We start from the raw sequence: 57,671 nt of genomic DNA on the forward strand, positions 1-57,671 counted from the left end.
CTGGGATGGAGCTACGCCGAACGCTTCCGCGACCTCAGGCACCGACGACCCCGCCGCGCTCGCCAGGTCGACCAACGCGCGCTTCTCAGTGCAACTCCACAGCCTTCGTTGCCGCACGCGCCCGGGCATCGCTGCACAATCTTCGGCCGGCGCGCCGCCGCTGATCTCGGCGACCATATCGCCCCTCGCATGTTCCAATGTCATGGCGCGAAAGCTCCATGTTTATCAGCCTATTGCAAGGTGCCTTGGCGCATCGCTTACAATTGTCGAAGCAGAGCATTCCGATCAAGCAGATCGTCAAGCGGACCGGGCATAGCCGCAAGCTCGTCCGTAGCGTCCTGCGCCGCCAGCGCTGCGATGTGTTCCGCGTCCGACAAAACTCGCTCGAGGAATGGCTCCCCTGGCTGGACAGCCGTTGGGGGCAAGGCGCGCGCAATGCATCGGCGCTCTGGCGCGAAATGCGCGAGAAGGGCTTCCGCGGCCAGATCGGCGTCGTCTCTGAATGGGCGCGACGCCGACGGCTGGCCGAAAAGGCCGATCAAAGCGCGCTTGCCCGCACTCCCTCGGCGCGAACCATCGCCAGGCTCATGACGCTGGCGCGCGACGACCTGTCCAAATCCGACGCCCTGCTGGTCGCGGCAATCGAGAGCAATGTACCTGACCTGACCATCGCGCGAACGCTGATCGACGACTTTCAGCAGATGATCCGATCAAAGGCGGTCGCAAAGCTGGACGCTTGGCTCGAGGGCGCGAAGGCAAGCCTCGTCGGCTCCTTTGCAAACGGGGTCCAAAAGGACATCGCCGCGGTCCGCAACGCCATTATCTCTCCGTGGTCGAATGGCCAGACCGAAGGCCAGATCACCAAGCTCAAGCTCATCAAGCGCCAAATGTACGGCCGCGCCAAGATTGATCTGCTCCAGGCGCGCCTCATCGGTGCAACTTAGGCTGTGGCCGCAGCGAGAGTGCGTCAGAGCCGTCGGTGACCGAGGTCGCGGAAGCGTTCGGCGTAGCTCCGTCACAGCTCTATGCCTGGCGCAAGCAGATGGCCGGCGGCGAGCTTGATGCCGATCAGGCGATGGCAACCTTCGCGCGCATCGACGTGACCGATCTGCCCGGTGTCGAACGCCCCGTCGCCGATTGCCCGGACCCGGCCACGGTGGTGCCGACCGACCGGATTTACCTGTGCTGCGGCGCGACCGACATGCGTAGCGGGATCAACAGCCTGGCGCGGATGGTGCAGCAGGTGCTCGCGCTCGACCCGCACACTGGCGCGATCTTCTGCTTCGTGGACACAAGGGTCATATCATCAAGATTCTGGCGCATGACGACCAGGGGTTCTGTCTGTTCACAAAGCGGCTTACCGATGGTTGTTTTGACCTGGCCAACCACCAAGGAGCAGGTCACCGTGTCGCTCACCAAGGCGCAGCTTTCGCTGCTTTTGGACGGGATCGATTGGCGCCGGCCGAGCAAGACCTATCGACCGCGTTTGGCTGGCTGATTTTGATGGCGTCTTTCAGAAAATCGCGGACACCAACTGCGGGCGCTCGGGATCTTTGATCCAAGTGTCGGCACAACAACCGCAAGACGATGGCGACCGGTACCTCATGTTTGGCGAGCGTCAGCGAGACCACGCTCTGGCAGGTCGCCCAGAGCTCCGGCATATTGCGGTCCCACCCTCATCGAATGCGGGCCCTTGTTGGGCAGCGCCGTGACCGGTTCGCCGTATCTTTCAGTACCATGAGCATCATTATTCTCCAATCGCCGAATCAGTGTATGCCGCTGTGGAGGCTACGGCGCCTTTGCGGAAATATAGATTTGCGCTGCTCGGAGTGTTGCCTCAATATCGGAAAACAAGAGCGGAAGTTTCGGAGCCAGATGCTTATTGTTTCGATCAATGAACTGGAGAAACTCTTCGTCATACATGGTAATATAGTTGAGTTTCCTGACAGCGGCCTTTGACAGCACCGGGATTGATGACAGATCTACTATGGTTCGCGGCTCCAATCGCAGAAGTGCGTTCTGAAGAATGGCTTGATATTCATCATTGACATCCGCTGTTGCGATCACAACGATCGACCGTGGTTCGATTGCGTGCCCAATCTCTGCCGGGCGCGTGAGCGCGACATCTATGTCAGTCCAGGCGCGGAGACGTTTGCGAAGGTTCTTAGGGTTCCGCGTTACGATTACCGTGGAACGAAATCGGTCTCCCACACCACTCCTGATAAGCTCGCGACCCAGCATACCCGCCCCGATCATGTAAAGGCGGTCGGGTAGCTCTCCATTCGGAAATCGATCAGCTATGATGTCTCGGACGATCTGATCGTAGTTGAACGGTGCAATGAACCGCTGCCGCTCGCGCGATGCACGACCTATATCAATTGCCAGCCGTGCGATCTGGAAAATCGGAAGGTTTGGATCAAGAAGTTCGATAGCTTTCGCGAGCTGATCGCTGATGTAATTCTCGCCGAGGATCTGGGAATGAGCGCCGGACGCAATCTCGGCGAGACGCTGAGTAATAGCGGCCGCACCTTCAATTCGTTCCGACGAAAAGTCAGAAAATATCGTGTTATCAATATTTCTTAGTGCGTGCTCCTGACCATAGATCTCAACTCGCAAGCAGGTTGTGACCAGGAAAACTCCGCTTCTCGCAAGATCGTTCGCAATTGGTTTGATCTTCGCCGAATGCTGCGCCATTGCGAAAGGCGAGGTCATCTGGTGATCAACATAAAGGCCAAGGAACTTGCTCATCGTTTTCCTCCTGAAGTTGATTGAAGCTCAAGCTGCCATTGATGGCGGCACGTTCTCGAGTTCGAGCTCTTCACCGAACCTTCCTCCGCCGCGAGATGCAGAACCGCATCCCCGCCTTCGAGAGCCGACGTTGTTGTTCTTTATCGATCGCGCAGTTACCCAGACCATGACGATCCGGTCGGCAGCTGCTCCTTCGCACCGAAAGGAGCAAACCTCGTGCCAATTTGGCGGATCGAGCCGAAGGAGAAATGTTCTGGCTATTATTCATGGGCTTCCATGAAGCGTGCGGCAGGACACAGGCCGCACCGCGCCGGGTCGCGGACTCGACGAACCCGACAGGTAGTGTCGGGGGCCCGACGTTTTTGTAGGGGAGCATAGGAGTTCGTGGGGCAGTCAATCGGCGCTGAGCTCTGTTGAGGGGCCGGACGGCACCGCTCAACGATTTTCCGCGAACTCAAGCGCGATGCTTTTCAGGATCCCCAGATCTCAGCGGCAACTATTGCGCGCCGCCAACGAGATGGCAGGTGAGTGCATGGCCGCAACGCAAGAGACCGCCCAGGAGACCCATGCGCCAACAGACCGATGCGTCCGAAATGGCCGTCATGGGCCTGTCGATACGCCTCGCCGTGGCGGCGGAAAATATCCGCCACCTCCAATTTCGGCGGCTTGGCGAGGATGCTCAGCCGGGCGGCACCACCTCGCGCTGCAGGCGGTCGAGCGGGCTCTCCGTACGGCGGATGAGGCTGTTCGAGACCTTGGTGTAGCGCGCCTTCGAGGACAAGAGGTTGTTGTGGTCCAGCAGCACCTCGATGATGCGACGCTGCGTCCAGCATACTGTGCTGGATGTTGGAGGTGCCCTGTCTCGGTGCCAGGACGCTTTCGTGGGCCACGAGCGCGTACGGCAACTATCAGATGCGGTAGTATCCGTGCTGGCCCGGGAACTATAGAAAACATGCATGCCCGAATGAAAACCTGATGCCGATTTACGCTCAGACTACCGCATCGCACGCGGGGAAAGGTACAACAGCCAATGCCAAGAAGAGCACTCATCCTGGTTGAAGGTCATAGGACTAGTGGTCTTCTATACGTTCAAGCCGCCCAGCGTCTTGGACTTCATCCAATTACCCTGGCGGCTGATCCAACTCACTACGACTATCTTGCGGCGGAAAGCATTGAGGCCATCCGGGTCAATACCGACAATTTCGATGCGCTGATGCACGTATGCTCTCAGCTGCGTACGGCCTATAATGTGGCCGGCATCACTGGTTTTGCGGGCGGCGATGAGTCGCTCTATGTGACAGTTGCCAAGCTCTGCCGGCATTTCGATCTACCGGGACCAAACCCTGCATCGATTGAACGATGTAGCGATAAATTTACTCAACGTCAGTTCCTCGCGCAGGCCGGCGTTCCAGTGCCTGCTTACCGATTAGCAGCAAATGCGCTGGAGGTAGAAAGGTCCGCCGCGGAGATCGGCCTGCCGGTGATTCTTAAGCCAGCCGAAGGCAGCGGCAGCAGCGGCGTCCGATTGTGCCGCGATATGGATGAGTTAGCCAAGCATACAACCTATCTGTTGCAGGGGACGTACATAAGGCGCTCTTCGCCGAAGATAATGGTCGAAGAATTCGCACAGGGCCCATTCTATGAAGCAACCACGATAGGAAACGCGGTTATTGCGGACGGTGCCGCCGATTTCGACCCCCCACCGCATTTCGTCCCTTGCGAGAGCATGTTTCCGGCCCCGCTGACTGATGAGGAGCATCAGCGTATTGCCGATGTTTCGCTGAACTGCTTGCAAGCTCTCGGTCTTGGCTGGGGGCCGGCGAATATTGAATTCCGATGGACGAAGCGTGGCCCAGTCGTAATAGAAGTCAATGCGCGTCTTCCGGGTTGGACCACCCCTCGGCTGATTCAACTGGCCTACGGTGTCGATATCATCAACGAGCACGTCAAGCTTGTCATCGGTGACGAATGCGATCTGCGCGCAAGGCATTCGCACACTTCGGCCGCGCGGTTCTTAGTTCCTGATCGCGACGGCATCCTCGATCGGGTCAAGGGGGCCGGTCGGGCGGCTGCTGTACCGGGTGTTGTCGAGGTCAGATTTTATGTTGAACCCGGGACCCCGATCATCCGGAAAGGCGATTACCGAGACATGATCGGACATGTCATCGCCGCTTCGCCCGACCGTACTCGGACCGAGGCCATACTTCAGCGTGCCATCGACCTAATCGATTGCTCGATCATACCACTTCCGCCCTGTGGCGAATAGGAACAGTCTGGGACTGCTTGCTTGGCCCCACCAGCGCAGGTGGTGCCATGAACGGTAAGTGTTCCTGCCCTATGTCGAGCAGGTTCTGGTCCCGACAAGGCTGCCGGATATGAGGCCCAATTAATCGCGATACGCTTTAGCTTGACACCCGATGTGCGGTCGCTGCGTTTCGAATGTTTTCTCGCACCGACTTAACTGATGTGGTCTGTAAAATAGTTTCAACATCGATATTCATTATTAAAAGCACTCAACGAGAAAAATCAGAATACGGACTTTGCTTTTCCTATGTTGCGCTCGCATGATGATGGCGAAACATAACTTTAAGTTAAAATAACCTCGCCAATCGCAATGAGATGGTAGAGCTGTATCGATGCAGAGCTGCCCAGGACGGCGCGTAGAGCCGCAGCCTTACAACCCGGCAGCTTTGTGCGCCAGTGACACCCTCCTGTGCAAATGGCTGCGGAGCAGAGACTATGGAACGCCGGCGGATTAGCGGCATCGAGGAGACACCTACCCTTTCTCCAAGAGAAAAGGAGTGTATCCTATGGACGGCGAAAGGGAAATCGTCGTGGGAAATAGGGCAGATTATAGGTATATCTGTAAACACTGTTAACTTTCACATTAAAAACGTAATGAGAAAGACGGATACTGTTAGCAGAACAACAGCAGCTATAAAGGCGCTAAAATTTGGCATTATCGAATTGTAAAGAGCAGCATTGAAAATCTCATGCAAAAAATGTCATGCCTAAGTCACGATCGTTCTGTTGCGGAGAAAGGCACTCTTACCATCTGCCCGTTTTAGCATCGGTTGTGCAAGGAACCTTCATCTGTCGGGGCGGTGAGTGCACTAAGTCGGTCCAGTTCGAAAAAGGTCGAAGGCGAGCAGCGGTGCACTGCACACTGACGCAGGTAGACGCCCAATCGATCTGCGAAGAAGTATACATTGCCTCGATCATCTCTCGCGTTGCGTCTGCCTTACCCAACATCGTCTGGCGATGCGTGTTCGCCTCCGCACCGGGAACAATGGAGCGCTGGGAGCTGCCAACATTCATGAAACGTTCGGCAACAAACAGTCTGTGGCTGAACTTTCTGAGTCTATACCGACCTGTGATCAGCAGTGAGGAAAAAACCTCCTTATATCACCTGCGCAATAGGCAGTGACGCGTACAGGTAATTGGCGGTCGTGTCGGAGACCGGCAGCATCTCAAGCGCCAAGGATACATGATAATGTCGGTCTTTGGGTCAGGGTGAAAGTCTGTGACTAAAGGGGCCTCGTCCCCGTTGCGACGGATGTGATACCTTCACCATCGGCAAAGCCGTCAGTCCAACTTCAGGTCCACCAGAGAACAAGATCCGGCCGCGCAAATCCGAAAAAGCTGTTTAGGACCAGGCGACGCTTTCCGTTGCCGGATTGACCGGTGACCCCGTGAACGAAACCGCCATCGATCAGGCCGATATCCCCCGCCCTGAGCTGGAAGTCGCGACAAGGAACGCCCTCGAGATAGGCTGCCGAATAGGGATAGCCCGTAGTCTCCACACGTTGAGACTTTCGGTCGGTGACTGTCGGCTTGTGGCTCCAGAGCCGCAGATTGCCACCTTCCTCGGGCATGCTGGGGTAGAAGTTGAGTGCTGCGACGGTGTTGTGCGCCACCGCAGAAAGCTCGTAATCGTTCCCTGCACATAACACTTGAGCGACGTCGTCGTGGGGGTCCAAGGAAAACGTGCCGCTGCCAGACCAGCTGAGAGCGCGACAGACATTAGCCTGACCGTGCGCCGAGCGGGCCAGCCGCAATTCAATGCCTTGTTTGTGAAGCTCGCGCTTCAACGCGTCGAATAGGGATCGGACCGGATCAACCAAATTGCCAAAAAGGGCGTCGACGTATGGTCGCACAGTTGCCGATGCTGTGAAATAGCTGGCTGCATCCTTCCTGTAGTGGGACGCGCCGACATATTGTCCGGGCACCCCATCTTTACGCTCCCTGCGACCGGGACTGTCAATAAAGTTCGCAGTGATTTCTTCCGCTATTTCCGTACTGAAAGCTTGCCTGATGTGCAGAGCGGTGATCTCACCTTTCAGAACTGAGATGATGTCCGCAGTGCTGATCGAGCCGGTTCGTACTCTGATCTCGACTGGCGAGATGGCTGGGGCTTGGGATACTTGATTAGTCTCCATTGGCTTGCTCCTTTAGTGCGTGATCAAGGATGGCGATGCCATGATCGAGTTCGTCATCGGTGATGGTTATCGGTGGGAGGACTTTGATGACGTCGCGATTTGGTCCTGAAGATTCGATCAGCAGGCCATTTTCGAATGCGACATCGTGCACACGGCCGACAACGGCCTGCGAACGGCACTTGAGGCCGGCCATCAGACCGCGGCCGCGCTTTTGCTCGATGCACTTGGGAAATTTCGCAACGAGGCGATCGAGGTGCCTTTGCAGTTTGGCGGCTGTCTGCTCGACGCCAGCAGTAAACTGCCTATCGCACCACATCTTGCACATGGCCCGCGCAGTCACAAAGGCGAGATTGTTGCCTCTGAAAGTCCCGCTATGTTCTCCGGGTTTCCATATGTCTATTTCGGGGCGAATGAGAACAATCGAGAACGGACTACCTGAACCGCTTAGGGACTTCGACAGGCACACGATGTCGGGTTCGATTTTCGCGAACTCGAACGAGAAGAAATCGCCCGTTCGTCCCGAACCTGCCTGAATGTCGTCGACGATCAAAACCACGCCGTGCTTACGGCAAATCCGCTGAATTTCTGTAAGCCAAGCTGCGGATGCGGCGTTCATGCCGCCTTCTGCCTGGATGGTCTCCAGGATGATTGCGGCGGGCTTTTCTATGCCGCTCCCTGGGTCGCCCAATACGAAGTCTATGTAGCCCGCGGAATCGAAATCTTGGTTCGGATATCCGTCATAAGGGACACGGATCACATCGTGGCGAGCGACGCCGCCCAGATCCCTAGTTGACGCCGAACCCGATACCGCCAGAGAGCCAAGCGACATGCCATGGAACGCGTTCGAGAAGGCCATTACGCTCGGGCGGCCGGTATATTTTCGCGCCAGGGCCAGCGCCGCCTCGTTTGCGTTTGTGCCGGTCGGCCCAGGAAATTGTATTTTGTAAGAGAGGCCTCTGGGCTTCAGGATCGAATCAACAAACGCTTCAATAAAGTCACGTTTCGCAGCCGTATACATGTCAAGCGACAGAAGAATGTTCTCGCCGACGAGATATTCGATTGCCGGTGCAATAATATTCGGGTTGTTGTGTCCGTAGTTGAGGGCGCCCGACCCTACGAGGAAGTCGATATATGGGTTGCCGGCCTCGTCCCAGATTGTCGCCCCAAGGGCTCTCGTAAAGACCGCGGGAAACGATCGCCCATAGCGACGAACGTTAGACTCATGAGCTGCAAAAACGTCGGTGTTCATTTCAGGGTCCCTCTGCATGTCGCGCCGCGTTCAACGAGCAAGTGATTAAATGCTTGGTTTGTTGCGGTTGTTTTCAGCTTCACTTGAAGGTCGGAACGGCCCAGGCGGAACTTTGGACGGTCGTGACCTCCCAGGAACGTGTTCGTAACGCCGACACGCTCTTCAAAAAGGTCCGCCCCAAAAGGGAGACCGCACTGGCGCGGCAGCTCAACTGCTGCACTGACGCACTTCGAAACCTCCTCTACCGTAGTCACGTTGCTCTGCACGGCGATATCTCTCGTCTAAGCGTTGGTCGAGCTCCGTTCTAGAGTTTTCGGGGAGGCGTCGATACTACGGTATTTGGTAGTTGACGCACGTGTACTCGGCGAAACGCCCTGCCAATCTTATCAAGCTCAGCGATAGCACCGGCTCATGCGTGACAGGCGCTTCTGCGATGCAGCAGCATGCTAAGGTGTGCAGGCCGATTCGGCAGCAACACGAACCACATCGTGCCCCGGCTCGGAGTGTAGCTCGGCGGTAGCGAAGCCGCTCGCGAGCGCGCCCTCAACAGCGCTGTAGCGAGCGAGCGGCGTAGCGGCGATAATCGGCGTTCTTCGATGTCGGAGCCGCTTTCGGACCGCTTCTGAAGCGTCTCGACCAAATTATGCCTGAATGAGGATCAGGGTCTCGAAAAGCAGACTACTACGGAGAATATTGCAATCTGTATGGTGGGACCAGACAAGTTTACCTGACCACTTTGTGCTGGGAGATGCGACCACTGGATCTGTCGAAGTCGCGTAAAAACTAGGCGACTAGACTCCATCGACCGGGTCCACGCGAGGCCCGCCTTAGGCAGTCTCAAGAGGATCGACATTCGCTCACGCGCTTTCAGGCGGTTCGCCGACCTCCAATCAGCATGCGGACGCCTTTGGATGGGCATATTCGCACATCCTACAAAGCAGAAAGCCGTCCGTCCCATTCATGCGATCGAGGACTTCGCAAAAAACTGGCCCTTCAAAAAGATCTCCGTATTCGTCGCGCAGAAGATTGCCCAATACGTGGCGCCGTTCAAAATCCATGCAGCAGAGCGTAACGTCACCGTTCGGGAGAAGAACATTCCGATACTGCCGTCCGTCAACGCATGTCAGCGCTCCGACGACTGGCTGCCGTGGTTCGACGACCTTCCGGTCGACGCTTCCACCCCTGCTGCTCAGAGGCCGCGCGCGAACTAGCGCTTCGGCGGGGATTATCCCGGCGATATCCGGATGGACCTCGCCCAGGACTATAAACCGAATCGAGGCAATGTCTGTGTCGACCACTTGACGAATCAAAGCGAGATACTTGTCTCCGACAAGGCAGCCATTCATATACGCGCCATCATCGAAAACATGGATCACGAATACCCTCCAGCGCAGCGCTCGCAGCCGTTGTAGATCCCGCCCCTTCATTCCTACAAGTGTCGTGAAAATCCGGATGCCATGGCCTCTGGCGTAAGCGTGCTCGACCATTTCGGTGCAATCCGGATTGAGCCAAGGCTCGGAGTATCCGGCGAAACTAATGTCGACGGAAGTTGGTACGCGCGCCAGACATCGCTTGAAATTTTCAAGACGAAGATGCTTCACATGAGAGACCGCTCTTTGCCGATGGGCGAACTTGTCCTGCGGACAATAAGAACATCCGACGATGCAGCCGGTTGTCGTCGTTATTTCCAAAACCCTGCCGCCCGGGATGGCAGAGCCCAGTTCCTGTAAGATCATCGGATCCATCCACTTTTCTGATGCTCCTGGCCAATCCTGAACTCTCAAATAACAAGTTAGCTGCACTTAATTCTGATGGACGTCGTTTCTCCTGCCAGAAGATATTGAGTTATGTCCTAACGATACTTCCTATCAACTAGAATTCTAATGTTTCCACGCTAATACTCTCGGCGAATTTTCGATTTCCTTAGCAAAACTCCATCGGTCAAAATCTTCCAAATGAACTCAGTCAGCTTCGCAAGGGCGGCAATCAACCGGCGGCTCCCGGTTTGCTGGGCGGCCCTCGAACCAACTTTGGGCGCATCGCCGGCACGGCAGGACGGCCAAATCGCAATCTGTCGAGCGTCAGCCGTTGCGGAAGGTGTAGCTGTACCCGTTGATGGCCGGCCCGCCGCCGAGATGCGCGTAGAGCACCCTCGATCCCTCTGGAAAGAAGCCTTTCTGGACGAGGTCGATCATCCCTTGCATGGATTTGCCCTCGTAGACGGGATCGGTAATTATACCCTCGAGCCGCGCACACAGGCGGATGGCCTGCTTCGTTGCCTCGGACGGAAGGCCGTAGCCGGGAGACGCGTATCCCTCGAGCAGCACCACGTCATCGTCCACGATTTCCATGCCAGGCTTGACGAGTTTCGCAGTATCCCGGGCAATACTTAGCACCTGCGCCTTGGTTTGGGCGGGAGTGGCGGAGGCGTCGATACCGAGTACGTTGCGCTGTCGACCGTCCTTGGCGAACCCGACGAGCATGCCGGCATGCGTCGAGCCCGTAACCGTGCAAACGACGATGTAGTCGAAGCCAAACCCAAGCTGTTTTTCCTGGGCGCGCACTTCCTCCGCGAACCCGACGTACCCAAGCCCGCCATATTTGTGAACTGAGGCCCCGGCCGGTATCGCGTAGGGCCTGCCGCCCCTTAACTTGACCTCATCGAGCGCCTGTTCCCAACTGCGGCGGATGCCGATATCGAAGCCCTTGTCGACAAGGCGCACTTCTGCTCCCATGATCCGGCTCAAGAGAATGTTGCCGACCCGGTCGTAGACGGCGTCCTCATGTGGTACCCAGCTCTCCTGAACCAGGAGACATTTCATGCCGATCTTGGCGGCGACCGCGGCGACCATGCGCGTATGGTTGGATTGCACACCCCCGATGGTGACGAGCGTATCAGCGTTTGACGCGATCGCGTCGGGGATGATGTATTCGAGCTTGCGCAGCTTGTTTCCGCCAAATGCGAGACCGGAGTTGCAGTCCTCGCGCTTGGCGTAGATTTCCACCTTGCCCCCCAGATGCTGGGAGAGGCGGTCGAGCTTCTCGATGGGCGTGGGTCCAAATGTGAGCGGATAGCGTTCGAACTTTTCCAGCATGTTCTCTCCGGCAACACGCGATGAGCTGAATTAGCCATTCACGATTCATTCTAGAGGCGTCTTTGATTTGACGTCATCTGGATTATCCGGCGCCAGGAGAGTCCCATTACTATTTCCAGCGCCTCGTTCGTCATTGAGAGTTGCAACCGCACGCCAGCGTGCGAGAGACTACCCAATGCGTGGCATTCAAGAACTGTATATCCTGGATTAACTAGAACGACCGGATTGCGGTCACTATCGACTTCTCAAGCACAGTATTCCTTCTAATATCTGCTCGATGTTTATGGTTGGTCCAAAATTTGCGCCATTGAGCTCTGACCTTGTCATGGCACCTCAAGGCAGCAGCGATATGGCCAACATTTGGTCGCGCTGGAGTAAACCTGCGGATTCATTCGTCACCTCATCAAGGTCTGGTGGCTCGGATCCAACTTCCCTGCAACTGTCGAAATGCTCAGCCCTTTGGCCAGCTCGGCTAACGCGGCCAGACCGCCAGATCAGAAAGAGCACGCTTGCGAAATAGGCCAACTGAAGGAGCAACGAGCAAGCCAGCGTCGTGACGACTGCTGTGCGGATGGAATGAGAAGCGAAGTAGACAATCAGAGCGTTGCTGCACAGCACCAGCCCCAAGACGCGACAAAAGATTTTTAAGGGCAACGCCGTTCTCCTGGTTTTGTCTCCTCAGATCATGCTGCGACCTGGTCGGCCGCAATATGGGTCTGGCAGTTCTTCGGGCAGACGCGGGCGCAGGCTCCGCAGCCAACGCAGCGGCCGGCATGATCGACGACCATGATCATGCGATTGAGCTCGCCATCGAAATCGTCATCCTCGTCGTCGCAGGCGCCGAGGATTTCACCCGCGTCATCGACGCCGTAAAGATGCATGACCTCGCGCGAGCAGACCTTGAAACAGCGGCCGCAGCCGATGCAGGTCGTGCGGTCTATAGCGGTGAGATATTCCGGCACCCATCCGGAGCCGTCGCGGGTGGTGAATGTGCTCGTCATCGTAACTTCTTCATTGCAGCGAGCGCTCTCTTGGCACCATCCAACTCGGCAAAAACGGCCGACGTTTCCTCGGCAACATCCTCTAACTCCGTCCATTTTCCCGGCAGATTCTCTGCAAGGTCGCGCAATTTCATCTTGGCAACTGCCGCGCGCAGCTGAAGCTTTCGGACTTTCTTCCCCATCTCATCTAGCTTTGACATAGATCCTTCCTCGAAATCGTTTCACGCCCGTGCCACGTCGGGATAGGCTTCAATGGCTGCAGTCGCATCGTCGACCAGTTTCGTACCGGCCTCCGCGAGCTTCCTGAACGTCTCGAAGCCGAACCGGTGAATGTCTCGACAGAGCGACCAACCGCCCGGCCGTGAAAAGCAATCGTCCGAAGCCCCCATGGGTTTCATCTCAATCATTGGCGGTGTCATCAGGCCGGAGCGCTCCTCGATCGCAAGCCCCACGGCGGTGTAATACATGTCGAGCCTCCACAGCACGTCTGGATCGGGATCGCCGATGATGGGGATCGCACGGCGCTGTTTTCTGGTGACGATGAAGTCGGCCAGCAGCGTGGCGTCGATTTGCCTTCCCGTGACCTGTAGGCATCGAGGGCACGGATCAGCCGCACGAGGCATTTTACGAACGGGGTGGCAAGCGCCGCCTCGTCCTCGTTGACAGCAGGGCTGACCGCGGCTTCAGGCATTTCATATTCTCCTCATTGCAGTCCTGTTCCTCGATGGACGATTTCTTTTTTCGGAGACGCCTACTTCGGCCACAATTGCGCAGCCGGCGCCCGGCTCCGAGCGGCCGATTCCACGCAATCGATGTCCCAGTGGCCGACCTTGAACACGTCCTCGACTGCGAGGTCTTCTACCCGGCCGGAATTCGCGTCGAGCATCGCTTCCGCCGTGATGCGGCCGGAGGTCATCGCAAGATTGGAGCCTCGAACCCGCTGCAAGCGATCCACACTGTGCTGCATGGAACCGACTTGCTGCGGCCGCGCCAGGGAAATGGACGAATTGGCCAGTACACATTCCAACCGTCACCCCCTTTTACCGGCGGCGCTTTGACACCTTCGGCAAAAAATTCTTTTGCGGTGCCGCGCAGAGAGCGCCGTGACAAACCTTCTCATCCTTGTAGTTGGCCAACGCCTGTAGCAACTCCAGATCGGCTTCTTCAACGCTTGTTCGCGCGCCATGGGTTCGTCTCTTGCGATCCGCTCCGTATCGGCGGATTTTGCTTGATCGCTGGTGCGCCAGCTGCCGTTAAGCACTTTCGGCAAGACCTCATCGAGTTCCGTCGGATGACCGACAAAGGCGATGTGGCCGTCTCGGTCGACCACGAACAAGGTCGGAATCCCGACAGAAAAGCTGGATTCCATCCAAAGCTTGTTCATTTCGCCTGTGTAGTCGAACGCTATCCGATAGTTCAGATTCGAGCACTTTTCGGTCAACCACGCGTCCAACTTGGTTCGGGCCTCGACCGCCGTTGGAGCGTCTTCATCAGCCGCGATCCCGACGACCTCAAGTCCGCTGTCCTTGTATTTCTCCTGGAGCTGCATCAGATGGGGCATCGCCGACACACATGGTCCGCACCAAGTTGCCCAAAATTCGACGATATACACTTTGCCGGGCTGGAAGTTCGTGAGGGGCTCGCCACGCAGCCAGCTCTCCACTTTGATCGAAGGAGCCGGTGACTCGATTTGCAATACCATGTTGCTCTCCAAAGCTATGGCCAAAGGTTGCGTGACTTTATGCGCGAGCTTGTTTCCCTCTTAGAGAGGGGCACACGGGTTCAAGGAGAGGAGAGCATCGCTTGTCTCGCGCGTCTGCGTGCAGCGAGCTTTCCCTCAGTGTTGCCGCATCTCAATTCGCAAAGGCCGTGCCAGCGCGCTCAGCGCGCAGTAACCTCCTGATTTCGCTGTCAAAAGCCTCGATCTCCCAAGATGGCCGGTTGTATTGAACCCGACATGTTTTCTGCCGCTGTCCAGTTTTGGACACGCATCACTCGCTTCGCCCCTCCAGAAAAGCCTGGCCACGAATGATTGAACAGGCATTCGGGCTGAGGGACGAGCAGATGGACATCATGACTGCGTTGGCTGCCGCCAGGCTCGTCGTCATCGTCCGCTCACGCCACAAAGTCTAGCTTGAGCTTCTTGCCGTTCCGGTCCGGAGGGGGTAGCGATCTCGCCATTTGCGATTGCAGGGAGGCGCTCCATCCCGAGCGCCGCCTGCGCCCTGCCCTCTTGCGCCTTGCGAATTCTTGGCTGGCGACATGGGAGCACGACGAAGCCGGTCCAGCTGCGGCTCGCCAATACCGCCATCGTCAGCTCGACGATGATCGTGGCGAAAAAGGCCAGGATGAGTGCCGGCATGTGCCGGCCCGGTGAACTCTCCCGGATTTCCTGCTTTTGTCATTCTGTGTCCCTATGCCCAGGCCCTACAGGGACCGCCTGGTGCGAGTGTGAGCGTTGTCGGAATTGACCAGCCCAAAGACCGCTCGGTCGCCACCCGGGTCGGGCCAGAGCGACTGAAAAAGCTGAAGATGCGGCCGTCCTCACCGCTAACCCGCTACCATCCGTGACGACCCCAACGTGATTAATGCGATCGAGTCCCGCCGACTCCGGCAGAGCACGACCCTCCAGACTCGAAGCTTGAGGGCCTTGGCCACGCACGGTCGCGTTGTTCAGCTCCGGGCCAGTAGTCAGGAGAGATTGTGATAGCGCCAATACGATGCGGCTACGGTCCGAACGCGGCCTACCGCGCTGAAACGACGCTCTTTCTCGACCTGACGCCGACCTGCGAAGCCCCGGTTTTGACTGCATTGAGGAGCGCCTGTACCTCTGCCGGCCGTTAGTCTCCGCGTTACGGATCATCTCGGTCGAGCAGAACCCCGAACGCGAGACGTCCGCGATGTTCTCGGCGACGGCGCGTGCAGATTGGCTCCGAGGAGCTTCGCGAAACTTGCGCGTTTGCCGCGGCCTTTCTCCGACTTGGTATCAGGATAGGTGACCCAGGGGAGTAGAGCTTCGAACAGCATCGGTGCTGCTTCAAAACCCGTCAGCGAGCCAAAAACAGCGGCAATGGTGGCTTCCCCACTCTCCATCTCGTTACGCCACCGAAGAGCCGCTCGCGCAGCCGTCGGCTGCCATAAGCGCCCATCACTATCATGTCGGCAGACGTGTCGATTGCGTGCTGCGCGAGCACCGTGGCCACTGGTTTGCCGGCGCTCGCCAGCCGGTCAAACGACACCCGAGCACCGTGCCGAGTGAGATAGGCAGCGATGTCGGCTCCCGGCTCGGCGCCGTTTCCGGTGCAGGTCGCCTCCGGATCGACTAGTGCGACACGAACTTCCTCAGCATCGGCTAGCAGATCCAGCGCTTCCCGAACTGAACGGGACGCCTCGACTCGCGAATCCCAGCCGACCAGCACGCACCGTGGCGACAGAGTCGCCTCAGCGCCCTCCGGCACGACAAGCACCGGCTTCCGGTATCGAACAGGCTGCCGTTGATAACAAGGGGTCCGAGATTAATGTCGTTGAGAAGTGCGGGGCCGACGATTGTCAGAGCGCCCGCTGTCGCACCGCGTCACCGACGCTGGCCTGATCGCAGTAGTCGGTATCGACGTCATAGCAAAGCCGCATGGCTCTCAGCTGTTTCTGAATTTCCCTGGATGTCTTTTCCAGGTTGGCCATGTCCCGTGAAAATCACTCGATCTGCCTAAACCGTTTGTCCAGTCTGGCGATGGCCTGTGCGCGTTGTCCAGGCCACTCGGGGATGCCATCGCCGAGCAACGGAGAAGGCATAATGAGGGGCGGAGGCGACATCACCAGTACGGAAAGATACGCGCCGACTTCGGCACACAAGCTGGCAGCTGTCCTGACATCCTGATCGGAGTGGTCAGCTCCCGTCACACTGAGTACGCTTCTGAAAGCCATTTGACTGCTTCTTTCTGAATATATCGTACCTGCCGGCGCGTTTCGAAGCCGCAAGACTTGCCCTCAGCACGGCGGACATGCGGAGTGGCACCACATCGGTTATCTATTCAGCCGTCCGGCCACTCGAGCGAGTAGCCGGCCGACCTGACGGTACGAATGACGCTGGAGGGGGAGGCCGCCTTCAGCGCCCTTCTGAGCCGGCTGATATGGACATCAACGGTGCGTACACCGACATAGATATTGGCCGGCCAGGCCGCGCTGATCAGCTCGTCTCTGGTGAAGACCTTGCCGGGACTCTCAAGCAAAAGCCGCAGCAGGTTGAACTCGATCGGCCCAAGGTGGACTTCGTGGCCATTACCCCGAACCCGGTGGGCATCGAGCCTTATCTCAAGATCGCCACAGGAGATCCAGCCGCCGTTTTCAATCCCGTTTGAACCCGGCTTCGGCAGCGCCAGCTTCGTCCGTAGACAGTCGAGCAGCTTGGCCGGCGCGAAGGGCCGCACAAAGCTCTCGTCAATACCAGCCTTCAAGAGATCCAGGTGCTGGTTCTCGGCGCCGGGCGCGATCAGCGCAATTACGGGCAGGCCGCCGGTCCGGGGCTCCCCCTTGAACCGGGCGCAGATTGTGGAGCCTGTCGCGCTTGTTGGCTGGCAGTCCAGCACCACGGCCTTCGGCTCCCGTTCACTGGCCAATGCAAGCGCCTCCTCCACGCCGCCGGCCAGTTGAATCGTGAAGCCGTCCACCTCCAGAATGTGGCTGTGGACCAGATAGAACTCCGGATCCTGCGAACAGATCAGGACCAGTGGCTTCATCAGCGCTACCCCAAGAACCACATCGGCCTCGACAGCCTCGATTGAGAGGGCTGGCCATCGCATGTCCTCAAGGCCTGACATGATCCCCTTGATCGAAAATCGGTTCCATCACGCCCGCGCCACCTCGGGATGAGCCGCAATGGCTGTGATCGCATCGCCGGCCAGTTGCGTGCCCGCCGCCGCGAGTTTCCAGAACGTCTCAAAGCCGAACCGGTGGACGTCGCGCAGGGTCTTCGACAGAACGACCAACCGCCCGGCCGTGAAAAGCACGCGCCCGAAGCCCTCATGGCTCACCTCCATCATCGGCGATGCCATCAGGCCGGAGCGTTCCTCGATCGCTAGCCCGACGGCGGCGTAAAAAATCTCGAGCCTCCACAGTACGTCCGGATCGGGATCGCCGATGATCGGGATCGCGCGGCGCTGTTCCTTGGTGATGATGAAGTCGGCCAGCAGCTCGGCGTCCGATTTGCCTTCCCAAGACCCGTGGGAATCATGAGCCCGGACCAGCCGCACGAGGCATTTCACGAACGGGGTGGCAAGGGCCGCCTCGTCTTCGGCGACAGCAGGGCTAACGACAGCGTCAGACATTTCGCCCACTCCTCATTTCAGTCCTCGTCCTCGAAGGACGGTTTCTGTTCGGCGACACCTGCCTGCGCCAGCACCTTGCGCAGCCAAGGGGGAGGACACGTCCTGAGCATCATCTGCGTGCGCAACAGCACCTCTTGGACGGTTTGGGGGTGCGGCACTTTGATCGGATGAATTTTTGCCGAAACAACTTTGGCTGCCGAAGGTCCGCCGATCGCCAGACAAAACAGGAGATGACATCCCTTCAGCGCCTCTACCTTCGGGGTGATGCGGTCATCGCCCTCAGTTCGGTGCTTCCCGCTCTCGTCGGAAACCTCATCGAAGGCCACGGCTTCCACGAGATTCCACTCCTCGCGCGTCACGTCGTAGACGGCGAAGCGCCTGGCCGAACCGAAATGGGCGTTGAGGTTCTTCATGTCCTGCGTGGCGATAGCCACGCGCAATGCGCCGGCTTGGCGTTCCGGCGTCGGTGCGTGAACCTCGTCAGTGACGAGCGAGAGGCGACGAACGGAGCTCATCTGGCATTTCTCGCTTACGGAGTGGATCAAGCGCCTCAGGCGTCGGCGTGTGCCGGTTGGCTTCAAAGATGTTGGCAACCTCGAAGATCAGGTCGCGGGTCCCCTGGTAGAGGATTGTGAGCTTGTGCTGACTGCCGAGCCGGTCGAAGATCGGGAAGCCGACGCGCATGAGCGGAATGCCGAGGCGCTGCGCCGCCTGGCGGCCGTGGGAATGGGTGACGAGAAGATCAGCGCCGGCGCCAAGCGCTTCCAAATCGCCCAGATCGCCGATTTGAACCGACTGCGCCGGTACTTCCTCCAAAATTTTCGACATATCGGCCGTGGTGACCGCCGCCGCGATTTCGGAGCCCATGCCGATGAAGAAGCTCGCGAGTTGGTAGAGTTGGTCTGGTTCAGCAGCGATCGCAATTTTCTTGCCTCCAAAGTGGAAATGTCCGTCGAGCAACGCGTCCTGCAACTGCGTCCGGCGACGGCGCACCCCAGCCGGCGCCGCCGCGCCCGAAACCGCGGACAGCAGCGAGACGAACCGGTCGGCCTCCTTCAATCCAGTCAGCGACCGGAACAGCACGTAAGGCACGCCGGTCAACCTCTGCAGCAGCTCGGCCGGGCGGCGCATATGCTCACCGATGACGATGCATTGCTCGGCCGTGCCAAGCTCACGGATATCCTCGACACTGGTGCCGCCATAGGTGGTCGTGATCCAGCGGTCGGGCACTCTACCGTCGAGCGAGCCGGAGACGTCCGGCAGAATCACGGGCTTCAGTCCAAAGCTTTCAACCATCTCACGCAAATGCTCGATATCAGCCACAGTGAGGTTCCAGCCAGGCAGGATCACAATCTTCTTCGACTGCCGCGCCTGCTTGCCGGGCCGCGTAATCCTTTCGATCATCGCGGTGACAGCCTTGGCCCAGCCCTCTTCGATCGCGCCGTCGAAATCCGGTGTGTTGGCCAGCACCACCTCCGTACCCGCGAGTTCTTCCGTGCGCTTCAGCCTGATATTGGCGATATCTCCTGCGCAGTCTTCGCCCCGGGTTTCCACCAGCGCCGTCGTGCAGATCCCGATCAGCGTTGGCTTTGTGCGGGCCTTGAGGTTGAGGATCGCCTCTTCCAGATGGTCTGCCCCGCCGAGGATCGTCGCCACCTCGTCCATCGCCGTTGTCTGCAGGGGGATGGCTTCCTTGAAATGCCGCACGAAGAGCACGAGCGCGAAGCTGGTGCACCCCTGGCTGCCGTGGAACAACGGCATCGCGCCGTCGACCCCAAGGAAGGCGAGGGCGGCACCCAGCGGCTGCGATGACTTCAGCGGATTGACCGCCGCCGCTTTGGTCTGGGGAAGGATGCGGACCATCGGCTTTCCTCAACGCTCGCCGAAATCGTCGGCCGTCGTGCCGGCGAATTCCTGGACAACATGCAAGGTCGCGGTCTCGCTTTTTGTGCTCGGCAGTTCCTCCCTCACCGCAGGCTGGCAATCCCATGGTGCCGGCTCCCGCACCTGGCACCAGATCGGGTTATGAATGGCGAGGTCGATCTGGCGTACGAGTTCCACCATGCCGTCATAGCCGGCGTAAGGGTGTTGGCGCTCCTGGTTGATATCGAGCCAGGGTGTCTTGGCCTTCAGCGCGATGAATTGCGTGCGCCCGCCCGACAGCATGATATCGGCCTTGCATTCTGAGAGCATGGCGTAAAGCTCGCGCGGTGCCATCTGCTCGAACATGTGGTTGTCGTCCTTGAGTAACTCTTTGACGCGCTCCTTGTCTTCGACTGTGGATTTCTTGACCGAGGTGCCGACGATCTCGATGCCGATCTCCATCAGTGCATGGACGACTGACCAGGACTTCACACCGCCGGTGTTGAGCAGGACCCGCTTGCCTTCGAGCCTCGGCCGGTAGCCCGTGAGCTTCTTCCACGCAATCGCCTCCTCCTCTTCAATCAATGCCTCGGTGCGGCCGAGGATCTCCGGATCGGCACCCTTCTTCACGAGCAGTTGAGAGATCTGCCGGAGTGCTTCGGAGGTGTCGGTGATGCCGTAGAAGGAGCCCTCGAAGAATGGGATCTCCCAGCGCTGCTCCATCTTGCGGGCGAGATTGATGAGCGCGGTCGAGCACACCATCATAGCCGCCCGGGCGCGGTGTGCGGAGGCAATGTCGAGGTAGCGCGCGTCGCCCGGAATGCAGGCGCGCACCCGGATGCCCAGCCGATCAAGGAGCGGCTTCACCAGCCAAAATTCGCCCGAGAGGTTGAATTCGCCAAGAATGTTGATGTCATAGGGTCCGGCGTCGTCCGGTTCTACCGTGCCGATGACATGCTCGAGCAACGCCTCGCCGGCAAGCTTGTTGCCGAGATTCTTGGAGCCGACGAAGCCTGGCGCATTGACCGGCACCACCGGTAGGCCAAACTTTTCCGCCGCGCGCTTGCAGACGGCCTCGATGTCGTCGCCGATCAGCGCCGTCACGCAGGTCGGATAGACGAAGATAGCCGGCGGCCCATACGCTTCCTTGATCTCGCGGATCGCTTTGAAGAGCTTCCGCTCGCCCCGCCCCATCACCACGTCGAGTTCGGTGAGATCGGTCGTGAAGCTCGTGCGCCACAGCGTTGGCCCGGACGAAGCCGCACCGCGGTTGTCCCAGGAATTGCCCTCGCAGGCGAGCGGCGCATGGATCAGGTGCGCGACGTCGGTGATCGGCTGCAACACGATCTTGGCGCCATCGAAGGCACAGCCGCCGGCCGCCGCCCCGGGGGTCAGTGGCGTCGAACAGCCCTCCTTGCGCGCCTTGGCATCCTTGCCGCGGTTCTGCTCGCAGGCAGGCTCGTTGAAGACATCCTGGATTTTGGCTCTGAGCGAGGACATTGCGTTGGTCTCCGAAGTCCCTTCGGGAAGATAACCGGCCTCACCGAAGAGCCGGCCGCCACCCTTAGCGGGTGAGGTCATACGAATAGTCCGTCATGCCCGTCTCGCTTGTCTCGCGATCGAGCTTGTCGAAGATCTTGTCGAGGATCGTCGTCAGGACGCGCAACCCGCCTTGGTAGCCCATGAGCGCAAAGCGATGGTGATGGTGCCGGTCGAAGATCGGAAACGTCAGCCGGATCAGCGGCGTGCCGGTGTCGCGCTCCAGATACTTGCCATAGGAGTTGCCGATCAGCAGGTCCACCGGCTCGGTGAAGAGCAGCGAGCGCATGGCCCAGAGGTCCTTGCCCGCCCAGACTTGAGCGTCCTTGCCGAAGGGCGATGATGCAAGCAGTTCCTTCAACTCCGCTTCCCATGCCGAGGTGCCGTTGGTGGCGAGGCAATGGGTCGGCTCGCCGCCCGTCTCCATGATGAAGCGGGCCATGGCGTAGACAAAGTCCGGATCGCCGTAGATGGCATATTTCTTACCGTGCAGCCAGGATTGGCTGTCCGCCATGGCGTCAACAAGTCGGCCGCGCTCCAGGCGGATTGCCTCGGGGATTTGCTTGCCGGAAATCGCGGAGACCTCCATCAGGAAGTCGTCGGTCGCCTGGACTCCGAGCGGGTAATGGAACGAGGCAGTCGCCTGCCCTACCCCCTCGCAATACTCCAGTGTTTTTCGGGTGTTGTAATGCTGTAGCGAAAGTGTCGCCTCGGCGTTGAGTGCTTTCCTCACGTCTTCGATCTTCGTGCCGCCGTCGTACATGCGGTATTCGCCGTCCGACGGCGTGTCGAACTGGTCAGAGGCGTCTTGGATGAAGGTATATGACACGCCCAGCAGATCGAGCAGGCGCTTGAGTTCCCGGTTGTTGCCCACGCAAAAGCCGTCGAAACCCGGAATGATGTTGATGGTTCCCTCGGCTTCCGTTCGCTCCTCGCCTTTCCAGAAATGCTCCAAAATGCCCTTGACCGTAACGTCGTAGCCGTCGACATGGCTGCCGACGAAGGCTGGCGTGTGGGCGAAGGGCACGTCGAAGTCGCGCGGGACGGAGCCTTCGTCCTTGGCGTTCTCGATGAAGCTGTGCAGGTCGTCGCCTATGACCTCCGCCATACAAGTGGTCGAGACGGCGATCATCTTCGGGTCGTAGAGTTGGTACGTGTTGGCGAGCCCGTCGACCATGTTCTTCAGGCCGCCGAACACTGCCGCATCCTCTGTCATCGAGGAGGAAACCGCCGAAGCAGGCTCCTTGAAATGGCGCGACAGGTGCGAGCGGTAATAGGCCACGCAGCCCTGGCTGCCGTGGACGAAGGACATGGTTCGCTCGAAGCCCGCGGCCGCGAACACCGCGCCGAGCGGCTGGCAGGCCTTGGCGGGGTTCACGACAAGCGCTTCGCGAGCAAGGTTCTTTTCGCGGTATTCCCACGTCTTGGTGAATTCGCCTTGGTCGGTAACGACCTGGTCCGGGTGCGGACATTCGAAATTCAGCCTCTTCTCGGCGAGCATCTGCCTGTATTCCGGCTCGCGGAACAGGGGCGCGTGGTCGAGAACTTTTTCAGCCGACTGCGGCATGGGTGGTTACCTCTTCTCCATCTGGACGCGCCATACGGCGGCACAGGGACGTCGAAACGTTTCAGGTCTCCCGCGGACAAAGAGCCACAGGCGTTCAACGGCCTCCCGGCTTCCGGGAGGCCAGGTTTTCACTCGGCTGCGATCGCCGCGGACGGCTCGGCTTTTTTCTTCCAGGGAGCGTCGTAGAGGCCCCAGACCGGGTTGTTGATGGCCAGATCCATGTCGCGGGCGAAGATGGCGAAGCCGTCGTAGCCGTGATACGGGCCGGAATAATCCCAGGAATGCATTTGACGGAACGGTATGCCCATCTTCTGGACCGGGTACTTTTCTTTGATGCCGGAGCCAACGAGATCAGGACGGATCCCCTCAATGAACTTCTCCAGCTCGTAACCAGTCACGTCGTCATAGATCAGCGTGCCCTTCTTCACGTAATGGCCGGTGCGCTGATAGTCGTCGTTATGGCCAAATTCATAGCCAGTGCCGACGATCACCATGCCCAGATCCTCATATGCCGTTACGACGTGACGGGGGCGCAGCCCGCCGACATAGAGCATCACCGTCCTGCCTTCGAGGCGCGGCCGGTACTTGGCGATGACGGCATCGACCAAGGGCCGGTATTTGGCGATGACCGCCTCGGCCTTGGCCTCGATTTCCGGCCCGAAATGCTTGGCGATCTTGCGCAAAGAGGCTTCAGTCTGGGAGGGGCCGAAGAAATTGTACTCCATCCAGTCGATGCTATACTTTTCCTCCATGTGCCGGCAGATGTAGTTCATCGACCTGTAGCAATGGATGAGATTGAGCTTGGCCTTTGGCGCTCGCTCTATTTCGGCCAGCGTAGCGTCGCCCGACCAGTTGCCGACCACGCGCAGGCCCATCTCCTCGAGCAGGATGCGCGAAGCCCAGGCGTCGCCGCCGATATTATAGTCGCCGATCACATTGACATCGTACGGGCCGGCCTCGAACTCGACGTCCTTCTTCTCGAAGACCCAGTCGCGGATCGCGTCGTTGGCGATGTGGTGGCCGAGTGATTGCGAGACACCGCGGAAGCCCTCGCAGCGCACCGGCACGATCGTCTTTTCGTGCTCCTTGGCCTTGTTGCGGGACACCGCTTCGGTGTCGTCGCCAATCAGGCCGATCGGGCATTCGGATTGCACGCTCATGCCCTTGTTCAGCGGAAACAGTTCCTCGATCTCGTCGATGATCCGTTCCAGCTTCTTGTCGCCGCCGAAAACAATGTCCTTCTCCTGGAAATCGGAGGTGAACTGCATAGTGACGAACGTGTCGATGCCGGTCGTGCCGACGTAGTAGTTGCGGCGTTGCGACCAGGAATATTGCCCGCAGCCGACCGGGCCGTGCGAGATATGGACCATATCTTTGACTGGACCCCACACCACGCCTTTCGAGCCGGCATAGGCGCAACCGCGAATCGTCATCACTCCGGGGATGGACTTGATGTTCGATTTTACCTCGCATTCGGAAAGGACCTCGCTTTCCTCGCCAGCCTCGTCGCCGCTCTTTGCGACGCTGAGGTGCTTTTTGCGGCGCTTCGCCGCCTTGTCAGGATATTGCGACAGCACCTCCTCGATAAGCTTCGCATGGAGGGCGCCGTCATTCTCGTATTCCAGGCTCATGGGACCCCTTTCAAGGTTCAGGGTGACGCCTCACCAACGAGGCGCCGTTCTTTGAAAGGCGCGCCAGGTCAAGGCCGCGCCTCGTTCGACAGCGGTCGTTACTGTGCGGCCGCCTTGGCCGCTTCCTTGACCTGAAGCTCGGCAAGCATCTGCTCGTCAGTCTTCATGATGCCGAAGTCGAGCAGCATTTCCTCGAGCTCCTCCATGGTGATAGGGGTGGGGATGGTGCCCTGGCCCGAATTGGCATGGATCTTCTCGGCCAACGCCCGGTATTCCCCGGCCTGCTTGGAGTCCGGCGCATATTGAATGACAGACATCTTCCTGAGTTCGGCGTGCTGGACGATGTTATCGCGCGGCACGAAGTGGATGAGCTTGGAATTGAGCCTGGAAGCCAGCGCTTCGGCGAGGTCGAGCTCGCGATCGGTTTGGCGCTCGTTGCAGATCAGGCCGCCGAGCCGCACGCCGCCCGAATGGGCGTATTTCAGGATGCCTTTGGCGATGTTGTTGGCGGCATAGAGCGCCATCATCTCGCCGGACATGACGATATAGATTTCCTGGGCCTTGTTCTCGCGGATCGGCATCGCGAAACCGCCGCACACCACATCCCCGAGCACGTCGTAGGAGACATAGTCGACATCGTCGTAGGCACCGTTCTCCTCGAGGAAGTTGATCGAGGTGATCACGCCGCGACCGGCGCAGCCGACACCCGGCTCGGGGCCGCCCGACTCCACGCATTTGATGCCTTTGTAGCCGACCTTGAGCACATCCTGGAGTTCGAGGTCTTCCACCGAACCTTCCTGAGCCGCGAGGTGCAGGACCGTATCCTGCGCCTTCGCGTTCAGGATCAGGCGGGTGGAGTCGGCTTTGGGGTCGCAGCCGACGATGAGGATTCTCTGCCCGAGGTCGACAAGGGCGGCGAGCGTATTTTGGGAGGTGGTGGACTTGCCGATGCCGCCCTTGCCGTAAAAGGCGATCTGTCGCAAACCTGACATGTAGCTTTCCTTCCTTCGTTCCATTCATCGCGGCTGCCGCGACATGAATGCCGGTCGGGCAGCTGTCGCCGCCTCGCACCCAAGGGTTTCAAGACTCGTGCCAATTTGGCTGGTCGAACCGAAGAATAATTTCATGGTTGCTTTTCAGGCATTTAGCTTGACGCCAAAGAAAAGATCGTCGGAACAAGCCGTGTAGCGGACCCGACAATGGCGACACAAAGCGTCGCGCGATCCTCAGTCACGCATTGTTCGAACCGCATCGTTGTGTTGAGGTCGGCGACAGCATCTCGACCCCCTTGCGGTAATTGGCGGGATGCTGCGAACTCTTCTGTTCCGGCGAGCTGACGTGCTTGGTCTCGCGTATCCTCATCGACACTGCGCGGAAGCTTGAGCCGCGCTGGCATACCTTCGATCCACGGCCATCCATCCGGGCCACGGGCGATAATTCCGCCATATCACCAACCCAAGGGGCCCGGCTCACTTATCGGCGCAGGAGTTCAGGATCGGCGTCATCGCCTTCACATGTTCGTCGATCCGCTCGAGCACTTTCGCCGCGACAACGTCGCGCTCAGGCAGATGCCACCAGTGTTCGTTGACGAGTTCGACGGTCTCGACCACTGCCTTCAGGACTGCCGGCTCCGGAAGCCTTGCACGGTTCGCGAATGCTTTCCATCGCGGTGCTGCTAGCGCCTTGAACGAACGCTCCCCTCCAAGCGAAAGCGCCATGGCGTCGGCGGGAATATATGGCACGGTCGACAGAACGTCGTAGATTGGTGCAAGCACCGGCTTGTCGCCGTTGCCGGGATAAATCAAAGACCAGTTCTTCAGGTGCATGTCGCCATTGCCGGTGATGACCGTCAGCACCAGGCGGCGGACGAATTCGAGAGCCGCCGTAGGCGAGACGGCCACGCCAAGGGCCAAGGCTATGTCATGATAAGCGGCCCCCTCATATTTGCGCGAGGGATAGACACCGAAGACCTGAGCGAAATCCTCGATGTGTATCCTCTCGCCATCGGCGCCCCGATCGAAGCGTTTGACGAGAAGGACCTTGCCCTCCGACAGCGTGTTGAATTCCTCGGGAATATCCTCGAAATCGGACTTCTCGACAAGTTCGCGTTCAGGCACCTCCATGCCGATCGCTGCAGCCAACGCCAGGTTGGCGAATTCATTTTCGGAAAAGCCTGGAAACGCCGTCGAAGGTAACTTGGCGATGTATCGGCCTTGCTCGTGGTCCATCGGCAAGGTCAGGCCGCCGCCTTTTCCAGTGTTCTTCATGACCGACAGCTTCATCTGCACGCCGGCAAGTGAGAACCGAGCCTTGGGCTTATGCTTTGAAGCATCCTGCGAAACCGCTATCGCGCGGTCACTGGGCAACGCCCGTACGGCTCCCGGCAAATCGGCGCCCAGCGCCGCTAAAAGATCGAAATCATTGCCTGGCCGGACAATGCCTTCGTGGTGCTTTTCCATCGCCTCGCGCAATTTCTCCTCCGGCAGGAGGTTCGCGAAGAAAGCGGGCAAGGCGCCCGCCAGAGGCTTCGGATCTTTCCGCAATCCTCCCGTCGCTGCCCGGAACGACAGGCTGAAAACCGGAAAGCCGCCCGTCGCGCGGTAGGCCTCATCGAAGTTGAATGCATTGAAATCGCCCGGCGTCCTAACGATTGTGCCGACCTTCAGTGCGTTCAAGAGCACGTCCAGCGACGGGATCGTCTTAGCGGCGCGAAAAACTGGAGCCATGATCGTCATCGTCAGGTTGAGGAACAAAAGCGGGTTGATCGTCATCATCATTCGGACGCAATAGAGCCTGGACAGCCGGCACCATGACTTGCGGAACCATCATCATTTCCAGACCGAGTGCGCGAGCGATATTCATGAGCGTCGTCGCACGCGCCGCTGCGGCTCCCTTTTCGATGTCGCGATAGCGGGGACGGGATATACCCGCCAAATCAGCGACCTGCTCCTGCGTCATGGCAGCGGCCAGCCTCGCCTGCCTGAAAAGCCGACCGATTTCGCGCAGAATTTCCGATTCAGATGCCATCATGATACCTATACGATCTATTCAAATGCGCGATGATACGCAAAGGTATCTCATTGCTCCGGTGAGTGCGATATGAGCCCAAGGAACCGGTGCGACCTGGGAGAGCAACTCGGCGGGAATATCGATGCCCTGGCTGCGGACATAATCGACAGCGCAGCTGAGATAGACGGTAAAGCGCGTAGGCTATTGGCGGCCCGTTCAGTTCTGGCTGTCGGAAAGGCGCCCGAAGCCGGTTGCGAAGTTCGCCGTTGATCTCCGCCGCCCGGAGCTGCACGAGCATATGCGCACCGTGAAGTGACCAGCGCATCTGCTGCTTCTTGACCATACGTTTCCCGACGACTGAGTTCACCGCCGACTTGGCGAGAGTGGTGGCGACGGCGAAGCCCAGCCCGGTAGAGCTTTCCATCCTTTCTGACTCAGTAAGACTAGGCGCCCGCCGCCACGTGCGGGCGACGCTGGCATCAACCGGCGGGCAGATGCGCCGAGGGCAACAAGCGCGCCTGACGCAACGCCGCCAGATCAGCCGAGCCGGTGCAGAAGCAGGCGACGGCCAACTGGCGGATGACGATCTCGAAATGCGCGACAACCGCCTCGGTGGATACCGTAGCCGCTCGCAGCACGCCGGCCGCCTGCCCGGCGATGTCCGCGCCCAGGCGGATGGCCTTGGCCACGTCGACGCCGTCGCGGATCCCGCCCGACGCGATCAGCTTCACCTTTGGCAGCGCCCGACGTACCGCCTGCACGCTGGCCGGGGTCGGAATCCCCCAATCGGCGAACGCCATCGCCACTGCACGGTCGGCGGCATCGCGGGCGCGCTCGCCCTCCACCGCGGCCCAACTGGTGCCGCCGGCGCCGGCGACATCGATCACCGCCACGCCCGCCTCGACGAGCGCACAGGCCACCGGGGCGGATAGGCCCGACCCCACTTCCTTGGCCACGATCGGCACGCCCACGCTGCGCGCGGCGCGAGCGATCTGCGCCAGGACGCCGCGCCAGTCGCGGTCGCCCTCCGGCTGTACCGCTTCCTGCAGCGGATTGAGATGGACGATGAGTCCATCGGCCTCCAGCGCATCCACCGCCCGGCGCGCCAGGTCCAGGCCGTCGGCCTCGCGCAGTTGCGCGGCGCCGATATTGGCCAGCAAGGGAATGTCTGGGGCCAGGCGGCGCAGCGTGCGCGTCAGCCCCTGGGAGTTGCGGGATTGCAGGCTCACGCGCTGCGAACCGACGCACATGGCGATCCCCAAGGCTTGCGCTGCCTCGCTCAGATGCCGGTTGATGGCCTCGGCGCGTGGCATGCCGCCGGTCATGGAGCTGACCAGCAGCGGCGCGCGCATGGTCTTGCCCAGCAGCGAGGCGCGCAGGTCGATCTGCGTCAGGTCCAACTCGGGCAATGCGCAGTGTTCGAAACGGATGTACTCCCAGCCGGCGGCGACCGTGGCCGGCGCCGTTCGCTGATCCAGCACGATGTCCAGATGGTCGTCCTTGCGCTGGCTCAGGGCGGTGTCGCTCATGCTCGCTCCATCCGTCTCATCGGGCGACGGCGTTGCGTCGGATCGGACCGACGGCAGCGCGCGCACGCCGCCGCCTCCCGCGCGTTCAGGGCGGCGCACGCTGGCCTCCCCCCGCAGCGTCGCTGCGGTAGCGGCTGTTCGAGGTCTGGTAGTACTGCGCGCGGATGGCCGCCATGGCCTCGATCAACGGTCCCCACGGCGCGGGAAAGCGTTCTTCCGCCATCACCCGGTGCAGCATGCGCGTATGGCCGGCCAGCTCGTCGTTGAGGAACTCCACCACAGGCATAGCCGGATAGCGCTGCAGCAGCAGGATCGCCGCGTTGTCGGCCTCGCCGGCCGACCTGTCCTTGTCGCGGCCATGCAGATCGTTCTGCAGGCGCCCTATCCCGGAGATGAGCCGCAGGACCTGGCGAAACGCCGGACGCGCGCGCAAGGTCGCCATGTTCAGCCCCCACAGCAACGACAGGCAACAGAACACGTTCGTGTAGGCGACCGAATCGATGCCGTTGTGCAGGTACTCGGCGTAGGACCAGCGTTCCGCCCCTGCTGCCTGCGCGTGTCCGGCGCGCAGCGCCGTGCAGTAGCACCGGGTATCGTCGAGAAGCTGAGCATAGTCGCGACGATCGTAGGCGAGCGCGGCCAGCGAAGCGCGCAGCACAGCGCAGCCCTCGAATCCGGGGAGCGCGCACGGCACGCCCTGCCCCAGCGCCTGCTCCACCGCGGCGATCTGTTCCGGCGCGATCAGGCCAAGGTCGTTGCAGTCGTCGAGCCAGAACAGCAGCGCCAGTTCGCGATAGAACGCCACGATCAGCGTTTCGTCCTGCGGATCGCGGCCGGTGCGGGCGCTGGTGTCGCGCAGGCTCGGGTGGATGCGCTGCAGGATGTACTGGCCGCCCCTGACCGCTTCCATGGCATGCTCGTCGGCGAACCCGGTCAGGGAACGCCCCCACTCCAGCACCTGCTGCAGCGCGCGTTCGTTCTGGATCATGGCGCCGCTCCTGCTCCCTCAGCCAGGACGCGCCGCCCCCAACGAAGCGCCAGCCACAAGCCGGCGAGTTCGGCGACGCGCACCACTCGGGTGGGGCAATACAGTTCCTTGCCGATCCACAGCGGCGTTTGCGGCAATGCATGCGCCGCATGGCGGGCGAGCATCCACTCCAGCGCACGCGCCACCGCCTGCGCGATGCGCCGGCGCCCTGTCGGCTCTTCGCTCCCGTCCAACACGTGCAACGCGAACAGCGCATAGGCGGTTTCCTCGAATGTGGACGCGCGACCGGCGCCCCAGCCGCCGTCGTCGCGCTGCGCCTGCAGCAGCGCCGCCAACGCGCGCTCGTCGCGCCACTGGGGCTTGCCTTGCGCCAGCGCAGCGACCGCATGCGCGGTGGGATACAGCCACGAAACGTGCCATTTCTCGTTGTCCCATAGACCGTGCGGGTTGCGATTGGCCTCGACGTAGGCGCTGGTGCCGGCGGCTGGCTTTCCCAACATTCGCAACGCATGCAGGGCATGGATGTTGGTCGACACCGAGGCATTGCGCTCGCCGGGGAAGGTGACGAACAGCTCGCCGATTTCGAAATGGCGCAAAGCATCGACCGCCGGGTCGCGGCCTGCAAGGCGCAGGACGCACATCGCAACGGCGGTATCGTCCGCATCGGCCGCGAAGTGCAAGGCCGGGCCCAGACCGCGCACGCCCAGGCGGGCGTCGAGCTGCGCGACGATCACTTGCACCGCCTCGGCGAGCGCGGGATGCGCGAACAGACCGGCCAGATGCAGGGTGTACACCGACCAGCATGGCTCGAATACATTGATCGGCCAGACGTTGGGAACGACACCTTCGATGCCGCTGCGCGTCGCCCGCGATGCCGCCTGCAGATACGCGTCGGCGCGCCCGACCTGCGGCGTGCTTCCCTGTGTCACGGCGTGCGCACGCCACGCGGCGGTGGCCGCCGGACTGATGCCGATGCTGCCGTCGTCATCCGGGCATGCGGTGGTCGGCGACGTCTCCCAGGCTTCCCAGGAGTGCAGCAATGGATGGCCGCTCGGCAACGTCGCCACCGCCCCCAGCTTGACCAGGCACGCTTGCCGCAACGGCAACAGCGCCGGGTGGCGCGGAAACGCCACGCCGCCCAGCAAGGATGCGGCCTCGCCGCACAACTGCGGCAGGATCAGCTCCGCGCCGATCGACGCATCTTCCGGCACCGCATGCGCGTAGGGATCGGGCTGGCGCTCGAGGAACCGGGTCGCAGCCTGGACTGCGTCGGCAGCGCCGGGAAGAAGATCGGCACGCTGCAAGGCCAGCAACGCCGCCCAAGTGGGCGCATGGCGGAACAGCGGGAAGTCCGCGCTTCCCCATCCGCCATCGGCCTGTTGCTGCGCGATGAGCCACGCGTATGCGTCCTGCCGACCGGTGACGTTGCCGTGGAACTGCAGAGCTCGCGCCGTGTCGTAGACGGACGGACCGACGCTGCCGCCGTCGCGCATCTCGCTCAGCAGGTGGCGCAATTCGGAAAGGATCTGTTCGGACAGCGCGTTCACGCGGGATGTTCCTTCTGCAGACGGTTGACGAGAACCAGGGTCGGCAGACGCCGCGGACTCGGACACAGTGCAGCATGCACCGCTGCCGCCGGCCGATCGCAGCGGCACAGGGGCGAGTCCATGCGGACGGGCGCGCTTATACGCATGGCGCGTGCTTGAACAGATGCGCGTTGACCCGCTGCAGCATCTGCGCCAACCGTTCCGCACGCGGCCCCAGCGGGGCGATGGCCTCCCCGGCGTCGCGCAACAAATCCAGCGCGAACTGGCGCGCTGCCTGCAGCCCCATGATCGACGCGCAGGTCGGCTTCTGCGCCGCCGCGTCCTTGCCGGGGGTCTTGCCCAGCGTCGCAGTATCCGCTGTCGCGTCGAGAATGTCGTCGACCACCTGCAACGCCAGGCCGAAACAGGCGGTGTAGCGATCGAGCGCACAGTACAGCGCAGCGTGCGCGGCATCCTCCGCGATGGAGCATAGCGCGCCCATGCGAACGGACGCGCGCACTAACGCTCCGCTCTTCATCCGGTGCATCGCCAGGATCCTGTCCAGCTCGGCGTGCTTTCCGACCAGCGACAGATCCATGGCCTGCCCGCCTGCGGCACCCTCGGCGGACACGGCCTGCGCCAGTTCGCGCACGAGCGCGATACGGTTGTCGCCCGGCGCATCCAGGCTCGCCAGGGTCAGGAAGGCGTGCGCCTGCAGCGCATCGCCGACCAGGATCGCAGTGGCTTCGCCGAACTTGACGTGCACGGTCGGAAGGCCGCGGCGAAGCACGTCGTCGTCCATCGCGGGCAGGTCGTCGTGGACCAGGGTACAGGCGTGCATCATCTCGATGGCGGCGCCGACGTCGTCGAGCATGTGCGCCGGCGTGTCGGCCAGTCCGCCGGCAGCCAGACAGAGCAACGCGCGGGTGCGCTTCCCGCCATGCAAGGTGGCGTAGCGCATCGCCGCCATCAGCTCGGTCTCACCGTCGTCTTCGGCGCAGAGAAGACGCGCCAGCGCCTGTTCGACCCGCTTTGCGCCGTCCTGCATCCAGATCTCCGGCAGCAGCCTGCCGGATGCGCCGCGCGCCTGCGCACCCAATCCGCCGAGCGCGGAAACGCCAGTTCGGTCGTCGTGTAGCGTGGAACCGGTCTGCATGTTCTTCATGTCCTTGTACCTGACACGAGATGACCACAGCGAGCGCCAAGCCGCAGCGGTGTTGCCGGCGTCGCACCGAGCGCGTGCGCTGAGTGCAGCAATGCCGCGCCTCGCCGGCGCCGCTGCCTCGCCACACGGGGCATGCGATGCCAGCTCATGAGAAGCCTATGCGGATTGCCATGGACGGATGTGCGGTCGGGTAATACCGCCGGCCTTTTTCGACGCCGCTCAGCAACCGCGGCCGCACCCCGGCCTTGTGCATGATCAGCGCCAAGGCGATGCAGAACTGCACCATTTCCAGCCATACCAGGTGGTAGCCGATGCAGACGTGTGGGCCGGTACCGAACTGCAGCATGTCCACCGGCCGGATCGGCTCCGTGCGTTGCAGCCACCGCGCCAGGCGGAACTGATCAGGCGCCTCGTGCAGCAGCGCCGAGGTCGAGAAATGCAGCAGCGGGATGCACAGATGGGTGCCCGCGGGAATGCGCCGTTGGCCGAGTTGCAATTCCTGCAGGGCGCGACGCGGCAGGAGCGTGGTCGCCGGATGCAGGCGCAGCGTCTCGCGGAACAGCGCCTCGGCGACCGGACACTCCGCCAGGTCCGCGTGACGGGTCGGCACCGCGCCCACGCGTTGCGCCTCCTCGACCAGGGCGTCCCACATCACAGGCTGCCGCGCCAGCTCGATCACCATCCAGGCCATCGTCGAGGCAGTGGTGTCGTGACCGGCAAGCAGCAGCAAGCGGATATTGGCGACCAGGACGTCATCGGAAAGCGCATCGTCGCTGCGGTCGAAGGCGCTCACCATGTCGTTGATCAACCCGGTGCGCGCGGCATGCGCGCGCGCGTCGCGGACGAACTGGCGCAACTGCGCGTCGATCCCGGCTGGGGCGGCGCGGCCGCGCCGCAAGGGCAGTCCCGGCAGGTCGACCGGGGGCGCGACGATCAACTGCAGCAGTTGCCGGTACTTGCGATGCCATCCCGGCAGGTCCTGCGCGGGGATTCCCATCAGGCTGAAGATGAGCTTGAGCATCAGGTCGCCGGTTTCGCGCAGGATGGTTACGTCGCCGCGCTCGCGCCACGCCTGCACCCGCGCCCAGATGACGGGCGCGAACAGGTCGCCGATGCCGGCCTGGGTCAGCCCCTTGGGCAGGAACGCCGCCTTGATCGCATCGCGCGCTTGCCGGTGCGCGCGGCCGTCCTGGGCAACCAACGTTCCGCCAAGCAATTCGGGCGCGATCTCTTCGATCAGCGCCGAGGACACGTCCTTGTGCCGGAGCAGTGCGAACGCATCCGGATGCACGCAGGTCATCAGGTGTCCGGCAGGGCCGAAATCCAGCCAGAAGTGGCTGCCCAGCGTCCGTTCCGCGCGCCGCAGCAGGCGCGGCAGGTCGCAGACGATGGCGGGAAGATGCCCGACCAGGGGGAAAGCGCCTGGCATGACCGGGATGTCGTACCGCAGCCTGTGCCGACGGTTGAGCGGGTTGAGCAGCATGTCCATCAGCAGCGCGACGCCGCGGCCGCTTCGGCGGTGTCGCCGGCAGGCCGCGCGGCGCAGCTGTTGCCACCGTCGGCGTACGTCGGCACATGCGCCAGCATGCCGCCGTCGATGCACACGACCTGGCCGGTGATGAACGCAGCATCGTCGGAGAGCAGGAACGCCACGAGCGCGGCCACGTCCTCGGGGCGGCCGACGCGCTGCAGGAGCTGGTGCCGGCGCAGATGCCGTTGCATGCACTCGTCCAGCTTGGCGAGGAGACGCTCGGTCATGACGAGACCCGGCGCAACGGCGTTGCAGCGGATCTGCGCATGGCCGTACTGGGTGGCGAGCGAGGCCGAGAGCATGTTCATCGCCGCCTTCGACGCGGCGTACGACGTCTGCGCGGTGTCACCGCTGAGCCCCTGGCACGACGACATGTTGACGATCGCGCCACCGCCGCGGGCGATCATCCGTGGGATGGCCTGCCGGCAGCAGAGCAGCGTGCCGCGCAGATTGGTCGCCATGGTTTGATCCCAGACCGCCAGGTCCAGCTCGAGGATCGCGCGGTCGCGTGAGGTCAGATGCATGGCGCTCGCATTGTTCACTAGCAGGTCGACCCCACCGAAGTGCCGCTCCGCCGTCTCGAACAGCGCTGCCACCGCCTGCTCATCGGCGATGTCCATGGCCAGGGCCAGCGCGTGGCCCGCTTCAGCCGCGATCTGCGCGGTGCAGGCGATGGCCGCCGAGCCATCAATGTCGGCCACCACCACTCTGCCGCCCCCGCGCGCGATGGCGAGGGCGCATGCCTTGCCGATGCCGGCGCCGGCGCCGGTCACCACGGCCACCTTGCCTTCAAACCGTCCCATCGTGTCTCCTGGATTGCGTTGGTCTTTCGCGGCATGCCGCTCGGCCTCCGCCGGAGAAGGCGCAGGGTCGGCGCTGGCGCGCTCGTCATCGCCAGCGTCGCTTTCGATGACCCGAATGGCGGCGACCGGGCACTGGCTGGCCGCGAGCCGCACGGCGGCGTGCAGCGCCTGCGGGACCGTCGCCACGCACACTTCGGCCACGCCGTCCGGTTCGCGCTGGCGAAAGGTGCCCGGCAGCGTCAGCACGCACTGCCCGGTGGTTCCGCACAGATCCTGATCGACCAGGACGCGCATCTCAGCCCCCGTGCCCATGCAGCCGCACCGGCAGCGCGCGGAACGTCCTAAGGAACGCGGAGGGCTCCCGGGTCGGCTGCTCGGCCAATGCCAGCGTGGGGAAGCGCGCCTGGATCCGCGGCAGGCTCTCGGCCAACTGCACCCGGGCCAGTTGCGCACCGAGGCAGAAGTGGATGCCGTGGCCGAAGCTCAGCATGATCTTCCCGTCGATCGACATGCCAGGACTGGTGCCGTAGAACCGCACGGGATCGAAGCGGTCGGGATCGGCGAAGGCGTCCGGGTCGCGATTGCCGGCCGCGATCAGCACGCGCACGTCCGCGTTCTTCGGGATCACCACGCCGCCCAGTTCGATGTCGCGCTGGGCGATACGCGGAATGGAGCTGAACATGGCGGGCGCGTCGTAGCGCAGGACTTCTTCGACGAATGCCTTCACCCCCACGGCATCTCCCTGCAGCCAGTGCCGCTGTTCGGGATACGCCAGCATCGCCAGGACCGCATGGTCGATGGCCGCAGCAGTGGTGGCGAAGCCGCCCAGCAGCATGCCCCAGAGCATGCTGATCAATTCCGCATCCGACAGCATCTCGGCATCGTCGTCGTGTGCGCCGACCAGCATTGACACGATGTCGTGGCGGGAATCGGTGCGCTTGCGCTGTATGAGGTCGCCGAAGTAGGCCTGCACCCTGGCGCTGGCCGCGTCCGCCGCGGCGAGCTGGGGATCGCTGGCGTGCGGGCTCAGGCCTTCCAGAATGGCGCTGATGCCGGCGACGAGCCCGAACATGTCGTCCTGGGGCATGCCGAACAGTTCGCCGAAAACCAGCATGGGCAAGGCCAGCGCGAATTCCCGATGCAGGTCCACCGCCTCCCCGCGCTCCAGCGCGGGCGCCATGCCGTCCAGGCGCGCTGCGACGATGCGAGCGATGGTCGGCCTCAGGTTGTCGATCTGGCCCATGGTGAAATCGCGCGAGATCAGCCGGCGCAGACGCGTATGAGTCGGTGGTTCCTTCATCGCTAGCGTGGACGCCAGCAGACTGAGTGACAGGCTGGTCGCCGCCCGCGGGAAATAGCGCGCCAGTTCGCCCGGCGCCGGTCCCCGAAAAGCATCGCCCGTGGCCTTGAGCGCCCAGTAGATGTCGGCGTGGCGGCTCAACAGAAAGAGGCCCGACGCCGCGCGATGCACCGGATCGTCCTCGCGCAACCACCGCATGAATGGATACGGGTCGTGGATGCAGGCTGGCGACGCCAGTTCGGCGAAGGCGTCCCGGCATGTTGCCGTGGTTTCTTGCACGTCCATCTTGGTTACCTGTTGGCTGGCTGATCTGACCGGCGCGCGCCAGGCGCGCCGGCAATTGCGGAGAAGATCGCGATTCCCGGCGGCGTCCGCGCATCACCAGAGCACCGGGAACTCCTCGAACCCGCCAGTGATGATCTCCTTGCGCAACTTCAGTTCTTCGGGCGCCACGGCCAGGCGCAGCGCGGGAAAGCGCTGGAAGATCGAACCGAACACCACCTTGAGTTCCAGCCTGGCCAGCGCCGCGCCGATGCAGTAGTGCGGCCCATGGGAGAACGCCAGGTGCGGGTTTTCGTCGCGTCCGATGTCGAAGATTTCCGGGTCGTCGAAATGGCGCGCATCGAACGACGTCGCCGGCAGGCCGACCAGCACCTTGCTCTCCGCGGGAATATGCACGCCCGCGATGGTCACGTCGGTGCTCGGATAGCGCATGATGCCGTCCCAACCCGCGCCCGGCGGGTACATGCGCAGGATTTCCTCCACCGCCTTATCCACCAGAGATGGATCGCCGACCAGGCGTTCGCGCTGTTGCGGATGGCGGAACATGGCCAGCAGGCCGAATTCGATCTGCGCGACGGTGCTCTCGTGCCCCGCCACCAGCATTCCCGCCGCCAAGCCGATCGCCTCTTCCTCGGTCGCCTTGCCCTGGTCGACCGCCGCGAGCAGATCCGTCAGCAGGTTGTCGCCCGGATCCTGGCGCTTGTCCCGCATCTTGCCGCGAATGTAGGCGCGCAGTTCTTCCCAGGCCAGGCGCGACGCGCTGCGCGGGCCGCTTTCATGCTGGTGCGTCATCACCTCGTCGGACAGCCCGGCGAAAAAGGCGTGATCCTCGTAGAGCACGCCCATCAGCGCGCTGATGACCATGGCCGGAAGCGGAAAGGAGAGGTGGCGCCGCAGGTCGGCGGGCTGGGGCTGGGCCGCCAGTGTCTCGAACGACTGCGCGGCGATCGCCTCGACCTGCTGCTCGAGCAGCTTCACCCTGCGGTTGCTGAAGGCCGGCGCCACGATCGTGCGTAACCGGGCATGCTCGCCCCCCTCGTGCGAGACCAGCCACCCCGGCGATCCGAGAATCACCGAATCCGGGGTGAATGCCGCCGGCGGCATTCCCGAGGGCCGGAACGCCGCGTCGGACAACACCGCCTTGGCCTCGTCATAGCCTGTGACCCACCAGCCTTCGTGCCCGGACGGGAAGCGCACGTGGTGGATCGGACCGTTGGCGCGTAGCGCCAACATCTCGGGCGAGGGCTCAATGTGATCGACGCGCCACATCGGCAGCGTCGGCAAAGGTTGTTCGGACATGGTGGCACTTCACTCTATAGCGATGGAAGGGCGGAAGGTGACCGGCGGGCGCTGCGGCAGCGAAGACCTAAGACGGCTGTAGACGACGTCGTCCGAAGGCAGACCGATTATCAAGATCGGCTAACGCGTACCTGTCTAGGCACATCGCGCGGCGAGATGCAGAACGTTATCCTGCACCTTCGAGGTCAGGATAAAGTCGGTGTGGTGGGCCTTTGACTCGCCGCCGGCCAAGATTTCCTGCGCAAGGGTCGACAAGGGCGGCGAGCTGTTTGGTAGGGGGCGGTTTCGCCGAGGACCCCCTGTCCATAGACGCTATCCGACGCGGATTTGACATTTTGCTTTTCTTTCTTCGTTCCATCGATCGCGGTGCCATCCACGAAATGAAGGTCGGTCGGCGGCTCCCGGCCCGCAACGAAGGAGCTTCAAAACTCGTGCCAATTTGGCCGGCCCAGCAGAAGAAAAAAATTGTGATTGCTTTTCACTGGGTTAGCCTGAGGCCAGACAAGAGCTCGGCGAAATAGGCCGGCGTCGCGGACCAACAAAGGCGACAGAACAGTGTCGGATAGTACGCGCTGGGCGACCTTTCGGTCGGGCTTGCGACATTCTGGTCCAGTTTCGAACATAAGAGGGTGGCAAATAGACACGATTGGGGAATTCGATCCTGACGGAGTCAGGCGCTTGCCGAAGCGCGCGCTCATGGTTGCTGCGACAGGCGCATGTTCGCGAAAGCCGAGCCTGCGCACGCAAGAACACGTTTGCGGCAGACGCTACGAAATCGCTGCAGTGCCCGCCGGTCTGAGGTAGGGCATCGGCTCGGCTTTCGGTTCGTCTTTGTCCAGCCGGTGCGGAAGCGCCGCATATCCGCACCATACAGCACCCTTGTCGTGCGTGCTGACGAGGCGCTTATAGGCCCGGTCTTGAAGACACGGTCCTCCCAAGAAAGGATCGCTCCAAAAGCATCTCTATTTGAAATGGCACGCCGCTTGCTGCTCCTGGTCAGAGCCCATCAAAACACGATGAAAGCGACTTGCGCCATGCCCGACACGCGAAGCTCTAGACCGTGGCCTGAGGAGACGGTGCCTGTTCCCGCTGAACATCGGTACATCATCTCCTCCGGGGGTCCCTCCTCGGCAGCCGCTTTGCGCACGGCTGGTCCGATGCCGGCACGCCAACACGTGGCGCTCGCGCAATTGCCGTTTGCCGGTTCTGATCAACATGTGAGTGCCCAAGAGTCCCATCAAAGAGCCACCGAAGCCAAGGTCGGCGGGTCACTGGCAAACTTCGACAATACGCCGAACCAGGTCAGTAACGCGGGTCGCTTGCGTGAAGTCACATTTGAGGCCTCCATACGCGTCCGATATTGGCTACTTCGGGCCCGCTATCACTTTGTCCCGGGCACAAGCGCGAGCGATGGATGCCGCTTCCGGCGCCATAGCCGTGGAAAGATTGCCCCAGCGGCTCGACAGCCTCCACTTGCTCAGATCGATGGCGTTCGGGTGACGAAGACCAGCAGCCAAGACGTTCCCCTACGTCGGGATGGAAAAAGGAGGGTGCGAGCCGCAAGGGCCTCATTTCATGCCCGGCATACGAGCCTTTGCTCGGTATTGCGCCAGCCTCTGCCAGAATCCGGCGCGCCAGTTTTTTCCTGAGGAGCAAGTTGATGACCGTTCAAAAGAAGGTTCCCTTCGTCACCTTTCTCACGCGTATTCGCGATGAGTCAGTCCAGGGCCCAAATCCATATCGCTGGGAAGAAAAGACATCTGACGACTACTTTGCCGGCAAGCGCGTCATCCTGTTCTCGCTGCCTGGCGCCTTCACTCCGACCTGCTCGACCTACCAACTGCCCAATTTCGAAGAGCTCTATGATGAGTTTGAGAAGGAGGGAATTGACGCGATTTACTGCGTCTCCGTCAACGATGCCTTCGTCATGAATGCGTGGGGGAAGTCCTTGGGCCTGCAGAAGGTCGAGCTCATTCCCGATGGCTCAGGCGAGTTCACACGCAAGATGGGCATGCTGGTGGCCAAGGACAATCTCGGCTTCGGGATGCGCTCCTGGCGCTACGCCGCCCTGATCAACAATGGCGTGGTGGAGCAGTGGTTCGAGGAGGAAGGTTTCTCCGACAACTGCGAGGCCGACCCCTATGGCGTCTCATCCCCGCAAAACGTTCTCGAAACGCTGAAAGCCGCCGCATGACCTAGAAAACGTCTCACTGGTGCCATTGCCCGCCCCAAGAGGCTCCTCGACAGGATTATCGCGCTCACCATGCAATCCTCAGCAAGCCTGCTTCAGCGCCAGAAGCAATCCATGGTCGCATCGCCTCAACTCATTGAGTCGATTCGCTTGCTGCAACTGGCGCATACTGAACTGCATCAGTTCGTGGAGCGGGAAATCGAGAAGAATCCGCTCTTGGAATCTGCGTCAAACGATGGCGGGCCTTTTGGCGATGTTTCGATTTCGGGAGCGGATCAGCCTGTCGGCCCACGCGCAAACGCCGTTGACGGACCGACCGGGGCCGGGTCGCCTGAACGGCTCGGGCAATGGAAATCACTTCGCAACACGACCAACAACCCGCCGGGTAATGGCCCTTCCCTCGACGAGTTTGCCACCCTCCCCGAAACATTGCACGACCATGTCGCTCGTCAGATCGCCCTCACCGCGTTCACACCACAGGAGCGGCTGATCGCTGGCCAGCTTGCCGCCGATCTGGAAGACACTGGCTATCTTCGGGCAAACCTTTTGGAGCTGGCCGAGAGCCTGAATGTCCGGGAGGCTGATGTGGAACGGGTTCTCGGAGCCTTGCAGCACTTTGATCCACCGGGAATTTTTGCGCGAACTCTCGGAGAATGCCTCGAAATCCAGTTGCGCCAGCGAGACCGGTTCGACCCGGCAATGGCAGCTTTGGTTGCCAATCTTGAAATGCTTGCGCGACGTGATTTTCAGGCACTGAAGCAGCATTGCGGCGTCGATGAAGACGACCTTCTCGACATGATGCATGAGATTCGGGCGCTCGATCCCAAGCCTGGAAATCGATTCCAATCCGGTGCGTCTGAATCAATCATACCCGACGTCTGGGTCACGCCCTCGCCGGAAGGCGGGTGGCAGATCGAACTTGATCCGGCCACACTGCCCAAGCTGCTGATCAACCAAACCTACTATGCCGAAGTCTCGCGTCAAACTGTCCAAAATTCGAAAGATCAAGCATTTCTCAACGAATGCTTGCAAAACGCGAACTGGCTAATCCGCAGCCTCGATCAGCGCGCCAAGACGATTGTTAAGGTTGCGGCTGAAATCGTGCGCCAGCAGGATGCCTTTTTGGAACATGGCGTCGCCCACCTGCGGCCTCTCAATCTCAGAACCGTCGCTGACGCGATCGGCGTGCACGAGTCGACGGTAAGCCGGGTGACCTCGAACAAGTACATGCTTACCCCGCGCGGAGTCTTTGAACTGAAGTATTTTTTTACCGTCGCGATCGCGTCCTGCCAAGGCGGCGATGCGCACTCCGCCGAAGCTGTCCGCCATCGGATCAAAGCGATAATTGCCGCAGAATCTCACGGGGACGTGCTTTCCGACGATGACATCGCTGTTCGGCTGAAGGAAACCGGCATCGATGTTGCGCGCCGCACCGTCACAAAATATCGCGAGGCAATGAACATCCCCTCCTCCGTGCAACGCCGCCGGGAAAGGCGCTTGTGTTTTTAATTTGGGTCAAGGCAGCCAACATCATGTTGCAGGGCATCCAAAGTGGAGACTTCGTTCATGACCCAATCCGCGGCAGGCGTCGTGGACGCTGTTCTGCACGACCCAGAAAGGCCCGACCAACCGTCTGGTCCCGCCTGGGGTGCGGTAATTTCGCTTTCCTTGGGCATCTTCGGGCTGGTGACGGCAGAGTTTCTGCCTGTCAGCCTGCTCACGCCGCTCGCGCATGATCTCGGTATCACCGAGGGTGCGGCTGGACAGGCGATGACGGCGACCGCTATCGTCGGGGCGATCTCGGCGCCGACGGTGGCCATCATCACAAAGCGCCTGGACCGCAGGATCGTCATGTGGGCGATGACGCTGCTGCTGATACTGTCGGACGTTCTGGCGGCCGGCGCGTGGTCGCTGGCGGTTCTCCTGACTGCACGCGTCGTGCTCGGCATAGCGCTCGGAGGCTTCTGGTCGGTGTCGGCAGCACTGGCGATGCGGCTCGTTCCAAGCCACCTCCTGCCGCGCGCCATGTCGATCATCCTCACCGGCGTTTCCGTCGCTACCGTTTGCGCAGCTCCAATCGGCGCCTATGTCGGCGATATCTGGGGATGGCGAAGCGCCTTCATGCTCGCCGCGGTCGTCGGCGCCGCTACACTGCTGGTGCAACTCATAACCATTCCGAGGCTGCCTCCGGTTGGAGTGGTTAGCTTCCGCAGCCTGCTGCATGTGGCCAAGAATCCGATGATCAAGGTCGCGCTTTTGGTGGTCCTGCTGGTCGCTTCCGGCCACTTCGCCGGCTTCACCTATATCCGCGCCTTCCTCGAGAAGGTTCCCGCGCTCGATGTCGAGACGATCTCGCTAGTGTTGCTTGCTTTTGGCATCGGCGGCTTCTTCGGCAATTTAGCCGGCGGGCTTCTGGCCGAGTACAGTCTCAAGGCAGTCGCGGCCCTGGCACCGCTGCTCATAGCGATATCCGCTGTCTCGCTGCTGACGGCGGGATCATCGGCCTCGGCCTCGGCGCTGGCGGTTGCCGCGTGGGGCTTGGCCTTCGGCGCGGTGCCGGTGGGATTGCAGACGTGGATGGTGCGGGGCGCCCCTCCTGAGCAGGTCGAAAGCGCCGGTGTGCTGATGGTCGTAGCGTTCCAAGTGGCAATCGCAGCCGGCGCCATTTTCGGCGGACTATTGGTGGACAATGCCGGGATTACCAGTGGCATTGCCTACAGTGCTATTGCCACGTCCCTCGCCGCCCTGACAGTATTCCTGCTAGGCCCGAAGCGCGAAACCTAGACCGCCTGACAGAAGAGGCCTCACCAGCGCAACGGGACGAGAGATGCAATCGCATGCACGGCGCGGCGCGATTACGCATGGACCAGCGCAAGCGCCTCGCCGGCTTCACCTCCGGGTCATGGCGACCTTCGCCGCCAGACACGCGAACCTCGCCGGCACCGGTTTCCATTTGGCGACGATGACGCTGCCAGCGCGATGGAACCCTTGCTGGCGGTCATATCCTTCACGACAAGCCGGCATTCTGGGCGAGCGACAGCTACGCGCCGGCCTTGCCCGTCAGAACGCCGGCGAAGATGCCGCACGATAGCGCAGACAGGTCGCGAAATGCCAGTGGTGTCAACGGCGGCCGTATTGTCGTCGATCGCGCGAAGCCCTAGGCCGACGCGGGTGCTAAACAGCACCAACCAGGCAGATGGCATCATTAGGACGCGACATAGACCAGCAGTGAATGTCTTTGCGTCCGACGAAGGAATGCCGCTCGACCACCACAACATTCTTGCGCGCGTCTGGACGCCCCTCCTCGTTGGTGCTGGGCTATTTAGTTTTCACCCCGTCAGGCGCGATGCTGACGGTGCTCCAATGAAAATCGCCAAGTACAATTTTCATGCGCTGCGTCATGCGGCGGCGAGCCTCTTCATCCAACAGAAGCTCTCGCCGAAGCGTGTACAGACGATATGGGACACAGCTCGATCAGGGTGACGTTCGACACTTATGGCCATCTTTTCGAAGATGACGCCGCCGATCAGACGGCAGTCTCTGAGATCGAGGCTCGACTGCTTTCCTAACGAAGGCTGCAACACGGCTGCAACACGGCTGCATTTCCTAGCAAAAACAACGGATAGATCCGTCTCTGCCTCCGTTAGTCCTGGTTCGAATCCAGGTTTCCCAGCCAAATTGGATGCCTCGTCAGCGACACATCCCCACGAGCTTGTGCAGCTGCCGCAGACGCGGCCGTTTCGGCAAGTAAATCAAACGGTTGCCTGAAGACCGCGCGGACCTCTCCGCCACTCCATTCGCAGTTCGATGCGCGACTGCGGCTATGGTGAAGCGGCAGCTCGCCGGCAAGGAGAAGGCATCATGATTGTCATTCCAGCGGGCGTGAAAGTGCATCTGGCGCTCGGCTATACCGACATGCGCAAAGGTCTCGACGGTCTCGCCACGCTGATCCAGGAACAGCTCAAGAAGGAGGCGTTCCCGACGATCTTATTCCACAATGCGGTTCCCGGACCGAACGGCTTGAGGTTTGTAGTAACCGACTGTCTCTTCGTGCGTCAGTGCCACGCTGTAACTGGAACAGGCTGATGCCCTGATGAAGATATCGCTCGCCGAGATCCTTCCAGGTCTTCTGATCTTGCGTCAGCACGATCACCTGCATGCCGAGATTTGCGAGCTCCTCGATCACCATGGCGTTGAAGAAGGCGCGGTAATCCTCGTCGCTCGACAGGATGGGATCGTCCAGCACGACGAAGCCCGCCTGCTCGTTCACCGCGCGGGCAAGGAATAGCGAAAGGCCAAGACAGTGAAGCTGCGACATACTGAACACAGCGACGACATCGCGGAGCTTCGGGTTGCTGCGGTCTGGCGCTACCGAAAGCCCTGCCTTGAGATCGATGGTGCGGCGCGCTCCGGGCCGCTGCTTCACGCCGTCGAAAAAGCTGGGCTCTTCCGGCCCCAGGATATCCCACCATTTCTGAACGCCGTCGCTGAGATCGCCGAACTTCTCATTGAGGACAGCCTCGTTGCCCTTGTCGATCTGCCTGAGCGCCTGCGCAAGCTCCTTCGCGGCTTCCGCATAGGCGGTGCGCTCGATCATGGCTGAGCGCAGGGCCGCCTGGTCATCGGAAAGCTCGATCAGCTCCGGCCACCCTGCCGTCTCGCTTTGCGCGTCGACGACGGCTTGCAGCGCCGAGCGAATCTTCTCCTCGGCAATGCCATAAGCAGCGAGCGCGACCGAAAAATCAGCATGGGCTTCGGCGATCGCCTCAAAGCCCTTTTCGATCGATGGGCAGTCATCAAACCCGTCCATGTCCGCGGCGAAGGATTTGACGAGCCCGCTTGTTCCGCGCAGCGCCGCCAGGACGCGGCTCCTTGCGCGGGCGAGAGCCCTGAGAGACGACAGCCAGGCGGCTACATCCGCGTCTCTGTCCGCGCCGAGCAGTTCCCGAATCCGTCCGACGCGAAACCCCCGTGACCGCCGGGACTTCGAGGAGTTGGTGATGAAGGCGGGCAGCGCGTCGGCAAGCGCGGTCGCAAGACTGGAAAGGCCGGTCATCATCGTGCCGAGAGCGTCGCGACCATTCTTTAGGGCCTTTTGATACGCCTCGGTGTCAGCCACGCGCTCCCGCAGCAGCGCAACCCTCTCAGGGGTCAAGCTGTGATCTGCCGCGCAAAGCGGGCAGTCGATGGGATGCTCCGCCTCGTGCACGGAAGGTAGGGCGAGCGCCTCGCGGAATAAATTCGCGAGGCGGCGCGCTTCCGTGTCAACCTTGCCACGCTCCTCCACGAAGTCATGCAGGCTCTGGGTCTTTTCCGGCGCGGGCGTGGCCCATGCGGGCAGCGGCTTGCGGTCAAATCCCTTCACCGGGAACGTCGTCGCCTGCTTCTCGGCAAGCAGCGCGACGACACGCGCCTTGCGCTCCTCGTCGCCGGCGGGCGCGGCCTCGCCTTCCGCCTCAATGAGACCTTCAAAGGCCGCCGAAAACGCTGCCGTAAGCTCGGCCTCGCCTGGCACCTGCAAAAGAAACGGCTTCAGGCGTTGCGCCGCTGCCGGAACGGAAGCCGCGAGCGTGAACTTGCCAAGCAGCGGATTCTCGGCAAGCACAATCTCCTTTTCAAGCGCCGCCACCTGGCCGCGGAACTCGTCAAGGTCCGTGACCTCAAGCAGCGCCTTGAAATAGCTCGCCCTATCCTGGGGCTTCGCCGAAAACACATAGCCGAGCGTATGCTGCGCGAGAACCGGCGCGCGCAGCGGCGGCTGCGACAGCCGGATGCCGAGCGCGGCAAGTCCTGCCTCATCGCCCGCCTTGCCGTCGATGGTCACCGCCGTCGTGCAATCCTGCTTCTTGCCGTAGTCGGCCTCGAGTATGCGCCTGACGACATGCTCCTTGCCGTCGATGCCAAGCATGGTCGCCTCCACGAACACATCCATGCCGAGAGGGAGATGCGCGTTGCGCAATGAATCGGCGAACTCATCCTGACCGCTCGCCATGAGGGCGCGCCGGACGATCTCGCCGGTCAGCAAAAACTCGACCGCCTCCGCGAGGCTCGTCTTGCCCTGGCTGTTCGGTCCCCAGATCGCCGCCAGCAGCGAGGGGAATTCGAGCGTTTGAGCGTTTCGCCCGAACGCCCTGAACCCCTGAATCTCAAGCTTGTTGATCTTGCACAGGGTCATGCTTGGCTTTCAGCGCGTCAATCCGGTCAAGCACCGCCTTGCGCAAGAGCGGGCGCGGGTCGCCATCGCCAGCCGCGATGCAGGCGGCAACCAATGCTGCGCCAAGGCTGCCTTCTTTCAAATGCCCCTGCAGCCGCGAGAGATTGCTCTGCGGCATTTCCTCTGACTGTTCTTCCTCGCTCACGCTATTTCCCCAAGCCCGTCTTCTATCTCAGGACCCCTGTTGTGTTTCCGGAAGTATATCACCAGTCGTGGAGATCGTGAACTGCAACTCGTCTTTTGCGATTTCATCCCCTTTTCCTGCTTCGTGCGCGTCCCGCACGTCCTTCTTTTCTCGGCTCCTTCGCACACTCGTCACCTCGAACCCGCAAGTGCATGGCACTCCTCCACTCCGTTCCACCCGCGAGCGACGCAGCCCGCTGCCCAGGCGCGTTGCATGCTCGTACCGGCACTAGCGATGCAAGCAGCTCGGCAAGTACACACCGAAGAGCTTAGGCGTCGCGAGCGGGAGAACCGAGAGCACCTTCGAAGTAGTGACTTAAGCGCAATCCTTGACGCACTCCGATATTTAGCTCATCCTACACATTAAAACGTAGGAGGAGCGAGGTTTGTATCACGATAGTTCGCTGATAGATTTATCCGAAAGCAGAATTAAGTGGACATCTTCGGCAAACGATTTATTCATTTTATTTATAGATAGAAGATATAAGACAAATTCCGCATCGGAATACACAAGGCACGGACTGTCCCGTCGTATTCAAGCTTTAGTGCATTCGACCGATCGGGTGTTTGCAACAATCTCACCCAGCTCCGAAGAATCGCCGACTGAGGAGATACGTCATGATGCTGAAGCCTTTATTCAATCGTTCCTAGTCAATGTCTATGGGGCCATCGACAACATGGCTCGCATTTGGTGCGTGGAAACCGATCTCCGGAATGCGAAGGGCGTCCCCATTTCGGATGGCATGATTGGATTTGGTCCGAAGAACGTTCGGGTAAGAGAGAGCCTGCCCGACGAACTTCGAGAATATCTAATTAACTGTGATCCGTGGTTCGCGTATCTAGAGAACTATAGGCATGCGGTGGCGCATCGAATTCCGGTCTATATCCCCCCAGGAACCCTGACTGATCAAGAAGCGGAAGAGTACCGCCGTATAGAAGATGAAATTGGTAAGGCGGTGCGCGAGAGGAATCTTGAACTAAACGGGAAATTGACGGCGGAGCAAAAAGCACTCGGCACCTTCAAACCTTTGATGATGCATTCCTATGGCGAGAACGCCCGACCTGTCATGATACATGGGCAGATGATCAGCGACCTTGCTACGGTCGTAGAGATTGGGGAGTATCTATTAAAGGCGTTGCCCAATCCGTAACGCGCTCGGCGCTCGTCCCGGCGTATCGTTGTCCGGATATGGCGCTGAGAACAGAGAGCTAGGAGAGACGAAAGATGACTATTGCCTGCCTTGGCTGGGGATCGCTGATCTGGGACCCAAGGGAACTGCCTATTCAAAGGCAATGGTTTGACGATGGCCCTTTCGTCAAGATCGAGTTTGCACGCCAATCAAATGACGACAGAATTACTCTGGTGATCGAGGAAACCGCAACGCCCGTCCGAACTCTCTGGGCCGTTATGGATGCGACAGGTGTGGAAATTGCCAAAGAGGCGTTGCGACAGCGCGAGGGGAAACCAATTAAGGATCACATCGCCCACTGGCAAACTGGAGAGAACACGCCTGCAGCTATCCCTCGAATAGCTGAGTGGGCGGCGGCTCACGGTATAGACGCTGTCATCTGGACAGCCTTGCCAGCAAGGTTCGCCGCTAAGGACAACCGAACGCCAACAATCGATGAGGTTCTGACCCACTTGCACAGCCTGGAAGGCAACAAGCGCGACAATGCTGAACGCTACATTAGGCTTGCGCCACCGCAGATCGATAACTACCGCCGCAAAATCGAGGCCGAGCTGGGTTGGACCCAGTTGGATAAGTGGCCGGCCTAATCCAGCAGAGTTCAACGATTTGGATTAAATAGCCAATCGTCTGCCGAGACGCCAAGCACGCCGCGATGCGTTGGTTGCCTCGAAGCTGCCATCGCATGTGCCGGCCTCGATTCTCGAAGTACTTGCCGTTAAAGGCGCGTTAGGTCGTCCCGAGCGCGGCGGAGTCGGCCGAGAGCAGACTGGCAACTTTACTGCAATCCGACTTTCAGCATAACCCGACACTAGCTAAGCCACGGGAGGCAGCCAGATTGCGGACGCAGCTCCGGGATAGCCCAATATGTCGATTTCAGTTGTTAGAAGACCCGCCCGATAAGTTTGTGAAGCTCTTCAAGGCGGCTCGGAAATTGCCGACCTTACTCGGTCTGTGGCGCGACATCGAAGCATCCGAGACCGTGCGGTGTGCTGCATCCTTTTTTGGGCGGCTGTGGAGAAGGCGGTGTCTCGATCCTTTTATTCTCCACTTTCTTAGGAGGCGTTTTAAGGGGCCCGAGTTTGGCTTTTGAGGGCTTCCCCTTTGGAGGCCCATAGGACACTCCGTCAACGACGACAGTTGGATATTTCACTTTGTCGCCGGGTGGTTGAAGCGTTATCTGGATGGTCTGGACATCATTCCTGGATTGCATGGCTGAGACGTCGCCGCCAAGGAATACAAAGTCAAAGGTGGCGCCGGCATTGCCGGATTTTACCACACCGAAATTAGCCTTCAACTGCAGCGAGTCGACGACTCCATAAGGGCTGAACTTCGCCTGCACGTTCAGCTGCTCAATGCTCCGGGATAACCATTTTTCGAAGCCAAGACCGGCACGTACACGTGCGGGGATGGCGCCACACACCGCTGTATCCCTATAGTGCAAGCCGATGGTTGCATCGATCGTCGTTGTGACGGTGTTGGTCCGGGTAATGGATGCCCCAAACTTCGGCAAAACGCTTCCTGTGCCACCTGAAAATGCGAACACGAATGGTCCCGCCTTCTCGGCGTTCAGATTGCCTCCGAATGAGGACGTGTCGACAAATGAAAGGTGTATTCTATGGACGCGACATTCCCTTCGAGCCGCGGATACCCGCTTCCCTTCTCCTGTTGCAGAGAAAGGGCCAATGCGCATTTTACTGCCCCGGTTATTTCAGAGATCGCCACAAGCTGGCTATCGACTTGATATGAGGTTGTTTGTGATCCCGTGATGCAACCGGACAGAAGCACTACAGAGGACGCAGTTGCGATTCCACGCTTCAACATCAAAAATGCCCCCCCCAAACTAATTTACCTTATGCTTATATACGATCTTGAAACAGTAACAAAGCAGTGATGATTCAATTAATTCCAAAATGAAAGCAGACAAGGCTTGAGGTTTTACGCGCCATACCTCGACAGCAGAGCATCACCAGAGCGATGTCCGCTTCACCCTGTCTGCGTTGCCGAGCAGGTTGTACCACGTCGCGATTCACCAGCACCAGGCACCAGGCACCAGGCAGTAATGACGGAATTCAATCGGCGGGGTTACTCGTCACCAGAATGTTGTTGAAATACCTTGCCCTGTTTGTCGATACGCTGCGACGGATCGTCAGCGCTAGTGGCGCAAGCGGCTGTCAAAGGACGGTGAACAATTTTGCCGGCGAGCCGAGGGCTTTTGCCGGATTGTAGATACCGACCAATTCGCGCAAGCCTTTGAGATGTTCCGCGTTTTGATGACGCCTACAAGGTCGAACGACGATTGCTTCCATAGCCACTCAACCATTGGACGACATTTCCGTAGTCCTTCAGGGAAAGGCGGTATTGATTTCGTTCCTGGAACTCGCTCGCCCCCCGCGTGAAACGCGACGTCGTAACTAACATCGCACTCGTCGCGTTGAAGTCGCAAAGCGTCCCATATAATTGCCGAACCAAGCCAACCTCGACGGGGTTGTCGATGCTATATCGCTTCGCCTCCACTAAGCAGAGCATCTTGCCATGCTTGGTCTCTGTGGAAGCCAAGATGTCCTTACCGCCATCGTTGGATCGAGGCGTCAACTCGACGTCATAACCCATGTCCTCCATGAGATCGGCGATGATCTCCTCGAACTTCCGTGGATCAAGTTCGTAAAGCCCTTTGGGCTCCTTTCTAAGCCTTTCGATTAGGATTTCGTTTGCGCTGATAATTCGCGGCTTGGCGGCGATTATCAGTCGCTTGTCGGGAACTACCAGGCTCCGCTCTTGGCCATACAGCTGCCCTCGAATGAGCTGCTTTATCTCACCATAGCCCTTTCCCTGCGTGAGCTGATGGAGGAGCACTAGCGCAGCAGGAACGCCCTTTGCCGCCGCAAGAACCTCGGACATCTCGTCCGAAGGGAAATCGATATGAAGGCCATGACGGATTAGCTCCCGGGCCTCTGCGTCGCTCAACGGTTTGAGCTCAAGCTGCCCGCGCGTTAACTCTCGCTCAATGGGCGCCCGGCGTGCAAAGATGATCGCCTCAAGCCGCTTCGAGTTTAGAAGCTCTTTCGTAACTTCCATTATTGTTGCTGGCGAAAAAGCGTCCGCGTTGTCGATAGCGAGAATGCTTGGAATTCCCTCGTCCCTGTCTTCAGGCGTATCGCGTAACAAGGATCCGGTCTGACGAAGCTCGCTTAAGCCGGCACGAATTTGCCGGTAGGCCTCATCTGGATCGTCGCGAAGTGTCCAGATGCGCGGTGGTGGATATCTACGAGTGGACGCCGCGAAATAGTGGAGTAATGCAGTTTTGCCGATGCCTGCGGGGCCATGGACTACTATAGGTCGATGTGCGCCGGCACGACTGTTTTTTTGCAGCCATTCCCATTCCTTATCGCGCCCAATGAAGACAGGCACGCGAAAAGGTGGCTCCAATTCGCCCGAATCTCGCAAGTCCACAATTGCCCCCAAATCCGTTCCTGATGGTGCCTGACAAGTTTACTGAATCCTGGCGGGTAAGTGTAGGCATAGAAAATCAAGCGACTCCGTGCCGCTTCGCGGGCGGTGGCGAATGTTCGTCGGCGATCGGCAACGCAAAGTTCGCAGTTTGCCCCAGATCCAAAGAGCTACGAACGTCATGTCCCGCCCTATTTTATGCCGAGCTAACCCTGACGCGATGAGGTGATGTCGCCATGCTCCAACGCGTGAACGATCAAGTTTGCCTCACGATGGACTAAGGCATTCCGACCTCTTCAAAAGTACAAGCAATTCAGCTGGCGGCGCGAGGCACCAAGTTCGAAAAGCTTCCAGGACCCCAGGTAAGCTAGATGCCTATGGACCTTGGCCCTGAGAGTGCCATGCCACAGCTAGTGGTAATGTCTCGGCATCGCTCAAATTGCGGTATATGACAGATGCGCGGGCCGAACTGCGAACGTACTCTAGGAGCGAATAATTGAGCGATCAAAACGAACCCCAAACGGTCGATCTAGTCGGACTGACGGCGGACATTGTCTCTGCCTATGTCAGCCAAAACCCACTACCCGTTGCTGGGTTGCCGGATCTGATCGCTTCGATTCATTCGTCACTGACAGGCCTTGGTCAGCTGAATGTGGCGGAGCAGCCGAAACAAGAGCCGGCCACAAATCCGAAACGGTCGGTAACGGCGGACTACATCATCTGTCTCGAAGATGGCAAGAAATTCAAATCAGTGAAACGGCATCTTGCGGTGCACTACGGACTCAGTCCGGACGATTACCGCGAGAAATGGGGATTGAAGCCGGATTACCCGATGGTTGCGCCGAACTATGCGGCTCAAAGATCGACGCTCGCTAAGGCGGCGGGGCTTGGGCGCAAACCGCAGCCGATCCTGGCCAAAAGCGGTCCTGCCAAGAGCAAGTCGAAGACTTAGTGACGGCGAACCTTTGGAGCGTCTGACCTAGGACGCTCCGTTTTTCGACCAGGCGTGGGCACGTGCCGGACCCAGCTACATTATACCTAGGGATCGTCAACGAGGTTAACCCTCCCGACTGAGCGTCGCCGATAGCGGAAAAGCGCTTCTTCAATAGTGGGTTTCACGATGTAGCGGTCTCCCGCTGCCACTACACTCTTCACTGAAATCAATGCGGCGTGTCTGAGAAACGGCGTGAGACAGGTCACGCCGCTGACGCTGATTTAAGCCGCTTTACGGCAGTCTACGAGGACGGACTGCTCAATCCTAACGCAGGTCACTGGCCCCAGGTGAAATGAGCGCAGAAAAATGACCGAGACTCCTCCCAGCCATGATTTTTTACGGTGGTGATCCTATGATCAAAACGGTCCGCCGAACCCCCTCTGCCATTCAGCTAGCTTCCCGAGCGCCTTCCGGTAGGTGGCGTCATCTCGGACGTACAAGAGCGGCGTTGTCCGCTCTAAGTCGTCATCCCGGCCGTTAAGGAAAGCATCGACATGCTTCGCTGACAAAGACTGCTTGGTATCGGCAGTGATTTTCTCCTGACATCGCTTGCGCTTGACATCGGCGGAGAGCACGCCTCGAGCCTTGGTCAATCCCGACTCGCTATCCTCCGCCGCTTCCAACGGCGACATGCCGCTCAGATCGTCGCGTTTCGCGTTCAGAAAGGCCCCAAGATTGGGGCCGCTCAGTTCCGTTTCAGCGTCAACGCATAGCCGGTCCCGACGCGATTGCCTAAGTCGGTTGGCTTCCTGAATCTGTTTCTGCCGTAGCCCTTCGGCCTGCTTTGATCTCTGAGCCTTGCAGCGCTCGATTGCGCCTCGAATAGGCAAACCCAACGCCGCATGTGGGATCGCGCCGCTCTTTCCGAACATCGCGACAACGGCGTCTATTTCGGCGGCGATCTTCGGCGCTTCGACATCAGACTCGATCGCGGCCCGATATGTCATGTTCGTCTCCGTGTGGATAGAATCCAGCCACGACTCGCCGGTCATGTCCCCTCGCTCTTCGGCCGGAAGCTCGGCTAAGATCCAATCGACTGCTTGCACTGCGGCATGCACGACAGCGGTTCTCTGTGTCTCTGCCAGCGTGCGCGCGGTCCACTTGTCCGCAAGGGACCTCTCCAGCGTCACTCCGTAGCCTTGCTGAACGAGAACGCCCTTTCCGAGCAGGTTTTGCAAATAGTTGTCGATCGCCTTCCAAGCGGGCGCGAAGCGAGGTTCGGCGACAGCGACACCGTTCGCTACTTCGGTAGTGACACGCTGAAATTGCGGGCGTATCAGCGCGCTCTTTTCCAAATGCTTGGCGATCGGCACTGCCTTGGCAGCTGCGCTACCAAGGCATTGGTCGTGAAAGACTTCCGCTAAGATTGTCGCCTGCCATACCGCAGGGGGGACAGTGAAACACGCATAGCCGGCGACCTCGATACCAACATGCTCGGCGAGTCCGATTGCTTTGAGTTCTGCATCACGCGGAACAGCAATCTTCTTTCCGGCCAGTTGTTTCAGCCCATCGACATAGGCGCGCGCCAATTCATTTGCCCGCTTCTCATGCCTGGCCTGATAGTCGGCGAACCGCTTTTCCTGTGCAGCCTGCCATGTCTCTTCGTCGGCGCGGGTCTTCGCCAACGCTTTGTCGATATCGGGATGATAGAGCCAACACCGTGGCGCGGATCGAAGCACCGCATCCGCGATCTGTTCACGTGTCGAGTCTCGGGGCAACTTTGACAGGTCGATCTCGACAGCCATGACGCCGTGTTTCCGAAGGCGTTGAATCTTTGTTTCGTCGCTCGCATGGGTGACCGCGACTTCAACAAAGAGGTCATACCCTAGCGCCCGAACATAGAGGTCCGGGATAACCGTCTTCGGGTCAGTGAACTCGATTCGAAGGAATTGCGTCGTGACCTGCTGACCCGGCTTCGTCACGACGTTGCCCTTATTGAGCCCAAGGCGTTTCGGCAGGAGTAGCGACGGGTCTGCTCGAAACACCTCCTTGGCAAGGAGATGTAGAACGGTTTCAGGACCGCCCCCGCACGCGTCGCCACCGTCGTGCCCGAAGTGCGGCACGTTCTCATCACCCTTGCGAGCCACCAACCGACCGCCGCAGGCAGGGCAATTGCATCCGCAAGCAATGCCGCGCTGAACCTCGCTGATATGCGCCAACGTGCGGTCCGGCCTCATCCCATAGACAAGCTGTGCACGATCGGTGCCGAAAGATATTCTCGCATTTTCGTGGTCGTCCACCTCGCCTCCGGTTTGCACCGTTGAAGAGCCAGGACGCTCGGCAATGCTGCCTGACGACCGCCGAGCCTATTCCTGTTCTCGCTTCGCCTCCAAAAGGAATGCTGTCGCCACAGCGGTCATTTTGCTAGCGGCCTGCCATGCGTTGAAAAGTTCGCCATGTAAAACTTCAAGATCAGCCACCATCGCATCGCGGCCTTCATCGGTCTGAATTTTGAAGCCATGGGACTCATAGAACCGATGGAACAGCCTGTTTCGAGCTTCGGGTGCAGACGCGAAGCGATCCACCAAACCATAGTCAAGACTGACACAATTCTTCAATATGCCTAACAGCTGGCCCAGTGTGCTGCGGTCAATGTGGTCAAGGAGCTTTCGCGCATCTTCGGGGTCAACCTCATGGTGCCAACCGCGTTCAAGGCCACGGGCGCATAGGAGCAGCGAACCAAGGTCGGTCTCGAATAGCTGCGCCGCTTCCGCTGCTATCCCGAATTTCACGTAGAGTTCGTCGCGTGTTGCCATCTGGGTATTCAGCCGTGTCTAGATCGGTGGGCGATGGCCGAAGAGCATTCTTAGCGCCGCGACGGTCGTTTCATACCGCATGCCGGACGCTTTGCCAGCCATCGACTCTTTGACGAAGTAGCAATACCGACTGGCGCGCTCGGCTTCGTACTTGACCTCAGCATCCATAACCTTGTGGGGCGTGCTACTGGTCGAACCGTCAGGATTAACGCGCACGTATAGCGCATCCTGTTTCCGTCGATCGTGCTTGCCAGATGCCACTTTGCGAGCCGCCTGGCTGTAATTAAGGTCTCCATCCGCGTAGCCGCCCATTCCGGTTTCCCATCGAGCGACTTTCTCATATCGTAGCAATTCGAGTGCGCTGGCGATGTCGATCGGGAAATGATCATCGCCCATGTCGAAGTCCTCTGCGATCATTCGCCGGGCGTCTTCGATGTCTTCCCAATGCATGATCATGTAGTCCATGAGCATGCCGACCAACTGCTTGCACGAGTGGTCGTTCATCGCCCTCAGGATCGGCCGCGAAAGCGGAAAGATGCCGATCGATACCAGAATGAGCATGAAGGCCTTCGCGAGCTCTTCCTGTGCAATTAGGATCAGATAGAGTCGTGTCGATTTCAGCTTCTCGAACTCGAACATGTCAGCGTCAGCAAGCAGACGCTCGGCATTCTCGACACAGGCTGCAATTGTTTTAGTCAGCGTCTTCGGCGACGGTACAATCAAGCGTGACATTGGACGACTCAGCGGAGGTTGCGCGAGGATAGCAAAACTATTCGCTAAAGCCTCGCACTTGCTCCTGACCCGCTACTAGCCTCGCGCCGAACGGATCAGGGCATAGCCAGTCGCCGAAAGAGCGGCTGCGACCTCTTTCAGAGCCAGAGCGCGGCGGCGTCGCTCGCCCTTTCGTTTGCAGGGGCATTTGCGCTGATATTGAGAAGGTTGATGGCTGTGCCGGACGAATTCACCTTAAAGCGCTCTGAAAAACTCATCCGATTCTACACGCAATATCGTGCGCAACTCGACGCAACTCCGATTGGCGGACGCTGGATGCCCTATCGCTGGTGGAGCTTACCCAATCCAATGAGTGCGAGGTGGATGCCCTATAACGAGATGCTGGCTGAATATTCGGGCGAGCTAGCGAACAAGATCAACGACCTGACACACTATGCGCATCGCCTACGGACTTGGGCCGCGGTTCTTGCTCCGCTCTCCAACGAAGATAAGCACGATTTGACGCACGAGTTCATTGACATGCTTGGGACCGTCGCGCTGGGGCTCCCATACGCGCTCAAATCCCGTTTTACCTTCGCTGCGGGGCACCTATGCCACCAGGCTAATATGACGAAGATCTCTGATTGGAAAGATGATTTTCCCACCGCAAATCTCTATCTGAACGATATCGAACCCTATTGCCGCGGATGGAGGAAGTACCGCAGGTTCAAGCTGAAGATCGAGCCGATCGCCGGTAGCGTTTTCAAAGAACAAACTGATGATTTTCGCAACACTTACAACCACGGTTTCTCGGCCAGATTCGTGCTTGGCATGACCCGGCTTGTGGGCCGGAAGGTCGAGAAATCGGGGCGCATTCTATACGGCATCGGCGGCAGCCCGGCGCTTGATCTTGGCGAGATGGGAAACCTGCTTCAGAAGGAGCGTGACATTTGCTATCAAGCATTCGACGCTTTCCGAACGCTTGTGAATGAGCAGACCGAAGCGATTGCGGCTTTTGAAGCAGCCGAGAAAACATTCAACTCAGCACCCTGACCAGTCGCACAAGACAATGAAGAGCACTCCGAAACGACACCATTGGTGGCCAACTTGTCATTCCGAGCTATGGGTCGATGGTGAGGGCTGCATCACGATGACCAATGCGGCGGGTGAGATAAGACGCACGCAGCCTGTGAACACAGCCGTCATCGGCCACTACAATTCAATCTGGCGGGCAGACGGTACACGCGACTCGACGCTAGAGACCTTCTTCGCGAACGAGGTCGAGGGACCAGCTGGTCCGGTGCTTGGCCGGCTTGCAACGCAGAAGAGACGAGATTATCAGCTCGAACAGAAGTATGACAAGTCGTTTCTCCGAGCGGAGGGTAAGAATATCAAGCGGGACGGCTTTGTTCCGGATGAGCGGGCTTTCTCGGCCGTCCTTTCACCAGGCGATCGCTGGACATTGTCGCGCTATATCGCATCCCTCATGGTGAGAATCCCGAGCTACAAGGACGCGCTCAATTCCAACCACATGGTGCAGAATATTGCCGCAGTGCTGGGCCTAAAGAGCGACGAAGCGAGATTTGAGACAGATGCTCTTCATGTCGGGATTATACGCGAGCATCTTGAGGACTATGCGGGCCGTATTCACAAATGCGCCCTCATCCTGATCGATGCGCCGGATGAAGAGGAGTTTGTTATCGGTGACACACCGGTGATACCGGCCGCTCTGGGGTTTGGCGAAGCAGAGGCCGTGTGTCCCATCTCACCAAGGAGGGCATTGCTGGTCATAAATGGGTTTCGCGCTCCGTTTTCTGACAGGATCGCTGTCTTCCGCTGTCTGCGGCGCACAGTTCGTGCGTTCAATAGGGCAATGGTGCAGAATGCCGAGCGCGAGATTTTTAGCCGTTCCCCGGTCTCAGCGCTGTTCGTAACCAAGAACCTTGGCACGCGTCGAGCGCGCCTTGTGCCAACCGTCATCACAGCGGCGCGGGGCGATCGCTCCGGACGAGGACCGATGTTGGATCGACGTGCTGTTCGCCGAACGGCGACCGACGTGGATGCAATCTAAGGCAACTATCCCTGTGTAATGCGCTT

49 protein-coding genes and 4 pseudogenes are annotated in these 57,671 nt (G+C 60.1%); 12 read left to right on the top strand and 41 right to left on the bottom strand.

Annotated features, from left to right (window positions below; genetic code table 11):
* Window positions 1–204: transposase (locus tag NKH49_RS25775; protein WP_502907936.1), on the bottom strand; the 204-nt coding region annotated here is incomplete at its 3' end.
* A 56-nt stretch (window positions 205–260) separates the two neighbouring features.
* Here NKH49_RS25775 and NKH49_RS25780 point away from each other — a divergent pair.
* Both NKH49_RS25780 and tnpB read left to right on the top strand, forming a co-directional pair.
* Window positions 261–944, top strand: a pseudogene (locus tag NKH49_RS25780) (ISL3 family transposase); the annotation flags it as partial.
* Between the two features lie 35 nt (window positions 945–979).
* The gene (gene tnpB, locus NKH49_RS25785; RefSeq protein ID WP_352928468.1) at window positions 980–1,498 is read left to right on the top strand and encodes an IS66 family insertion sequence element accessory protein TnpB; all 519 of its coding nucleotides are present in this window, start codon (window positions 980–982) and stop codon (window positions 1,496–1,498) included.
* A 290-nt stretch (window positions 1,499–1,788) separates the two neighbouring features.
* Here tnpB and NKH49_RS25790 read toward each other — a convergent pair whose 3' ends face one another.
* The gene (locus NKH49_RS25790) at window positions 1,789–2,748 is read right to left on the bottom strand and encodes a hypothetical protein (protein WP_352928470.1); all 960 of its coding nucleotides are present in this window, start codon (window positions 2,746–2,748) and stop codon (window positions 1,789–1,791) included.
* 679 nt (window positions 2,749–3,427) lie between these two features.
* A pseudogene (locus NKH49_RS25795) lies at window positions 3,428–3,574 on the bottom strand (tyrosine-type recombinase/integrase); the annotation flags it as partial.
* A gap of 204 nt (window positions 3,575–3,778) precedes the next feature.
* On the opposite strand from NKH49_RS25795, the gene NKH49_RS25800 reads away from it, so the two are divergent.
* Window positions 3,779–5,014, top strand: a complete 1,236-nt coding sequence (locus tag NKH49_RS25800; protein WP_352928472.1) for an ATP-grasp domain-containing protein — start codon at window positions 3,779–3,781, stop codon at window positions 5,012–5,014.
* 473 nt (window positions 5,015–5,487) lie between these two features.
* A complete protein-coding gene (locus NKH49_RS25805; RefSeq protein ID WP_502907938.1) occupies window positions 5,488–5,721 on the top strand; it encodes a helix-turn-helix transcriptional regulator in 234 nt (77 codons plus the stop codon).
* A gap of 623 nt (window positions 5,722–6,344) precedes the next feature.
* Here the strand turns inward: NKH49_RS25805 and NKH49_RS25810 are convergent.
* From NKH49_RS25810 to NKH49_RS25970, 31 genes and pseudogenes are all read right to left on the bottom strand, one after another.
* Window positions 6,345–7,187: a 2OG-Fe(II)-dependent halogenase WelO5 family protein gene (locus NKH49_RS25810; protein WP_352928474.1), complete on the bottom strand. Its 843-nt coding sequence runs from the start codon at window positions 7,185–7,187 to the stop codon at window positions 6,345–6,347.
* Complete coding sequence (gene ectB, locus NKH49_RS25815; protein WP_352928475.1) at window positions 7,177–8,436, bottom strand: diaminobutyrate--2-oxoglutarate transaminase; 1,260 nt, start codon at window positions 8,434–8,436, stop codon at window positions 7,177–7,179. Before ectB ends, NKH49_RS25810 begins: the two co-directional genes overlap by 11 nt.
* An 890-nt stretch (window positions 8,437–9,326) precedes the next feature.
* On the bottom strand, window positions 9,327–10,181 hold the full coding sequence (locus NKH49_RS25820) for a radical SAM/SPASM domain-containing protein (RefSeq protein WP_352928477.1): 855 nt from the start codon (window positions 10,179–10,181) through the stop codon (window positions 9,327–9,329).
* Window positions 10,182–10,517: 336 nt separating this feature from the next.
* Entirely contained in the window at window positions 10,518–11,531 is a 1,014-nt protein-coding gene (locus NKH49_RS25825; RefSeq protein ID WP_352928479.1) for a 1-aminocyclopropane-1-carboxylate deaminase, read from the bottom strand.
* 333 nt (window positions 11,532–11,864) lie between these two features.
* Complete coding sequence (locus NKH49_RS25830) at window positions 11,865–12,149, bottom strand: exopolysaccharide production repressor protein (protein ID WP_352928533.1); 285 nt, start codon at window positions 12,147–12,149, stop codon at window positions 11,865–11,867.
* A gap of 65 nt (window positions 12,150–12,214) precedes the next feature.
* On the bottom strand, window positions 12,215–12,532 hold the full coding sequence (fdxB, locus tag NKH49_RS25835) for a ferredoxin III, nif-specific (RefSeq protein WP_352928481.1): 318 nt from the start codon (window positions 12,530–12,532) through the stop codon (window positions 12,215–12,217).
* The gene (locus tag NKH49_RS25840; protein WP_352928482.1) at window positions 12,529–12,732 is read right to left on the bottom strand and encodes a CCE_0567 family metalloprotein; all 204 of its coding nucleotides are present in this window, start codon (window positions 12,730–12,732) and stop codon (window positions 12,529–12,531) included. The genes fdxB and NKH49_RS25840 overlap by 4 nt, the downstream gene beginning before the upstream one ends.
* Window positions 12,733–12,753: 21 nt before the next feature.
* A complete protein-coding gene (locus tag NKH49_RS25845; protein ID WP_352928484.1) occupies window positions 12,754–13,155 on the bottom strand; it encodes a NifX-associated nitrogen fixation protein in 402 nt (133 codons plus the stop codon).
* Between the two features lie 128 nt (window positions 13,156–13,283).
* Window positions 13,284–13,499 carry a hypothetical protein gene (locus tag NKH49_RS25850; RefSeq protein ID WP_352928486.1) on the bottom strand — a complete coding sequence of 72 codons (216 nt, stop codon included), beginning with the start codon at window positions 13,497–13,499 and terminating at the stop codon, window positions 13,284–13,286.
* A gap of 123 nt (window positions 13,500–13,622) precedes the next feature.
* Window positions 13,623–14,234 (bottom strand): annotated as a pseudogene (locus NKH49_RS25855) (TlpA disulfide reductase family protein); the annotation flags it as partial.
* Between the two features lie 402 nt (window positions 14,235–14,636).
* Window positions 14,637–14,894, bottom strand: a complete 258-nt coding sequence (locus NKH49_RS25860) for a hypothetical protein (protein ID WP_352928488.1) — start codon at window positions 14,892–14,894, stop codon at window positions 14,637–14,639.
* A gap of 685 nt (window positions 14,895–15,579) precedes the next feature.
* Entirely contained in the window at window positions 15,580–15,990 is a 411-nt protein-coding gene (locus NKH49_RS25865) for a universal stress protein (RefSeq protein WP_352928490.1), read from the bottom strand.
* Window positions 15,991–16,563: 573 nt separating this feature from the next.
* On the bottom strand, window positions 16,564–17,349 hold the full coding sequence (locus NKH49_RS25870) for a response regulator transcription factor (RefSeq protein WP_352928492.1): 786 nt from the start codon (window positions 17,347–17,349) through the stop codon (window positions 16,564–16,566).
* 27 nt (window positions 17,350–17,376) lie between these two features.
* The gene (locus tag NKH49_RS25875; RefSeq protein ID WP_352928494.1) at window positions 17,377–17,856 is read right to left on the bottom strand and encodes a NifX-associated nitrogen fixation protein; all 480 of its coding nucleotides are present in this window, start codon (window positions 17,854–17,856) and stop codon (window positions 17,377–17,379) included.
* Between the two features lie 17 nt (window positions 17,857–17,873).
* Window positions 17,874–18,371 carry a nitrogen fixation protein NifX gene (nifX, locus tag NKH49_RS25880; protein WP_352928496.1) on the bottom strand — a complete coding sequence of 166 codons (498 nt, stop codon included), beginning with the start codon at window positions 18,369–18,371 and terminating at the stop codon, window positions 17,874–17,876.
* On the bottom strand, window positions 18,337–19,719 hold the full coding sequence (gene nifN / locus NKH49_RS25885; protein WP_352928498.1) for a nitrogenase iron-molybdenum cofactor biosynthesis protein NifN: 1,383 nt from the start codon (window positions 19,717–19,719) through the stop codon (window positions 18,337–18,339). Before nifN ends, nifX begins: the two co-directional genes overlap by 35 nt.
* 9 nt (window positions 19,720–19,728) lie before the next feature.
* The gene (nifE, locus tag NKH49_RS25890; RefSeq protein ID WP_352639835.1) at window positions 19,729–21,219 is read right to left on the bottom strand and encodes a nitrogenase iron-molybdenum cofactor biosynthesis protein NifE; all 1,491 of its coding nucleotides are present in this window, start codon (window positions 21,217–21,219) and stop codon (window positions 19,729–19,731) included.
* A 64-nt stretch (window positions 21,220–21,283) separates the two neighbouring features.
* Window positions 21,284–22,825 carry a nitrogenase molybdenum-iron protein subunit beta gene (nifK, locus tag NKH49_RS25895; protein WP_352639837.1) on the bottom strand — a complete coding sequence of 514 codons (1,542 nt, stop codon included), beginning with the start codon at window positions 22,823–22,825 and terminating at the stop codon, window positions 21,284–21,286.
* 128 nt (window positions 22,826–22,953) lie between these two features.
* The gene (gene nifD, locus NKH49_RS25900; protein ID WP_352639838.1) at window positions 22,954–24,456 is read right to left on the bottom strand and encodes a nitrogenase molybdenum-iron protein alpha chain; all 1,503 of its coding nucleotides are present in this window, start codon (window positions 24,454–24,456) and stop codon (window positions 22,954–22,956) included.
* Window positions 24,457–24,554: 98 nt separating this feature from the next.
* Window positions 24,555–25,448 (bottom strand): nitrogenase iron protein, encoded by an 894-nt coding sequence (gene nifH, locus NKH49_RS25905; protein WP_352565966.1) that lies wholly within the window; start codon window positions 25,446–25,448, stop codon window positions 24,555–24,557.
* 477 nt (window positions 25,449–25,925) lie between these two features.
* A complete protein-coding gene (locus NKH49_RS25910) occupies window positions 25,926–27,182 on the bottom strand; it encodes a type II toxin-antitoxin system HipA family toxin (RefSeq protein WP_352928500.1) in 1,257 nt (418 codons plus the stop codon).
* Window positions 27,157–27,483, bottom strand: a complete 327-nt coding sequence (locus tag NKH49_RS25915) for a helix-turn-helix domain-containing protein (protein WP_352928502.1) — start codon at window positions 27,481–27,483, stop codon at window positions 27,157–27,159. Before NKH49_RS25915 ends, NKH49_RS25910 begins: the two co-directional genes overlap by 26 nt.
* Window positions 27,484–27,944: 461 nt before the next feature.
* Window positions 27,945–28,994, bottom strand: a complete 1,050-nt coding sequence (fni, locus tag NKH49_RS25930; RefSeq protein ID WP_352639841.1) for a type 2 isopentenyl-diphosphate Delta-isomerase — start codon at window positions 28,992–28,994, stop codon at window positions 27,945–27,947.
* An 85-nt stretch (window positions 28,995–29,079) separates the two neighbouring features.
* Window positions 29,080–29,982, bottom strand: coding sequence for a terpene synthase family protein (locus tag NKH49_RS25935; RefSeq protein WP_352639843.1), 903 nt, complete (start codon window positions 29,980–29,982; stop codon window positions 29,080–29,082).
* Window positions 29,979–31,529 (bottom strand): hypothetical protein, encoded by a 1,551-nt coding sequence (locus tag NKH49_RS25940; protein WP_352928505.1) that lies wholly within the window; start codon window positions 31,527–31,529, stop codon window positions 29,979–29,981. Before NKH49_RS25940 ends, NKH49_RS25935 begins: the two co-directional genes overlap by 4 nt.
* Window positions 31,530–31,665: 136 nt before the next feature.
* Window positions 31,666–32,664 (bottom strand): polyprenyl synthetase family protein, encoded by a 999-nt coding sequence (locus NKH49_RS25945; RefSeq protein ID WP_352928535.1) that lies wholly within the window; start codon window positions 32,662–32,664, stop codon window positions 31,666–31,668.
* A gap of 154 nt (window positions 32,665–32,818) precedes the next feature.
* On the bottom strand, window positions 32,819–34,162 hold the full coding sequence (locus NKH49_RS25950) for a cytochrome P450 (protein WP_352928507.1): 1,344 nt from the start codon (window positions 34,160–34,162) through the stop codon (window positions 32,819–32,821).
* Window positions 34,162–35,007: an SDR family oxidoreductase gene (locus NKH49_RS25955; RefSeq protein ID WP_352495018.1), complete on the bottom strand. Its 846-nt coding sequence runs from the start codon at window positions 35,005–35,007 to the stop codon at window positions 34,162–34,164. Before NKH49_RS25955 ends, NKH49_RS25950 begins: the two co-directional genes overlap by 1 nt.
* Window positions 35,008–35,175: 168 nt before the next feature.
* Window positions 35,176–35,319, bottom strand: a pseudogene (locus NKH49_RS25960) (ferredoxin); the annotation flags it as partial.
* A complete protein-coding gene (locus tag NKH49_RS25965) occupies window positions 35,303–36,592 on the bottom strand; it encodes a cytochrome P450 (RefSeq protein ID WP_352928509.1) in 1,290 nt (429 codons plus the stop codon). The pseudogene NKH49_RS25960 and the gene NKH49_RS25965, both read right to left, overlap by 17 nt.
* A gap of 93 nt (window positions 36,593–36,685) precedes the next feature.
* Window positions 36,686–37,888, bottom strand: coding sequence for a cytochrome P450 (locus NKH49_RS25970; RefSeq protein ID WP_352494991.1), 1,203 nt, complete (start codon window positions 37,886–37,888; stop codon window positions 36,686–36,688).
* 1,660 nt (window positions 37,889–39,548) lie between these two features.
* Between NKH49_RS25970 and NKH49_RS25975 the strand changes: the two genes are divergently transcribed.
* From NKH49_RS25975 to NKH49_RS25985, 3 genes are all read left to right on the top strand, one after another.
* Window positions 39,549–40,082, top strand: coding sequence for a peroxiredoxin (locus NKH49_RS25975; RefSeq protein WP_352639849.1), 534 nt, complete (start codon window positions 39,549–39,551; stop codon window positions 40,080–40,082).
* A 69-nt stretch (window positions 40,083–40,151) separates the two neighbouring features.
* A complete protein-coding gene (rpoN, locus tag NKH49_RS25980; RefSeq protein ID WP_352904644.1) occupies window positions 40,152–41,588 on the top strand; it encodes an RNA polymerase factor sigma-54 in 1,437 nt (478 codons plus the stop codon).
* 57 nt (window positions 41,589–41,645) lie between these two features.
* Window positions 41,646–42,863, top strand: a complete 1,218-nt coding sequence (locus tag NKH49_RS25985) for an MFS transporter (RefSeq protein WP_352639853.1) — start codon at window positions 41,646–41,648, stop codon at window positions 42,861–42,863.
* Window positions 42,864–44,040: 1,177 nt separating this feature from the next.
* Here the strand turns inward: NKH49_RS25985 and NKH49_RS25995 are convergent.
* Together NKH49_RS25995 and NKH49_RS26000 are read right to left on the bottom strand one after the other, a co-directional pair.
* The gene (locus tag NKH49_RS25995; protein ID WP_352928512.1) at window positions 44,041–46,254 is read right to left on the bottom strand and encodes an AAA family ATPase; all 2,214 of its coding nucleotides are present in this window, start codon (window positions 46,252–46,254) and stop codon (window positions 44,041–44,043) included.
* Window positions 46,226–46,438, bottom strand: a complete 213-nt coding sequence (locus NKH49_RS26000; RefSeq protein WP_352639855.1) for a hypothetical protein — start codon at window positions 46,436–46,438, stop codon at window positions 46,226–46,228. Before NKH49_RS26000 ends, NKH49_RS25995 begins: the two co-directional genes overlap by 29 nt.
* Before the next feature lie 424 nt (window positions 46,439–46,862).
* On the opposite strand from NKH49_RS26000, the gene NKH49_RS26005 reads away from it, so the two are divergent.
* The gene (locus NKH49_RS26005) at window positions 46,863–47,627 is read left to right on the top strand and encodes a hypothetical protein (RefSeq protein WP_352928514.1); all 765 of its coding nucleotides are present in this window, start codon (window positions 46,863–46,865) and stop codon (window positions 47,625–47,627) included.
* A 74-nt stretch (window positions 47,628–47,701) separates the two neighbouring features.
* Complete coding sequence (locus NKH49_RS26010) at window positions 47,702–48,253, top strand: hypothetical protein (RefSeq protein WP_352928516.1); 552 nt, start codon at window positions 47,702–47,704, stop codon at window positions 48,251–48,253.
* Between the two features lie 353 nt (window positions 48,254–48,606).
* Here NKH49_RS26010 and NKH49_RS26015 read toward each other — a convergent pair whose 3' ends face one another.
* Together NKH49_RS26015 and NKH49_RS26020 are read right to left on the bottom strand one after the other, a co-directional pair.
* The gene (locus tag NKH49_RS26015; protein ID WP_352639860.1) at window positions 48,607–49,209 is read right to left on the bottom strand and encodes a trypco2 family protein; all 603 of its coding nucleotides are present in this window, start codon (window positions 49,207–49,209) and stop codon (window positions 48,607–48,609) included.
* Window positions 49,210–49,943: 734 nt separating this feature from the next.
* Window positions 49,944–51,074 carry a restriction endonuclease gene (locus tag NKH49_RS26020; protein ID WP_352639862.1) on the bottom strand — a complete coding sequence of 377 codons (1,131 nt, stop codon included), beginning with the start codon at window positions 51,072–51,074 and terminating at the stop codon, window positions 49,944–49,946.
* Window positions 51,075–51,609: 535 nt separating this feature from the next.
* Between NKH49_RS26020 and NKH49_RS26025 the strand changes: the two genes are divergently transcribed.
* The gene (locus tag NKH49_RS26025) at window positions 51,610–52,065 is read left to right on the top strand and encodes a Ros/MucR family transcriptional regulator (protein WP_352639864.1); all 456 of its coding nucleotides are present in this window, start codon (window positions 51,610–51,612) and stop codon (window positions 52,063–52,065) included.
* Between the two features lie 398 nt (window positions 52,066–52,463).
* On the opposite strand, the gene NKH49_RS26030 is transcribed toward NKH49_RS26025, so the two are convergent.
* The 3 genes from NKH49_RS26030 to NKH49_RS26040 form a co-directional block, all read right to left on the bottom strand.
* Window positions 52,464–54,347, bottom strand: coding sequence for a competence protein CoiA family protein (locus NKH49_RS26030; protein WP_352639866.1), 1,884 nt, complete (start codon window positions 54,345–54,347; stop codon window positions 52,464–52,466).
* 66 nt (window positions 54,348–54,413) lie between these two features.
* The gene (locus NKH49_RS26035) at window positions 54,414–54,863 is read right to left on the bottom strand and encodes a hypothetical protein (protein ID WP_352904637.1); all 450 of its coding nucleotides are present in this window, start codon (window positions 54,861–54,863) and stop codon (window positions 54,414–54,416) included.
* A gap of 18 nt (window positions 54,864–54,881) precedes the next feature.
* Complete coding sequence (locus NKH49_RS26040) at window positions 54,882–55,595, bottom strand: AbiV family abortive infection protein (protein WP_352639869.1); 714 nt, start codon at window positions 55,593–55,595, stop codon at window positions 54,882–54,884.
* A gap of 210 nt (window positions 55,596–55,805) precedes the next feature.
* Here NKH49_RS26040 and NKH49_RS26045 point away from each other — a divergent pair, with 210 nt between their 5' ends.
* Window positions 55,806–56,627, top strand: coding sequence for an integrase (locus tag NKH49_RS26045; protein WP_352639870.1), 822 nt, complete (start codon window positions 55,806–55,808; stop codon window positions 56,625–56,627).
* Between the two features lie 16 nt (window positions 56,628–56,643).
* On the top strand, window positions 56,644–57,645 hold the full coding sequence (locus NKH49_RS26050; protein WP_352928519.1) for a DUF4238 domain-containing protein: 1,002 nt from the start codon (window positions 56,644–56,646) through the stop codon (window positions 57,643–57,645).
* Window positions 57,646–57,671 lie beyond the last annotated feature (26 nt).

It is taken from the genome of Mesorhizobium sp. M1088, assembly GCF_040318575.1.
Lineage (GTDB): Bacteria > Pseudomonadota > Alphaproteobacteria > Rhizobiales > Rhizobiaceae > Mesorhizobium.

Bases quoted from the DNA above. Each gene is read 5' to 3' on its own strand.
- NKH49_RS26010 (WP_352928516.1), top strand. From the start codon at position 47,702: ATGACTATTGCCTGCCTTGGCTGGGGATCGCTGATCTGGGACCCAAGG.
- NKH49_RS25820 (WP_352928477.1), bottom strand. From the start codon at position 10,181: ATGGATCCGATGATCTTACAGGAACTGGGCTCTGCCATCCCGGGCGGC.
- nifD (WP_352639838.1), bottom strand. From the start codon at position 24,456: ATGAGCCTGGAATACGAGAATGACGGCGCCCTCCATGCGAAGCTTATC.
- NKH49_RS25910 (WP_352928500.1), bottom strand. From the start codon at position 27,182: ATGGCTCCAGTTTTTCGCGCCGCTAAGACGATCCCGTCGCTGGACGTG.
- NKH49_RS26035 (WP_352904637.1), bottom strand. From the start codon at position 54,863: ATGGCAACACGCGACGAACTCTACGTGAAATTCGGGATAGCAGCGGAA.
- nifN (WP_352928498.1), bottom strand. From the start codon at position 19,719: ATGGTCCGCATCCTTCCCCAGACCAAAGCGGCGGCGGTCAATCCGCTG.
- NKH49_RS25870 (WP_352928492.1), bottom strand. From the start codon at position 17,349: ATGTCAGGCCTTGAGGACATGCGATGGCCAGCCCTCTCAATCGAGGCT.
- NKH49_RS25975 (WP_352639849.1), top strand. From the start codon at position 39,549: ATGACCGTTCAAAAGAAGGTTCCCTTCGTCACCTTTCTCACGCGTATT.
- NKH49_RS25845 (WP_352928484.1), bottom strand. From the start codon at position 13,155: ATGCCTCGTGCGGCTGATCCGTGCCCTCGATGCCTACAGGTCACGGGA.
- NKH49_RS25825 (WP_352928479.1), bottom strand. From the start codon at position 11,531: ATGCTGGAAAAGTTCGAACGCTATCCGCTCACATTTGGACCCACGCCC.
- NKH49_RS25950 (WP_352928507.1), bottom strand. From the start codon at position 34,162: ATGGACATGCTGCTCAACCCGCTCAACCGTCGGCACAGGCTGCGGTAC.
- fni (WP_352639841.1), bottom strand. From the start codon at position 28,994: ATGAGCGACACCGCCCTGAGCCAGCGCAAGGACGACCATCTGGACATC.
- NKH49_RS26045 (WP_352639870.1), top strand. From the start codon at position 55,806: ATGGCTGTGCCGGACGAATTCACCTTAAAGCGCTCTGAAAAACTCATC.
- NKH49_RS25860 (WP_352928488.1), bottom strand. From the start codon at position 14,894: ATGCCGGCACTCATCCTGGCCTTTTTCGCCACGATCATCGTCGAGCTG.
- nifK (WP_352639837.1), bottom strand. From the start codon at position 22,825: ATGCCGCAGTCGGCTGAAAAAGTTCTCGACCACGCGCCCCTGTTCCGC.
- NKH49_RS25810 (WP_352928474.1), bottom strand. From the start codon at position 7,187: ATGGAGACTAATCAAGTATCCCAAGCCCCAGCCATCTCGCCAGTCGAG.
- NKH49_RS26040 (WP_352639869.1), bottom strand. From the start codon at position 55,595: ATGTCACGCTTGATTGTACCGTCGCCGAAGACGCTGACTAAAACAATT.
- NKH49_RS25985 (WP_352639853.1), top strand. From the start codon at position 41,646: ATGACCCAATCCGCGGCAGGCGTCGTGGACGCTGTTCTGCACGACCCA.
- NKH49_RS25790 (WP_352928470.1), bottom strand. From the start codon at position 2,748: ATGAGCAAGTTCCTTGGCCTTTATGTTGATCACCAGATGACCTCGCCT.
- ectB (WP_352928475.1), bottom strand. From the start codon at position 8,436: ATGAACACCGACGTTTTTGCAGCTCATGAGTCTAACGTTCGTCGCTAT.
- NKH49_RS25850 (WP_352928486.1), bottom strand. From the start codon at position 13,499: ATGCAGCACAGTGTGGATCGCTTGCAGCGGGTTCGAGGCTCCAATCTT.
- NKH49_RS25935 (WP_352639843.1), bottom strand. From the start codon at position 29,982: ATGATCCAGAACGAACGCGCGCTGCAGCAGGTGCTGGAGTGGGGGCGT.
- NKH49_RS25875 (WP_352928494.1), bottom strand. From the start codon at position 17,856: ATGTCTGACGCTGTCGTTAGCCCTGCTGTCGCCGAAGACGAGGCGGCC.
- NKH49_RS25915 (WP_352928502.1), bottom strand. From the start codon at position 27,483: ATGGCATCTGAATCGGAAATTCTGCGCGAAATCGGTCGGCTTTTCAGG.
- NKH49_RS25800 (WP_352928472.1), top strand. From the start codon at position 3,779: ATGCCAAGAAGAGCACTCATCCTGGTTGAAGGTCATAGGACTAGTGGT.
- NKH49_RS26050 (WP_352928519.1), top strand. From the start codon at position 56,644: ATGAAGAGCACTCCGAAACGACACCATTGGTGGCCAACTTGTCATTCC.
- nifX (WP_352928496.1), bottom strand. From the start codon at position 18,371: ATGAGCTCCGTTCGTCGCCTCTCGCTCGTCACTGACGAGGTTCACGCA.
- rpoN (WP_352904644.1), top strand. From the start codon at position 40,152: ATGCAATCCTCAGCAAGCCTGCTTCAGCGCCAGAAGCAATCCATGGTC.
- NKH49_RS25995 (WP_352928512.1), bottom strand. From the start codon at position 46,254: ATGACCCTGTGCAAGATCAACAAGCTTGAGATTCAGGGGTTCAGGGCG.
- NKH49_RS25965 (WP_352928509.1), bottom strand. From the start codon at position 36,592: ATGGACGTGCAAGAAACCACGGCAACATGCCGGGACGCCTTCGCCGAA.
- nifE (WP_352639835.1), bottom strand. From the start codon at position 21,219: ATGTCCTCGCTCAGAGCCAAAATCCAGGATGTCTTCAACGAGCCTGCC.
- NKH49_RS25970 (WP_352494991.1), bottom strand. From the start codon at position 37,888: ATGTCCGAACAACCTTTGCCGACGCTGCCGATGTGGCGCGTCGATCAC.
- NKH49_RS25805 (WP_502907938.1), top strand. From the start codon at position 5,488: ATGGAACGCCGGCGGATTAGCGGCATCGAGGAGACACCTACCCTTTCT.
- NKH49_RS25945 (WP_352928535.1), bottom strand. From the start codon at position 32,664: ATGCAGACCGGTTCCACGCTACACGACGACCGAACTGGCGTTTCCGCG.
- NKH49_RS25840 (WP_352928482.1), bottom strand. From the start codon at position 12,732: ATGTCAAAGCTAGATGAGATGGGGAAGAAAGTCCGAAAGCTTCAGCTG.
- nifH (WP_352565966.1), bottom strand. From the start codon at position 25,448: ATGTCAGGTTTGCGACAGATCGCCTTTTACGGCAAGGGCGGCATCGGC.
- NKH49_RS25955 (WP_352495018.1), bottom strand. From the start codon at position 35,007: ATGGGACGGTTTGAAGGCAAGGTGGCCGTGGTGACCGGCGCCGGCGCC.
- fdxB (WP_352928481.1), bottom strand. From the start codon at position 12,532: ATGACGAGCACATTCACCACCCGCGACGGCTCCGGATGGGTGCCGGAA.